The sequence below is a fragment of the Streptomyces sennicomposti genome, assembly GCF_019890635.1.
Taxonomy (GTDB): domain Bacteria; phylum Actinomycetota; class Actinomycetes; order Streptomycetales; family Streptomycetaceae; genus Streptomyces; species Streptomyces sennicomposti.
In genome coordinates, this window is record NZ_JAIOAB010000009.1 from 57,202 (window position 1) to 114,872 (window position 57,671).

The 57,671-nt window shown below is 71.0% G+C and carries 50 protein-coding genes (2 of these 50 only partly in view); 28 read left to right on the forward strand and 22 right to left on the reverse strand.

Translation table 11 applies throughout. The annotated features are described in order from the left end of the window. On the forward strand, positions 1-240 hold the 3' end of the coding sequence (locus tag K7787_RS08015) for an HAD-IIB family hydrolase (RefSeq protein WP_197073779.1). The gene continues 687 nt to the left of window position 1, outside the view; the window shows 240 of its 927 coding nt (coding positions 688-927); its start codon lies beyond the left edge, outside the window; it ends in the stop codon at positions 238-240. A gap of 176 nt (positions 241-416) precedes the next feature. On the opposite strand, the gene cydD is transcribed toward K7787_RS08015, so the two are convergent. Genes cydD through K7787_RS08030 form a run of 3 tightly spaced genes read right to left on the reverse strand, consistent with a single transcriptional unit; the run spans position 417 to position 6,527 of the window. Next, entirely contained in the window at positions 417-3,935 is a 3,519-nt protein-coding gene (gene cydD, locus K7787_RS08020) for a thiol reductant ABC exporter subunit CydD (RefSeq protein WP_223000964.1), read from the reverse strand. A 60-nt stretch (positions 3,936-3,995) separates the two neighbouring features. Further along, positions 3,996-5,000: a cytochrome d ubiquinol oxidase subunit II gene (gene cydB, locus K7787_RS08025; RefSeq protein WP_223000965.1), complete on the reverse strand. Its 1,005-nt coding sequence runs from the start codon at positions 4,998-5,000 to the stop codon at positions 3,996-3,998. A gap of 18 nt (positions 5,001-5,018) precedes the next feature. Beyond that, positions 5,019-6,527 carry a cytochrome ubiquinol oxidase subunit I gene (locus K7787_RS08030; protein ID WP_009189522.1) on the reverse strand — a complete coding sequence of 503 codons (1,509 nt, stop codon included), beginning with the start codon at positions 6,525-6,527 and terminating at the stop codon, positions 5,019-5,021. Between the two features lie 211 nt (positions 6,528-6,738). On the opposite strand from K7787_RS08030, the gene K7787_RS08035 reads away from it, so the two are divergent. Beyond that, a complete protein-coding gene (locus tag K7787_RS08035; RefSeq protein ID WP_169438272.1) occupies positions 6,739-7,113 on the forward strand; it encodes a cyclophilin-like fold protein in 375 nt (124 codons plus the stop codon). Positions 7,114-7,184: 71 nt separating this feature from the next. Here the strand turns inward: K7787_RS08035 and hisC are convergent, their stop codons facing one another. Further along, entirely contained in the window at positions 7,185-8,264 is a 1,080-nt protein-coding gene (hisC, locus tag K7787_RS08040) for a histidinol-phosphate transaminase (protein WP_019981352.1), read from the reverse strand. A 483-nt stretch (positions 8,265-8,747) separates the two neighbouring features. Between hisC and K7787_RS08045 the strand changes: the two genes are divergently transcribed. From K7787_RS08045 to K7787_RS08055, 3 genes are all read left to right on the forward strand, one after another. Further along, on the forward strand, positions 8,748-9,860 hold the full coding sequence (locus tag K7787_RS08045; protein ID WP_009189525.1) for a LacI family DNA-binding transcriptional regulator: 1,113 nt from the start codon (positions 8,748-8,750) through the stop codon (positions 9,858-9,860). A 183-nt stretch (positions 9,861-10,043) separates the two neighbouring features. Next, positions 10,044-11,159, forward strand: a complete 1,116-nt coding sequence (locus tag K7787_RS08050; protein ID WP_247720674.1) for a metallophosphoesterase — start codon at positions 10,044-10,046, stop codon at positions 11,157-11,159. A gap of 182 nt (positions 11,160-11,341) precedes the next feature. Beyond that, entirely contained in the window at positions 11,342-12,190 is an 849-nt protein-coding gene (locus tag K7787_RS08055; protein ID WP_043261045.1) for a hypothetical protein, read from the forward strand. A gap of 249 nt (positions 12,191-12,439) precedes the next feature. On the opposite strand, the gene thiC is transcribed toward K7787_RS08055, so the two are convergent. Beyond that, positions 12,440-14,263, reverse strand: a complete 1,824-nt coding sequence (gene thiC, locus K7787_RS08060) for a phosphomethylpyrimidine synthase ThiC (RefSeq protein ID WP_043261046.1) — start codon at positions 14,261-14,263, stop codon at positions 12,440-12,442. Positions 14,264-14,503: 240 nt separating this feature from the next. On the opposite strand from thiC, the gene K7787_RS08065 reads away from it, so the two are divergent. Beyond that, entirely contained in the window at positions 14,504-15,901 is a 1,398-nt protein-coding gene (locus K7787_RS08065; RefSeq protein WP_043261047.1) for a YibE/F family protein, read from the forward strand. Positions 15,902-16,017: 116 nt separating this feature from the next. On the opposite strand, the gene K7787_RS08070 is transcribed toward K7787_RS08065, so the two are convergent. The 4 genes from K7787_RS08070 to K7787_RS08085 form a co-directional block, all read right to left on the reverse strand. Continuing rightward, positions 16,018-16,455, reverse strand: coding sequence for an SsgA family sporulation/cell division regulator (locus K7787_RS08070; protein WP_009189530.1), 438 nt, complete (start codon positions 16,453-16,455; stop codon positions 16,018-16,020). Positions 16,456-16,553: 98 nt separating this feature from the next. Further along, complete coding sequence (locus K7787_RS08075) at positions 16,554-17,384, reverse strand: IclR family transcriptional regulator (protein WP_223000967.1); 831 nt, start codon at positions 17,382-17,384, stop codon at positions 16,554-16,556. Positions 17,385-17,651: 267 nt separating this feature from the next. After that, positions 17,652-17,858 (reverse strand): DUF5326 family protein, encoded by a 207-nt coding sequence (locus tag K7787_RS08080; protein WP_009189532.1) that lies wholly within the window; start codon positions 17,856-17,858, stop codon positions 17,652-17,654. Between the two features lie 145 nt (positions 17,859-18,003). After that, positions 18,004-18,321: a cupin domain-containing protein gene (locus K7787_RS08085; protein WP_009189533.1), complete on the reverse strand. Its 318-nt coding sequence runs from the start codon at positions 18,319-18,321 to the stop codon at positions 18,004-18,006. A gap of 47 nt (positions 18,322-18,368) precedes the next feature. Here K7787_RS08085 and K7787_RS08090 point away from each other — a divergent pair, with 47 nt between their 5' ends. The 5 genes from K7787_RS08090 (at position 18,369) to K7787_RS08110 (ending at position 22,886) form a co-directional block, all read left to right on the forward strand. Beyond that, positions 18,369-18,746, forward strand: coding sequence for a phage holin family protein (locus tag K7787_RS08090; RefSeq protein WP_009189534.1), 378 nt, complete (start codon positions 18,369-18,371; stop codon positions 18,744-18,746). Positions 18,747-18,845: 99 nt separating this feature from the next. Then, on the forward strand, positions 18,846-20,042 hold the full coding sequence (locus K7787_RS08095; protein ID WP_223000968.1) for a cystathionine gamma-lyase: 1,197 nt from the start codon (positions 18,846-18,848) through the stop codon (positions 20,040-20,042). Between the two features lie 300 nt (positions 20,043-20,342). After that, complete coding sequence (locus K7787_RS08100; protein ID WP_164394582.1) at positions 20,343-21,248, forward strand: LysR family transcriptional regulator; 906 nt, start codon at positions 20,343-20,345, stop codon at positions 21,246-21,248. Between the two features lie 86 nt (positions 21,249-21,334). Continuing rightward, positions 21,335-21,817 carry an NUDIX hydrolase gene (locus K7787_RS08105; protein WP_009189537.1) on the forward strand — a complete coding sequence of 161 codons (483 nt, stop codon included), beginning with the start codon at positions 21,335-21,337 and terminating at the stop codon, positions 21,815-21,817. 202 nt (positions 21,818-22,019) lie between these two features. Further along, positions 22,020-22,886, forward strand: a complete 867-nt coding sequence (locus K7787_RS08110) for a GNAT family N-acetyltransferase (RefSeq protein WP_223000969.1) — start codon at positions 22,020-22,022, stop codon at positions 22,884-22,886. A 61-nt stretch (positions 22,887-22,947) separates the two neighbouring features. Here the strand turns inward: K7787_RS08110 and K7787_RS08115 are convergent, their stop codons facing one another. Continuing rightward, on the reverse strand, positions 22,948-23,370 hold the full coding sequence (locus tag K7787_RS08115; RefSeq protein ID WP_223000970.1) for a GlcG/HbpS family heme-binding protein: 423 nt from the start codon (positions 23,368-23,370) through the stop codon (positions 22,948-22,950). 231 nt (positions 23,371-23,601) lie between these two features. Then, a complete protein-coding gene (locus tag K7787_RS08120; RefSeq protein WP_223000971.1) occupies positions 23,602-24,810 on the reverse strand; it encodes an MFS transporter in 1,209 nt (402 codons plus the stop codon). 137 nt (positions 24,811-24,947) lie between these two features. On the opposite strand from K7787_RS08120, the gene K7787_RS08125 reads away from it, so the two are divergent. Together K7787_RS08125 and K7787_RS08130 are read left to right on the forward strand one after the other, a co-directional pair. Then, positions 24,948-25,412: a MarR family winged helix-turn-helix transcriptional regulator gene (locus K7787_RS08125; RefSeq protein ID WP_019981339.1), complete on the forward strand. Its 465-nt coding sequence runs from the start codon at positions 24,948-24,950 to the stop codon at positions 25,410-25,412. Positions 25,413-25,451: 39 nt separating this feature from the next. After that, positions 25,452-25,904 carry a GNAT family N-acetyltransferase gene (locus tag K7787_RS08130; protein ID WP_009189542.1) on the forward strand — a complete coding sequence of 151 codons (453 nt, stop codon included), beginning with the start codon at positions 25,452-25,454 and terminating at the stop codon, positions 25,902-25,904. Between the two features lie 54 nt (positions 25,905-25,958). Here the strand turns inward: K7787_RS08130 and K7787_RS08135 are convergent, their stop codons facing one another. Together K7787_RS08135 and dnaB are read right to left on the reverse strand one after the other, a co-directional pair. Next, on the reverse strand, positions 25,959-27,362 hold the full coding sequence (locus tag K7787_RS08135) for a serine hydrolase domain-containing protein (RefSeq protein WP_043261048.1): 1,404 nt from the start codon (positions 27,360-27,362) through the stop codon (positions 25,959-25,961). Positions 27,363-27,456: 94 nt separating this feature from the next. After that, on the reverse strand, positions 27,457-28,935 hold the full coding sequence (gene dnaB / locus K7787_RS08140; protein ID WP_164394569.1) for a replicative DNA helicase: 1,479 nt from the start codon (positions 28,933-28,935) through the stop codon (positions 27,457-27,459). A gap of 459 nt (positions 28,936-29,394) precedes the next feature. On the opposite strand from dnaB, the gene K7787_RS08145 reads away from it, so the two are divergent. Then, complete coding sequence (locus K7787_RS08145) at positions 29,395-30,732, forward strand: MATE family efflux transporter (protein WP_164394567.1); 1,338 nt, start codon at positions 29,395-29,397, stop codon at positions 30,730-30,732. Positions 30,733-30,848: 116 nt separating this feature from the next. Here the strand turns inward: K7787_RS08145 and rplI are convergent, their stop codons facing one another. The 4 genes from rplI to rpsF all read right to left on the reverse strand — a co-directional run bounded on the left by rplI (position 30,849) and on the right by rpsF (position 32,580). Further along, positions 30,849-31,295, reverse strand: coding sequence for a 50S ribosomal protein L9 (gene rplI / locus K7787_RS08150; RefSeq protein WP_009189554.1), 447 nt, complete (start codon positions 31,293-31,295; stop codon positions 30,849-30,851). A gap of 17 nt (positions 31,296-31,312) precedes the next feature. Further along, entirely contained in the window at positions 31,313-31,549 is a 237-nt protein-coding gene (rpsR, locus tag K7787_RS08155) for a 30S ribosomal protein S18 (RefSeq protein WP_003949403.1), read from the reverse strand. An 82-nt stretch (positions 31,550-31,631) separates the two neighbouring features. Further along, complete coding sequence (locus K7787_RS08160; protein WP_009189555.1) at positions 31,632-32,216, reverse strand: single-stranded DNA-binding protein; 585 nt, start codon at positions 32,214-32,216, stop codon at positions 31,632-31,634. Between the two features lie 73 nt (positions 32,217-32,289). After that, positions 32,290-32,580: a 30S ribosomal protein S6 gene (gene rpsF / locus K7787_RS08165; protein ID WP_009189556.1), complete on the reverse strand. Its 291-nt coding sequence runs from the start codon at positions 32,578-32,580 to the stop codon at positions 32,290-32,292. 288 nt (positions 32,581-32,868) lie between these two features. On the opposite strand from rpsF, the gene K7787_RS08170 reads away from it, so the two are divergent. The 3 genes from K7787_RS08170 (at position 32,869) to K7787_RS08180 (ending at position 35,656) form a co-directional block, all read left to right on the forward strand. Further along, positions 32,869-33,189 carry a hypothetical protein gene (locus K7787_RS08170; protein WP_019981333.1) on the forward strand — a complete coding sequence of 107 codons (321 nt, stop codon included), beginning with the start codon at positions 32,869-32,871 and terminating at the stop codon, positions 33,187-33,189. Positions 33,190-33,398: 209 nt separating this feature from the next. Further along, positions 33,399-34,520, forward strand: coding sequence for a peptidoglycan bridge formation glycyltransferase FemX (gene femX, locus K7787_RS08175; RefSeq protein ID WP_009189558.1), 1,122 nt, complete (start codon positions 33,399-33,401; stop codon positions 34,518-34,520). A gap of 104 nt (positions 34,521-34,624) precedes the next feature. Then, the gene (locus tag K7787_RS08180; protein ID WP_009189559.1) at positions 34,625-35,656 is read left to right on the forward strand and encodes an alanine racemase; all 1,032 of its coding nucleotides are present in this window, start codon (positions 34,625-34,627) and stop codon (positions 35,654-35,656) included. Positions 35,657-35,826: 170 nt separating this feature from the next. Here K7787_RS08180 and K7787_RS08185 read toward each other — a convergent pair whose 3' ends face one another. Together K7787_RS08185 and K7787_RS08190 are read right to left on the reverse strand one after the other, a co-directional pair. After that, positions 35,827-37,335, reverse strand: coding sequence for a glycosyltransferase family 87 protein (locus K7787_RS08185; RefSeq protein ID WP_009189560.1), 1,509 nt, complete (start codon positions 37,333-37,335; stop codon positions 35,827-35,829). A 106-nt stretch (positions 37,336-37,441) separates the two neighbouring features. Beyond that, entirely contained in the window at positions 37,442-40,147 is a 2,706-nt protein-coding gene (locus K7787_RS08190) for a transglycosylase domain-containing protein (RefSeq protein WP_223000972.1), read from the reverse strand. A 398-nt stretch (positions 40,148-40,545) separates the two neighbouring features. Between K7787_RS08190 and K7787_RS08195 the strand changes: the two genes are divergently transcribed. The 4 genes from K7787_RS08195 (at position 40,546) to K7787_RS08210 (ending at position 44,334) form a co-directional block, all read left to right on the forward strand. Next, positions 40,546-41,226 (forward strand): PadR family transcriptional regulator, encoded by a 681-nt coding sequence (locus K7787_RS08195; protein ID WP_019981330.1) that lies wholly within the window; start codon positions 40,546-40,548, stop codon positions 41,224-41,226. Positions 41,227-41,270: 44 nt separating this feature from the next. Further along, the gene (locus K7787_RS08200) at positions 41,271-42,353 is read left to right on the forward strand and encodes an inositol-3-phosphate synthase (protein WP_223000973.1); all 1,083 of its coding nucleotides are present in this window, start codon (positions 41,271-41,273) and stop codon (positions 42,351-42,353) included. A 93-nt stretch (positions 42,354-42,446) separates the two neighbouring features. After that, complete coding sequence (locus tag K7787_RS08205; protein ID WP_223000974.1) at positions 42,447-43,709, forward strand: MFS transporter; 1,263 nt, start codon at positions 42,447-42,449, stop codon at positions 43,707-43,709. Between the two features lie 130 nt (positions 43,710-43,839). Then, positions 43,840-44,334: an LppU/SCO3897 family protein gene (locus tag K7787_RS08210; protein ID WP_009189566.1), complete on the forward strand. Its 495-nt coding sequence runs from the start codon at positions 43,840-43,842 to the stop codon at positions 44,332-44,334. Positions 44,335-44,482: 148 nt separating this feature from the next. Here the strand turns inward: K7787_RS08210 and K7787_RS08215 are convergent, their stop codons facing one another. Beyond that, positions 44,483-45,946, reverse strand: coding sequence for a CCA tRNA nucleotidyltransferase (locus tag K7787_RS08215; RefSeq protein WP_043261054.1), 1,464 nt, complete (start codon positions 45,944-45,946; stop codon positions 44,483-44,485). A gap of 243 nt (positions 45,947-46,189) precedes the next feature. Here K7787_RS08215 and K7787_RS08220 point away from each other — a divergent pair, with 243 nt between their 5' ends. From K7787_RS08220 to trxA, 7 genes are all read left to right on the forward strand, one after another. Then, positions 46,190-48,637: a DUF6049 family protein gene (locus K7787_RS08220; RefSeq protein WP_223000975.1), complete on the forward strand. Its 2,448-nt coding sequence runs from the start codon at positions 46,190-46,192 to the stop codon at positions 48,635-48,637. Positions 48,638-48,682: 45 nt separating this feature from the next. Then, a complete protein-coding gene (gene murJ / locus K7787_RS08225; RefSeq protein ID WP_169438293.1) occupies positions 48,683-51,079 on the forward strand; it encodes a murein biosynthesis integral membrane protein MurJ in 2,397 nt (798 codons plus the stop codon). 118 nt (positions 51,080-51,197) lie between these two features. Beyond that, a complete protein-coding gene (locus K7787_RS08230; protein ID WP_009189570.1) occupies positions 51,198-52,919 on the forward strand; it encodes a protein kinase family protein in 1,722 nt (573 codons plus the stop codon). Between the two features lie 24 nt (positions 52,920-52,943). Further along, positions 52,944-53,663, forward strand: coding sequence for an RNA polymerase sigma factor SigM (gene sigM, locus K7787_RS08235; protein ID WP_223000976.1), 720 nt, complete (start codon positions 52,944-52,946; stop codon positions 53,661-53,663). Further along, complete coding sequence (locus K7787_RS08240) at positions 53,660-54,559, forward strand: anti-sigma factor family protein (RefSeq protein ID WP_223000977.1); 900 nt, start codon at positions 53,660-53,662, stop codon at positions 54,557-54,559. Before sigM ends, K7787_RS08240 begins: the two co-directional genes overlap by 4 nt. Positions 54,560-54,730: 171 nt before the next feature. Further along, positions 54,731-55,702 (forward strand): thioredoxin-disulfide reductase, encoded by a 972-nt coding sequence (gene trxB, locus K7787_RS08245; RefSeq protein ID WP_009189573.1) that lies wholly within the window; start codon positions 54,731-54,733, stop codon positions 55,700-55,702. A 45-nt stretch (positions 55,703-55,747) separates the two neighbouring features. Beyond that, entirely contained in the window at positions 55,748-56,080 is a 333-nt protein-coding gene (gene trxA, locus K7787_RS08250; protein WP_009189574.1) for a thioredoxin, read from the forward strand. 147 nt (positions 56,081-56,227) lie between these two features. Here trxA and K7787_RS08255 read toward each other — a convergent pair whose 3' ends face one another. Beyond that, positions 56,228-56,845: a GNAT family N-acetyltransferase gene (locus K7787_RS08255; protein WP_019981321.1), complete on the reverse strand. Its 618-nt coding sequence runs from the start codon at positions 56,843-56,845 to the stop codon at positions 56,228-56,230. 214 nt (positions 56,846-57,059) lie between these two features. Beyond that, positions 57,060-57,671: the 3' portion of a ParB/RepB/Spo0J family partition protein gene (locus tag K7787_RS08260; protein WP_223000978.1), read on the reverse strand. 507 nt of this gene lie beyond the right edge of the window; only the last 612 of its 1,119 coding nucleotides appear in the window; its start codon lies beyond the right edge, outside the window; its stop codon occupies positions 57,060-57,062.

A 57,671-nucleotide genomic window follows, 5' to 3' on the forward strand; every position in this document is an offset into this window, starting at 1 on the left:
GGGGTCTCCAAGGCCAGCACGCTCGCCCTGTGCTGCGCCGAGCGGGGCATCTCGCACGAGGAGGTCGTCGCCTTCGGCGACATGCCGAACGACGTCGAGATGCTCACCTGGGCCGGCCGGTCGTACGCCATGGGCAACGCCCACCCCGCCGCCGTCGCCGCGGCGACCGGGCGGACGGCCCCGAACAACGAGGACGGCGTCGCCGTCGTGATCGAGCGGATCCTGGGGGAGCGGCTGTGACGGCCGCTCCCCGCCGGGAAGGCGCGCGGTACCCGGCGGGCGGGCGCAGCGCCCGGCGGGAAGGGCGGCGCTCAGCCGGGAGCGGTGCCCGGCCGGGAGAGAAGGACGGTGCTCAGCCGCGAGAGGTGCCCGGTCGGGTGGGGGGTGCCCGGCGGGAAGGGCGGCGCGGTCTCCCGCTACCGCGCTCCCACCAGTTCCTCCGCCGCCGCCTCGCGGGCGGCCATCCGCCGCAGCGGCCCCGGCAGCGCGGCCAGCTCCGCGTACGGTCCACGCTGGACCACCCGGCCGCCGTCCAGGACGATCACCTCGTCCACGGCCTCCAGCCCGGCCAGGCGGTGCGTGACGAGCAAGGTGGTACGGCCCTCGGTGGCGGCCAGCAGATCCGCGGTGAGCGCGTCGGCCGTCGGCAGATCGAGGTGCTCGGCCGGCTCGTCCAGCAGCAGCACCGGGAAGTCGGCGAGCAGCGCCCGCGCCAGGGCCAGCCGCTGCCGCTGGCCGCCGGACAGCCGTGCGCCGTGCTCGCCGACCAGCGTGTCGAGCCCGTCGGGCAGCGAGTCGGTCCAGTCCAGCAGCCGGGCCCGCGCCAGCGCGTCCCGCAGCTCCGGCTCGGTCGCGTCCTTCCTGGCCAGCAGCAGGTTCTCCCGTACCGAGCTGTCGAAGAGGTGCGCGTCCTGGGCGCACAGCCCGACGAGCCGCCGTACGTCGTCGCCGTCCAGGGACCGGGCGTCGACCCCGCCGAGCGTGTAGGCGCCCGCCTCCGGGTCGAGGAATCGCAGCAGCACCTGCGCCAGCGTCGTTTTGCCGGACCCCGACGCCCCGACCACCGCGACCCTGCGGCCCTCCTCCAGGGTCAGATCGACACCGGCGAGCGCGTCCTGGTCCTGCCCGGCGTACCGGGCCGTGAGCCCCTTCACGACGAGTGGGAACGGCCGCGCGGGCGCCTGCCGCGGCCGGTCGGGCTCGCGGACCGGCTCGGGTGCGTCGAGGATCTCGTGGACGCGTTCCGCGCTGCGGCGCACCCGCTGCCGGTACTGCACCGCGAGCGGCATCCCGAGCACCGCCTCGAAGGCGGCCAGCGGGGTGAGGACGACGACGGCCAGGATGACGCCGCTCAGCCGTCCGTCGGCGACCGCCTGGGCGCCGACGAGGGCCGCCGCCGTGACGGTCAGGCCCGAGACGAGGGCGGTGAGCCCGTCGCCGAGGGCGGTGGCGGTGGCCGCGCGCGAGGCGATCCGGGTGAGCGCGGCGTCGGCCCGCCGGGCGCGGGCGGCGCGGTCGGGCAGCGCGCCCGCGACGGTCAGCTCGGCGGTGCCGGTGAGCAGGTCGGTGATCCGGGTGGCCAGGGCTCCGCGGGCGGGGGCCAGCCGGTGTTCGGCGCGCCGGGACACGGCGCCGGTGACCAGCGGGACGCCGACGCCCGCCGCGAGCAGTCCGGCGGCGAGCACCGCACCGGCCTCGGGCAGCAGCCAGGCCGTGAACGCGACGGAGGCGGCGGAGACGGCCAGCGCCGACCCGGCGGGCAGCAGCCAGCGCAGCCAGTAGTCCTGCAAGGCGTCCACGTCGGCGACGAGCCGGGTCAGCAGATCGCCCCGGCGCACCCGGCGCAGTCCGGCCGGCGACAGCCGCTCCAGCCGCCGGTAGACGGCGACCCGGGTGTCGGCGAGCATCCGGAGCACCGCGTCGTGCGAGACGAGCCGTTCGGCGTACCGGAAGACGGCCCGGCCGATGCCGAAGGTGCGGGTCGCCGTCACGGCCACCATCAGATAGAGCACGGGCGGATGCTGCGAGGCCCGCGAGATGAGCCAGCCGGAGGTGGCCATCAGGCCGACGGCGCTGCCCAGGGCGAGGCTGCCCAGCAGCAGGGCGAGGGCGAGGCGGCCGCGCCGGGGGCCGGACATCGCACGGACCCGCGCGAGGGCGCCACCGCGCCCGGCCTTCACGACGGCCTCGGCCGCCGCCGGTCCACCGGCCTCGGCCGGGGCCTGTCCGCCGTCCCCGTCCGGCCGTGCCTGCGCCGGGCTCGGGACGGGGGCCGGTACGAGGCGACCTGCGGCCTGCCGGGCTTCGGTGCCGTCGAGCCGCACCACCCGGTCCGCCGCCCGCAGCAGTGCGGGCCGGTGCACGACGAGCAGCACGGTCCGGCCGGCCGACAGCCGCCGTACCGCGTCGACCACCTCGGCCTCGGTCGCGCCGTCCAGTGCGGCGGTGGGCTCGTCGAGGAGCAGGACGGGGCGGTCGGCGAGGAAGGCCCGGGCGAGCGCGAGCCGTTGCCGCTGTCCGGCCGACAGCCCGGCGCCGTCCTCGCCGAGGACGGTGTCCGTGCCCTGCGGCAGTGCGTCCACGAACTCCAGCGCGCCCGCGTCGGCCAGCGCGGTGCGGACGGCGGCGTCGTCGGCGTCGGGCCGGGCGAGCCGTACGTTCTCGGCGATCGTCCCGGCGTACAGATGCGGTCGCTGCGGCACCCAGGCTATCCGGGAGCGCCACTCCTTGAGGTCGAGGCCGGTCAGATCGGCTCCCCCGATCCGCACCCGTCCCGTGGTGGGCGTGACGAAGCCGAGCAGGGCGTTCAGCAGGGTCGACTTGCCCGCGCCGCTCGGTCCGACGAGCGCCACGGTCTCCCCCGGCTCCACGCTGAAGGACACCTCGCTGACGGCGTCCGCCGCGCGCCCGGGGTAGCGGACGCTCACGTTCTCGAAGGCCAGCGCCCCGGCCGGGACCGCGCCCGTGCCGGTCTCGGGCGCCGGGGTCTCCAGCACGGCGAAGATCTCCTCCGCGGCGGCCAGTCCCTCCGCCGCCGCGTGGTACTGCGCGCCGACCTGGCGCAGCGGCAGATACGCCTCGGGCGCCAGCACGAGGATGACCAGGCCGACGTACAGGTCCATCTCGCCGTTGACCAGCCGCATGCCGATCGTCACGGCGACCAGGGCCACCGACAGAGTGGCCAGCAGTTCCAGCGCGAAGGAGGACAGGAAGGCGATGCGCAGGGTGCGCAGGGTGGCCCGCCGGTACTCGCCGGTGATGCGGCGGATCGACTCGGCCTGCGCCTTGGCCCGGCCGAACACCTTGAGGGTGGGCAGCCCCGCGACCACGTCCAGGAAGTGGCCGGACAGCCTGGACAGCAGCCGCCACTGACGGTCCATGCGGGACTGCGTGGCCCAGCCGATCAGCATCATGAAGACGGGGATGAGGGGCAGGGTGGCGACGATGATGGCCGCCGACACCCAGTCCTCGGTGACGATCCGCGCCAGCACGGCGACCGGGACGACCACCGCGAGACCCAGTTGCGGCAGATAGCGCGCGAAGTAGTCGTCCAGGGCGTCAATCCCACGGGTGGCCAGGGAGACCAGCGAGCCGGTGCGCTGTCCGCTCAGCCAGTCGGGGCCCAGCGCCGTCGCCCGGTCCAGCAGCCGTCCGCGCAGCTCGGACTTGACCGCCGCGCTGGCCCGGTGGGCGGCCAGCTCGGTCAGCCAGGACACCAGCGCACGGCCACAGGCGACAGCCGCCAACAGCAGCAGAGGGGTGCTCAGTTCACCGACCGTCATCCGGTGCTGGAACGCGCCGACCACGATCTCGGCGATGAGCATGGCCTGAGCGATGACCAGGCCCGCGCCGAGGACGCCGAGGCCGACGACGGCCAGCAGGAAGACCCGGGTGGCCCGTGCGTAGTGCAGAAGACGCGGATCAATCGGTTTCACGTGAAACATGCCCTTCGGTCCCGAGGGGTGTGTTTCACGTGAAACACACCCCGGCCGGACTCAGTGCGCGGCTTCGGCGATGTGCTGGGTGCCGATCCGCTTGCGGAACACCCAGTACGTCCATCCCTGGTAAAGCAGGACGATCGGCGTGGCGATCCCCGCGCACCAGGTCATGATCTTCAGGGTGTACGGGCTGGACGAGGCGTTGGTGACCGTCAGGCTCCAGCTCGGGTCCAGCGTGGACGGCATGACGTTCGGGAAGAGCGAGAGGAAGAGCATCGCCACGGCGGCCACGATGGTGACGCCGGACAGGGCGAACGACCATCCCTCACGGCCCAGTTGGTTGGCCGCCAGCGCGGCGACCAGGGCGGCGACGGCCACGACCAGCGCGACCAGGCTCCGTCCGTTGCCGGTGTCGGCCTGGGTCCACAGCAGGAACGCCAGCGCCACGACCGCCGTCACCAGGCCCACGCGCAGGGCGAGCCGGCGGGCCCGCTCCCGGATGTCGCCGACGGTCTTCAGAGCCGTGAACACCGCGCCGTGGAAGGTGAACAGCGTCAGGGTGACCAGTCCGCCGAGCAGCGCGTACGGGTGGAGCAGATCGCCGAGGCCGCCCACGTACTCGAGGTTCTTGTCGATCTTCACGCCGTGCACGATGTTGCCGAAGGCCACGCCCCACAGGAAGGCGGGGAGCAGCGAGCACCAGAAGATCGCGGTCTCCCAGTTGCGCTGCCACTTCTCCTCGGGCCGCTTGGCCCGGTACTCGAAGGCGACTCCGCGCACGATCAGGCAGACCAGGATGACCAGCAGCGGCAGGTAGAAGCCGGAGAAGAGGGTGGCGTACCACTCGGGGAAGGCGGCGAAGGTGGCGCCGCCCGCGGACAGCAGCCAGACCTCGTTTCCGTCCCAGACGGGGCCGATGGTGTTGATCAGCACCCGCTTCTCGGGCCGGTTCCGGGCGAGGAGCTTGGTGAGGACGCCGACCCCGAAGTCGAAGCCTTCCAGGAAGAAGTAGCCGGTCCACAGGACGGCGATGAGGACGAACCAGACGTCGTGCAGTTCCATGACAGTGACTCCCTCGGCCTAGTACGAGAAGGCCATCGGCTTGTCGGCGTCACGGAGGTCGCCGCCGATCTTCGTGGGCGGGTTGAGGTCGGCCTCCGTCAGTTCGGGCGGGCCGGCCTTGACGTACTTCACGAGCAGTTTCACCTCGACGACGGCGAGGATGGCGTAGAGCGCCGTGAAGACGGCCATGGAGGTGAGGACCTCGCCCTGGGAGACGCCGGGGGAGACCGCCTGCCGGGTCTGGAGCACGCCGTAGACGGCCCACGGCTGGCGGCCCATCTCGGTGAAGATCCAGCCCCAGGAGTTGGCGATCAGCGGGAAGGCCAGCGTCCAGACGGCGATCCGCCAGAACCACGTGGTCAGTTGCGGGCTCAGCGCCTTGTTCTTGAACAGCACCAGGTGCGGCACCTCGTCCTCGCCGACGCGCAGGTGCTGCGGCAGCAGGAACTTCTTGCGGGTGAGCCAGAGTCCGGCCAGTCCGATGGCGAAGGACGCCATGCCGAACCCGATCATCCAGCGGAAGCCCCAGAAGGTGACGGGGATGTTGGGCCGGTAGTCGCCGGGCCCGAACTTCTGCTGCTCGGCCTTGTTGACGTCGTTGATGCCGGGGACGTAGGAGCTGAAGCTGTCGTCCGCCAGGAAGGACAGCAGGCCGGGTATCTCGATGGCGACCGTGTTGTGGCCCTTCTCCACGTTGCCGTAGGCGAAGATCGAGAAGGGGGCCGGCTTCTGGCCGTCCCACAGCGCCTCGGCGGCGGCCATCTTCATCGGCTGCTGCTTGAACATGACCTTGCCGAGGGTGTCGCCGCTGATCGCGGTGAGCAGTCCGGCGATGACGACGGTGATCAGGCCGAGCCGCAGCGAGGTCTTCATCGCGCCCACGTGCTTCTTGCGGGCGAGGTGGTAGGCGGCGATGCCCACCATGAAGGCGCCGCCGGTCAGGAAGGCCGCGGAGAGCGTGTGGAAGGCCTGGGTGAGCGCGGTGTTCTGGGTCAGCACCGCCCAGAAGTCGGTGAGTTCCGCGCGGCCCTTGGCCTTGTCGATCCGGTAGCCGACGGGGTGCTGCATCCAGGAGTTGGCCGCGAGGATGAAGTACGCGGACAGGATGGTGCCGATCGACACCATCCATATGCAGGCCAGGTGGATCTTCTTGGGCAGCTTGTCCCAGCCGAAGATCCACAGGCCGATGAAGGTGGACTCGAAGAAGAACGCGATCAGGGCCTCGAAGGCGAGCGGGGCTCCGAAGATGTCGCCGACGAAGCGCGAGTAGTCCGACCAGTTCATGCCGAACTGGAACTCCTGCACGATGCCGGTGACCACGCCCATGGCGATGTTGATCAGGAAGAGCTTGCCCCAGAACTTGGTGGCCCTGAGGTACTTCTCCTTCTCCGTGCGCACCCACGCGGTCTGCAGCCCGGCCGTGAGCGCGGCCAGGGAGATCGTCAAAGGGACGAACAGGAAGTGGTAGACGGTCGTGATGCCGAACTGCCAGCGCGCCAGTGTCTCCGGCGCCAAAGCCAGGTTCACGTCGTCACTCTCCTTACGTCGTCGTGGTCACGACGGCGGTTTGCCCTGATGTGACCTGCACAACAGGGCAGCAATCGGACTTGCTTGTGAACGCGTTCACATTCACAAGCAATTATGACGCACCGATTCTCGCCATGTCACCGGGGGGTCCCCCACAACCTCAGCGGCAGACCCTTGGCAAGAACTTCAACAACTTGTTGAATTGCACGCCATGCAGATACGCATCTCCTGGCCCGCCGGCCGGCTCACCGCGACCCTGGACGACACCCCGACCGCGCGCGCCCTCGCCCGGGAACTGCCGCTGGTCTCCTCCGCCCGGACCTGGGGCGAAGAGGTCTACTTCGACACCGGCGTCTCGGTTCCACGTGAAACGGACGCCCGGCAGGTCGTGGACCCCGGCACCGTCGCCTTCTGGACCGACGGCGACGCCCTGGCCCTCCCCTACGGACCCACCCCGATCTCCCACGGCGACGAGTGCCGGCTCGCGAGCCCGTGCAACGTCCTCGGCCGTGTCGACGGCGATCCGCGCCGGCTCGCCTCCGTCCGGGACGGGGACCCGGTACGGGTGGAGCTGATGGACGGCTGAGGGCCTGCCCGGCGGTCACGCGCGCAAAGGCGGCACCAGCCGGACAGGCCCTCGAAAACCCCGGGGACTGCTCAGATCTTGCTGCGGAACGCCTCCGCCGCCTTGAGGAAGATGTCGTTCGCCTCGGTCTCCCCGACGGTCACCCGCACACCCTCGCCCGCGAACGGCCGGATGACCACGCCCGCCTGCTCACACGCCTCGGCGAAGTCGACCGTGCGCTCCCCCAGCCGCAGCCACACGAAGTTGGCGTGCGTCTCGGGCACGGTCCACCCCTGGGCGCTCAGCGCCTCGACCACGCGCGTGCGCTCGCACACGAGCGAGCCGACCCGGCCCAGCAGCTCGTCCTCGGCCCGCAGCGAGGCGATCGCCGCCTCCTGCGCCAGCTGGCTCACCCCGAACGGCACCGCCGTCTTGCGCAGCGCGGCCGCCACCGGCTCGTGCGCGATCGCGAAGCCCACCCGAAGCCCGGCCAGTCCGTACGCCTTGGAGAAGGTGCGCAGCACGCAGACGTTGGGCCGGTCGCGGTAGATCGTCACGCCGTCCGGGACCTCGGGGTCGCGGATGAACTCGCGGTAGGCCTCGTCCAGCACGACCAGCACATCGCCGGGCACCCGGTCGAGGAAGCGCTCCAGCTCCGCGCGCCGCACCACCGTGCCGGTCGGGTTGTTGGGGTTGCACACGAAGATCAGCCGGGTGCGGTCGGTGATCGCGTCCGCCATCGCGTCCAGGTCGTGCACCTCGCCCGGCGTCAACGGGACCTTGACCGAGGTCGCCCCGCTGATCTGGGTGATGATCGGGTAGGCCTCGAAGGAGCGCCAGGCGTAGATCACCTCGTCGCCGGGGCCGCTGGTGGCCTGGATCAGCTGCTGGGCGACGCCGACGGAACCGGTGCCGGTGGCCACGTGGGAGACCGGCACGCCGAAGCGCTCGGCCAGCTCGTTCGTCAGGGCCGTGCACGCCATGTCCGGGTACCGGTTGAAGTTGCAGGCGGCGGCCGTGACCGTCTCCATGACGCCCGGCAGCGGCGGGTAGGGGTTCTCGTTGGAGGACAGCTTGTACGCTGCCGGGCCGTCGGCCGCTGCGGGCTTTCCGGGCTTGTAGGTGGGGATACCCTCCAGCTCGGCGCGCAGCTTCGGGTTCGTCTCGCTCACCGCAGTCCTCCTCGTGACCACACCGGCATCCAATACTGCACACCTTAGGAGGATTGGCCGCCGCTGCGTATGGGTCGGCGGCCACCACTCGCGCCGAGGCCGTCCCGGACCCGCGGAGACGGCGCCGCGGCCCGCGCGGACCCGCCCCGGCTCGCGTGTGCCGGCGCCCCCGCCGGCCGCCGGGCATTCGGGGACACCGCTGTACGAATCCGTGCGAATCAGGGGGCGCACCCCACATATATCTATGCGCCGGTGGCTTGCGCCGTGGCGCGCATCCCCCGTGAAGGTGAGTTGAGACCTCTTCGATACCTCGGAGGCTCGCCAGGCACACACCGGCCACCACATCACGTATGGGTGCCAGATCGGCTAACTAGCTCTGTTTCTCAGGTAGTTGCAGGTTCCCGACCTTGCAGAAACGTGCCTGTCAATGCGTGCATATGCGTCCGCGCTACCCCACCGTATGAGCCCTACTATCGGCTCGCCATGACAGCAGCAGGGAAGCACCAGGTGAGCCGCGCGGAAACCTCACGGCGAGGCAGCCGGCCGGGCCGGGCGGGCATCAGAGACGTGGCCGCCGCCGCCGGAGTCTCCATCACGACCGTCTCCGACGCCCTCAACGGCAAGGGCCGACTCCCGGACGCCACCCGCCGCCATGTCCGCGAGGTGGCCGACCGGCTGGGGTACCGCCCCTCCGCCGCCGCCCGCACCCTCCGTACCGGCAAGTCGGGCCTCATCGGTCTGACCGTGACCACGTACGGGGATGAACCTTTCACCTTCACCGAGTTCGCGTACTTCGCCGAGATGGCCCGCGCCGCCACCTCGGCCGCGCTCGCCCGCGGCTACGCCCTCGTCATCCTCCCCGCGACCTCCCGCCACGACGTGTGGTCGAACGTCGCCCTGGACGGCACGGTCGTCATCGACCCCTCCGACCAGGACCCGGTCGTCAGCGAACTGGTCCGGCAGGGGTTACCGGTGGTCAGCGACGGCCGCCCGGTCGGCTCGCTCCCCGTCACCGCCTGGGTCGACAACGACCACGAGGCCGCCGTCCTCGGCATCCTCGACCACCTCGCCGAGGCCGGCGCCCGCCGTATCGGCCTGCTCACCGGCACCACGACCGACACGTACACCCATCTGTCGACCACCGCCTACCTGCACTGGTGCGAGCGCGTCGGCCAGGACCCGGTCTACGAGGCCTACCCCGCCCACGACCCGTGCGCCGGCGCCGTCGCCGCCGACCGGCTGCTGGCCCGCCCCGACCGGCCCGACGCGGTCTACGGGCTGTTCGACCCCAACGGCACCGACCTGCTCGCCGCCGCCCGCCGCTACGGGCTGCGCGTCCCGGAGGACCTGCTGCTGGTGTGCTGCAGCGAGTCCATGGTGTACGCCAGCACCGAGCCGCCCATCACCACGCTCTCCCTGAAGCCGCGCCGCATCGGCACGGCGGTCATCCAGCTCCTCATCGACGCCATCGAGGGAGTCGAGTCGGACCAGCCGGTCGAGCAGGTCATACCGACCGAGCTGATCGTGCGCACCTCGTCCCAGCGCCGCCCGCCACGCACGACGGTCAGCCCGCCACGCACGCCGGAGGGACGGTAGGGTCAGCCGGTCGCGGGAGCGCCGAAGACTGCCCAATCGGGGCGAAAGCCACGGTGAACCTGAGTCCTGTTCCGATTCACCACCCCTGGGTCATCACATGGCGCGATCCGCATTCCTATGATGGGCGCACGACACCGCGGGCCGCTGCGACCAGGCAGTCCGAAGCGGTGCAGATGCGGCGCGATGGTGGAGGGGTCGATGACTCAGGGGGCCGGTCAGGGACCCGAGGTGGAGCGGACGGCGACGTTGCGTGACTTCCGAGTGCCCGCGTATGTGAACGAGACCGGCCCGTACGTCCAGGGCGGCCCCGCGGCCGAGCCCGCTGTGCCGGTCGAGCCCGGCTATCCGGCGGCCCCGGAGGGCTACCCGGACGCGTACACGCCCACCGAGCGCGACCTTCCCGTCATCAACCGCGGCGACACGCTCCAGGTGAGCACGGCCCTGGCGCCCGCGCCGGCCGCCCCGCAGCCCGCTGCCGGACCCGGCCCGCTGTTCGTGGTCGGCGACGTGCACGGCTACCTCGACGAGCTGGTCGCCGCCCTCCAGGAGCAGGGCCTCATCGACGCCGCGGGCCAGTGGTGCGCGGGCACCGCCCGGCTGTGGTTCCTCGGCGACTTCACCGACCGCGGCCCGGACGGCATCGGCGTCATCGACCTGGTGATGCGGCTGTCCGCCGAGGCGGCCGCGGCCGGCGGCTACTGCAAGGCGCTCATGGGCAACCATGAGCTGCTGCTGCTCGGCGCCCGCCGGTTCGGCGACACGCCCGTCAACTCCGGTGCCGGCACCGCCACTTTCCAGGCGGCCTGGCTCCTCAACGGCGGCCAGAAGTCCGACATGGACCGCCTCCAGGACCACCACCTGCAGTGGATGGCCCGCCTGGACGCGGTCGAGGAGGTCGACGGCTATCTGCTCGTGCACTCCGACACCACCGCCTACCTCGACTACGGCCGCTCGATCGAAGAGGTCAACGACAACGTCCGCGAAGCGCTCACGCGCAACGACGCGGACGAGGTGTGGGACCTGTTCCGCAAGTTCACCAAGCGCTTCTCCTTCCGCGACGAGGGCGGCGCCGACGCCGTGCGCTCCCTGCTCGATACGTACGGCGGCACCCGCATCGTTCACGGTCACAGCCCGATTCCCTATCTGCTGGGCGAAGTCGGCTCCGAGGACGGCGACGAGCCGGCGGGCCCGGTGGTCGAGGGACCGCACGTCTACGCCGACGGGCTGGCCATCGCGATGGACGGCGGCGTGACGATGTCCGGGAAGCTGCTGGTCCGGCAACTGCCGCTGGACGCCTGAGCGTTCACCGCACCCCCGCCGCGGGCGTGCCGGCCGGCCCGGTCGGCACGCAATTTGTGGAAACCCCCTGTCACCGCGCGCCGTCGCGGCTCTACCATCGGCTTATCCGTAGCAGGCTCCCCTCCGTTTCTGCCCGACGGCTCGTCGCCATGCGAGCCCCCAGCCCTACGGAGCATCGGGGGATGCACATGAACAGCGTTCCGCAGTACCTGCTGAGCGAGGATCGCCAGGAATTCGAGCGGATCCTCGATGAGGCGCTGCGCTCCGCCCCACACCGCCCGGAACTCGCCGCCATCGGAAAGCGGCTCACCACCGAACAACTGCGCACCATGGCACTCGGCGCGACGGCCCTGATCACGTCCGCCGCCGCGACCGAGTACCAGCACTACGTCAAGATCCGCGACGAACTGCGCCGCCCGGCGCCCGCCGCCCCGCCCGTCCTGGACACCGGTGCGGCGGAGCCGGGCACGGTCGCGGCCGCCGCCGGGGCGGCCGCGGAGACGGCCGGTGCGGGCGCGGGCGCCGTCGTCGCGGTGCTCGCCCCGGTCCTCGCGGGGATCGCGGCGACCGTCTTCCTCCTCGTCGGCTATCTGCTGAAGATGCTCGATCCGGCGCCCGCGTTCGCCCAGACGATGATCACCGCCGGCTGGGTGTTCGGCGCGGTGACCGCGGTCGCGATCGTCGTCGCCGGCGCCGGACTGCTGCTCGCCGCCCTGCGCAACCGGTCCTCGACCGAGTACGGCGCCTACGGGGGGCTGCCGGAGGAGGTCGGCCAGGCCAGGGAGGCGTGGCGCGAGGCCCTGCTCGAACGCGGCATCGTGCCGTTCCTGCGCGAGGCGCTGGCCGATCCCGGCGCCGCCTCCCCGCCCCGCCCGGCCCCGGCGACGCCGGGCGACCGCATCCCGCAACTCGGGTACGGCCGCCCGGGGTTCAGCAGCCCCGACGACGGCGCCCCGACCGCCCGGCCGCGCTACTCCAGCCCCGACTTCTCCAGCCCGGACTTCGGCGGGCCGGAACACCGGCCGGAGTAGCGCCCGGCCTCCACCGGGCCGCGCCGCACCGGACCCCGCCCGGCGCGGCGGCTTCGGCATGCGGCCGGGCAGAGGCGTGGCCGTGGCCGTGGCCGTGGCCGTCAGGGACGCGGCCGTCAGGGCGGTACCTCCGCCCGCCGAAGGGCGGCCGGAGGCTTCGTTCCCCGCCCGAGGGCGGCCGGAGGCTTCACACCGGCCCGAGGCTCCGCACCGCCCGACGCGGCCGGGCGGAGGCCCCGCGCCCGCGTCTCACTCGGCCAGCGGCAGATACACCCGGTTCCCGCTCGCGGCGAACTCCTTCGACTTCTGCAGCATGCCCTCGGCGATCTCCTCCGCGGAGGCGCCCTCCGCCGCCTTGCCGCCGAACCGCTCCGTGATGCTCTGGCTGATCTTCATGGAGCAGAACTTCGGCCCGCACATCGAGCAGAAGTGCGCCGTCTTGGCCGGCTCCGCCGGGAGCGTCTCGTCGTGGAACTCCCGTGCCGTGTCCGGGTCGAGGGCCAGATTGAACTGGTCCTCCCACCGGAACTCGAAGCGGGCGTCGGACAGCGCGTCGTCCCACTCCTGCGCACCCGGGTGCCCCTTGGCGAGGTCCGCCGCGTGCGCGGCGATCTTGTAGGTGATCACGCCGGTCTTGACGTCGTCCCGGTTGGGCAGACCCAGATGCTCCTTGGGCGTGACGTAGCAGAGCATCGCCGTGCCCCACCACGCGATCATCGCCGCGCCGATGCCGGAGGTGATGTGGTCGTAGGCGGGGGCGATGTCCGTGGTCAGCGGGCCGAGCGTGTAGAACGGCGCCTCCTCGCAGATCTCCTGCTGAAGGTCGATGTTCTCCTTGATCTTGTGCATCGGGACGTGTCCCGGCCCCTCGATCATGGTCTGCACATCGTGCCGCTTGGCGATCCGGTTGAGTTCGCCGAGCGTCCGCAGCTCCGCGAACTGCGCCTCGTCGTTGGCGTCCGCGATCGACCCCGGCCTGAGGCCGTCCCCGAGCGAGTACGTGACGTCGTAGGCGGCGAGGATCTCGCAGAGTTCCTCGAAGTTCTCGTACAGGAACGACTCCTTGTGGTGCGCGAGGCACCACGCCGCCATGATCGAGCCGCCGCGCGAGACGATGCCGGTCTTCCGGTTCGCCGTCAGCGGCACGTACGCCAGCCGCACCCCGGCGTGGACCGTCATGTAGTCCACCCCCTGCTCGGCCTGCTCGATGACCGTGTCCTTGTAGATCTCCCAGGTCAGTTCTTCGGCCTTGCCGTCGACCTTCTCCAGCGCCTGGTAGAGCGGCACCGTCCCGATGGGCACGGGGGAGTTGCGCAGCACCCACTCACGGGTGGTGTGGATGTTGCGGCCCGTGGAGAGGTCCATGACCGTGTCGGCGCCCCAGCGGGTCGCCCAGGTCATCTTCTCGACCTCCTCCTCGATGGAGGAGGTGACCGCGGAGTTGCCGATGTTGGCGTTGACCTTCACCAGGAACCGCTTGCCGATGATCATCGGCTCGATCTCCGGGTGGTTGACGTTGGCCGGCAGCACCGCGCGGCCCGCCGCGATCTCCTCGCGGACGACCTCGGGGTCGACGTTCTCGCGGACCGCCACGAACTCCATCTCGGGCGTGATCTCCCCGCGCCGCGCATAGGCGAGCTGGGTCACCGCGGTGCCGTTCCGGCCCCGGCGGGGCTGGCGCGGGCGACCCGGGAACACCGCGTCGAGGTTGCGCAGACCGCCGCGTGGCGAGGTGTGCTTGATCCCGTCGTCCTCGGGACGGACGGGACGGCCCGCGTACTCCTCGGTGTCGCCGCGGGCGATGATCCAGTTCTCCCGCAGCGGCGGCAGCCCCCTGCGGACATCGGTGTCGACGAGCGGATCGGTGTACGGGCCCGAGGTGTCGTACAGCGTGACCGACTGCCCGTTGGTCAGGTGCACCTGACGGACCGGCACGCGCAGATCGGTGCGCGAGCCCTCGACATACGCCTTGTGCCATCCGATGGACGTTCCGGCCTCCTCACGGGAAGCGGTCTGCTCCCCGTCGCTGGTCAGCTGCGTGGAGGCAGGCGTGCGTGCGTCCTTGTTGGTCATGAGACCTACTCCCTACGCCGGCATTACCCGGTAACAGGTTCGGCGGTCGACGCAGCAATTCCCGTCCGGCAGGTTTCACGTGAAACACCGTTGGTTCCACGTGAAACACCGCGAAGACGAAGGTCAGCGCCCTCTCAGCCCGGTGCTCCGAGCTCCCGCGTGTGCAAAGGTGCCTCCACGCTAGCGTCATGTGTGGCGCGGTGAACAGTGGGCCCCGGCCGTTCTTGCGATGATCGGGCGGTGACCCCGACACAGCAGTTCCCCCATCCGCCGCCCGAACCGGGGCGCGGAGCCGCCGACGAGCACGGCCATGAGCACGGCTCCGGGCTGGGCCACGGGCACGCACACAGCCACAGCCACGGCCCGGCGGCCCCCGTCTCGAAACACCTGCGCAAGGTCATCGCCGCGGTCCTGATCCCGTTCGCCGCCGCGGTGCTCGTCGGTCTCGCGGTGCTCTGGCCCGGCGGAGCCCCCTCGCACCAGCGCACCGGCGTGGGCTTCGACCGGCAGACCCAGCAGGCCACGGTCACCCAGGTGGTCGCGGTGAGCTGCAAGGCGGTGAACGCATCCGGGGACACGCCGACCGGCGACACCTCCACCGCCGAGGGCGCCTCCGCGCAGGCGCAGGCGACCGGCTCCTGCAAGAAGGCCACGATCCGCGTCGACACCGGACACGACAAGGGCCGTACGTTCACCGAGATCGTGCAGCCGGACCAGTCACGCCAGCTGCACCAGGGCGAGAAGGTGGTGGTCGCCTACGAGCCCTCCGCGCCCCGCGAGTTGCAGTACTCGGTCACCGACGTCAACCGGCGTTTCCCGATGGCGCTGCTCGCGGGAATCTTCGCACTCGCCGTCGTGGTCGTCGGGCGGCTGCGGGGCGTCATGGCACTGGTCGCCCTGGCCATCAGCTTCCTGGTCCTGAACCTGTTCATCCTGCCCGCCATCCTGCAGGGCTCGAACCCGCTGCTCGTGGCGGTGGTCGGGTCGAGCGCGATCATGCTGATCGCGCTGTACATGTGCCACGGTCTGTCCGCCCGGACCTCGGTGGCGGTGCTCGGCACCCTGATCTCGCTGGTGCTGATCGGCCTGCTGGGCTCGCTGTTCATCGGCTGGGCCGCGCTCACCGGCAACACGGACGACAACACCGGCCTGATCCATGGCCTGTATCCGTCCATCGACATGAGCGGTCTGCTGCTGGCCGGCGTCATCATCGGCTCACTCGGCGTCCTCGACGATGTGACGGTGACCCAGACCTCGGCGGTCTGGGAACTGCACGAGGCCAATCCGTCGATGGGCTGGCGCGGGCTGTACCGGGCGGGCATCCGCATCGGCCGCGACCACATCGCGTCCGTGGTCAACACCCTCGTCCTCGCCTACGCGGGCGCCGCGCTGCCGCTGCTGCTGCTCTTCTCCATCGCGCAGAGCAGTGTGGGAACCGTCGCCAACAGCGAGCTGGTGGCCGAGGAGATCGTCCGTACGCTGGTGGGCTCGATCGGCCTGGTCGCCTCGGTGCCGGTCACCACGGCACTCGCCGCGCTCGTGGTCTCGGCCGACCGCCCGGGGCCTGCCGGGGCCGCGGCCGCCGCCCGTGTGCCGGCTCCGGCGCGCGGCGGCAGGGGCAGGCGCCGCAAGCGCTGACCGGGCGCCGGGAACGTGCCACGCCGCGCCGTCGGCGTACGACGCCCGGGAAAGCCCGCGCACGGCGCGCGGGGTGGTGTGTCACGCCGCCGTCCGCGCCCCGCTGCCGAAACGCTTCAGCCCGCGCTCTGCTCCTCCGCGAGGATGCGGTCCAGAGCCTCGTCGAGATGAGCGTCGAAGTCGGCGAGCGCGCCTTCCTGGCCCAGCGGCACCAGCTTGTCCGTACGGTCCAGGAACGCCACGAGCGGTGCCGTGGAGGAGCGGAACAGCGCCCGGTCCGGACCGACCTGAAGCCTGATCAGGACCTCGCTCAGGGAGTCGCTGTCGGCGGGCGAGATCCTGACGTCGCCGTCCCCGCACGGCGCTCCCACCCCGTCGATCAGCAGCTCCCGGCCGAAGGCCCAGGTCACCGGGGCGTCGCCGGGCAGATGGAAGGTCAGCCGCACGGCATAGGGATCACAGGTCTCGTACCGCAGTTCCACAGGAATGCGGAAGGAGAGCTCCTCGGACACGAGAAAGCTCATCATGACCTCTGCCTGTACGGACTCGCGCATTGCTACCCCGTCATCTGCCGTCGACTGGCCGGGACTCATCCAAGTGACACTTGAGGCATCTTGCTGAACGTACACGCCGGATCACAAGGAGTGAGTTTTCAGATACTGATAGCGAGCGCGAGAGAGCCGACGCTGCGCCCCACCTCGTGCTGCAACTGCCGTGCAGCGTGGGCCAGTCGGTCGGCCTGGTGTGCGGGGAGCGACAGCGCCACCGTGCAGGCCGTGGCCCCCACGGTGATGGGGACCGCCGCGCACACCGTGCCCAGCGCGTACTCCTGCCGCTCCGTCACCGGCTCCATACGTCCTACCCGCTCGATCCGGCGCAGAAGCGCGTGCGCGTCACGCACCGTGTACGGGGTGAGGGACCGCACGGGATGGCGGGCGAGGTGGTCACGGCGGGCCTCCTCGTCCAGCTGGGACAGCAGGCACTGTCCGACGGCGTGCGCGTGCCCGGTCTCCCGGAAGTCGGCCCACTCCTCGGCGGCGGGACAGGCCGGGGCGTCGGACACGCACAGAACGTCGATCTCGCCGTCCCGGTACATCGCGTAGTACACCGGCGCACCGATCGAATCCCGCCATCGTCCGAGCGTGTCGGCGATCGTGCTGCGACGTTTCTGCGCGGCCCCGCTGCTGCTCAGCCGCTCGGTCGCCTCGCCGAGGAAGAACAGCCCCTTGTCGCGGTGCAGATAGCCCTCGTGGACCAGGGTGCGCAGCAGGTGGTAGGCGGTGGGCAGGGCCAGTCCCGTCTCGCGCGCGAGCTGCTTGGCGGTGGCCCCGTGCTCATGGCCCGCGACGGTCTCCAGCAGGCGCATCGCGCGCTGGACCGAACCGATGAGGGTCTGCGCCGTGCGGGCCGGCGGCTGCTCCGGCACCCGGGGGCGGGCGCGGTCCACCGCGGTTGCGGGGCGCGGCTGCGCGGGCAGCGCCATGGAGCGGGACGGTGTCCCGAGGGCGGGTGGTACGGGCCGTTCTGCGGGTGCGGTGTCAACCGTGGCCAAGGGTCACTCCCAGAGCGCGTGGGGGCAGCCCGTGCGGGGAAACACGGGTGGGGGGTGGGCCGCCCGCGGGGGCCGGCCCCCGCGTCGATCTCCGGACCTTATCCGCCCGCCACCGCTCTCGGACGGCTTGCCCGGGAAACTTCCCCCCCGCGAGGGAACCGGTGCGCCGCGTTACCGGTCACCGGTGTCCCGGGGCGCTCACCAGTCGCTGCGCGAACTCGACATGAACTTCCGCACGATGTAGATCAGTCCGCCGACCAGGGCCACGCAGATCAGCAGCTTGAACAGCAGGGCGATCACGAAGCCGACGATGCTCGCTATGAGCCCGCCGAACACGACCAGGGCGATGACCGGCACCGCGACCCACTTCACCCACCACGGCAGCCCCGCGAAGATCTCTCGCATTGCCCTCGTCCCTACCTCTCGCCCGCGCTGTGCCGGGCCCGTCGATGTCCTGCACTCGATGCTAGGGCCGGTGGAGGGTCCGGCGGGGGTCCCGCATCCCTTGTCTCCCCCTGACCGGTCCCCTAGGGAACCCTGAGACGGCGCCTCAGGCTTCCGGGGGAGAGAACACCACGAGGACCCGCAGGTCCTCGCTGATGTGGTGGAACTTGTGGGCGACCCCGGCCGGCACGTACACCACGCTGCCGCGCGCCACTTCGGTCGTCTCCAGGCCCACCGTGATCGAGGCCCGGCCGCTCACGACGAAGTACACCTCGTCCTGGCCGTGCGGCTGCTGCGGGTCGTGCTCGCCCGCGTCGAGGGCGTACAGCCCGACCGACATGTTCCGCTCCCGCAGGAACTGTAGGTAGGCGCCCTCGTTGGCGGCTCGCTCCGCCTCCAGTTCGTCCAGCCGGAATGCCTTCATCGCCTCGCCCGTGTCCGTAGTCGATCTCGTCTGCCACGATCAGACACATGAAGAATTTCGTAGTCAAGACGATCGCCAACGCGGGCGCCCTGGCGGTCGCCGTCTGGCTGCTCGACAAGATCACGCTGACCGGTGACAGCACCGCGAAGAAGGCCGGCACGCTGATCGTGGTGGCCCTGGTCTTCGGACTGGTGAACTTCCTGGTCAAGCCGGTGCTGAAGGTGCTGACCTTCCCGCTGTTCATCCTCACGCTCGGTCTGATCACCCTCGTGGTCAACGCGCTGATGCTGCTGCTGACCTCCTGGGTGTGCGGCAAGCTCCAGCTCAGCTTCCACGTCGACGGCTTCTGGACCGCCGTCCTCGGCGGCCTCATCGTCTCGGTCGTCTCCTGGGCACTGCACATGATCCTGCCGGACGAGGACTGAGCGGCCCGGCCCCGCGGGCGCGGCCGGCCGACTCTGAGAGGGTGGGAGCGGCGGACCGCGGTCCGCCCGGCCACGACAGCATGCGAAGGGACAGGCGGCATGAACGATTCCGCTGCGGACGGCACGAACGGCACCGGGCAAGGCGCCGGGCTCGCGGCCGGCGGGCTCCCGGTGGGCGCCGGCGACGGCACCCGTGCGGTGCGGGCCGGGCTCCCCGAGCCGGTCAAGCACGAGCCGACGCTTCCCGGACCGGTCTTCGCCGCCCACTTCCACCTGCCGGGCGACCCGACGGGCCCGTACACCTACGGCCGGGACGAGAACCCGACCTGGACGCTGCTCGAGAGCGCCATCGGCGAGCTGGAGGCGCCCGGCCAGCAGGACGTGCGGACGCTGGTGTTCGCCTCCGGCATGGCGGCCATCTCCTCGGTGCTCTTCTCCCAGCTGCGCGCCGGCGACGCCGTGGTCCTCCCCGACGACGGCTACCAGGCCCTCCCCCTGGCGCGCGCCCAGCTGGAGGCCTTCGGCATCGAGGTGCGCACCGCCCCGACCGGCGGGGACGCCCAGCTCGACGTGCTGGACGGCGCCCGGCTGCTGTGGCTCGAATCCCCGTCCAACCCGGGGCTCGACGTGTGCGACATCCGGCGGCTGGTCGAGGCCGCCCACGCGCAGGGCACCCTGGTCGCCGTCGACAACACCCTCGCGACACCGCTGGGGCAGCGGCCGCTGGAACTCGGCGCGGACTTCTCGGTGGCCAGCGGCACCAAGCAGCTCACCGGGCACGGCGACGTCCTGCTCGGCTACGTCGCCGGCCGCGACGGCGAGGCCATGGCGGCCGTACGGCGCTGGCGCAAGATCGTCGGCGCGATTCCGGGCCCCATGGAGGCCTGGCTGGCGCACCGTTCGATCGCCACCCTGCAGCTGCGCGTCGACCGGCAGAACGCCTCGGCCCTGGCTCTCGCCGAGGCGCTGCGCGGGCGTCCGGAGGTGACCGGGCTGCGGTACCCGGGACTCGCCGACGACCCCTCGCACAAGGTCGCCTCGCAGCAGATGCGGCGCTACGGCTGCGTGGTGTCCTTCACGCTGCCCACGCGCACGCGTGCCGAGCGCTTCCTTCAGGCGCTGCGGCTCGTGGACGACGCGACCAGCTTCGGCGGGGTGCGCTCGACGGCCGAGCGGCGCGGTCGCTGGGGCGGGGACGCGGTGCCGGAGGGCTTCGTGCGGTTCTCCGTCGGCGCCGAGGACCCGGCGGACCTGGTGGCGGACGTGCTGCGGGCCCTGGACGAGTCGGCGGGCTGACGGCCTCGCCGGCGGGGGCGCCGACGTCTTCGGCGTGCCGCGGGTGTCCTCGGCGTGCCGCGGGCGCTGCCGCCGTCGCGCGGCCGGGCCGGTGTCCCGACATGCTCGGCGGGCGGTCCGAGCCTCCCCCCTCGTGGCTCGGACCGCCTTCGGTTCCACCGGTGAAGAACCGTGCGCACCAGGCTAGTTGACTCTTTGTCAGTGTCCAATCACGGTAGCGACAGAGACCTATCGACATATTTATAGTTGGGTGCGGCCTGGGGGCGGGGGGCGCGGGACGCCGCGAGGGGAGGGCGTGCTTTGGATCTGGCGTTGCTGCGTACGTTCGTGACCGTGCACCGGGCGGGTTCCTTCACCCGGGCGGCAGCGCTGCTCGGCCTGTCCCAGCCGGCCGTCACCTCGCAGATCCGCACACTGGAGCGGCAGCTGGGCCGCCCCCTGTTCCTGCGCCAGGCCCGCGGGGTCACCCCGACGTCCATCGGCGACGAACTCGCCCACAAGGCCGCCCCGCATCTCGACGCCCTGGTGGAGATCACCGAGTCGGGTCTGGACGACGAGTCCTCCTTACGCACGCTGCACCTGGCCGGGCCGCCCGAGTTCACCGCGGAACGGGCACTGCCCGCACTGACCGAGCTGACCGGCGAGGACGGGCAGGGCTTCGCGCTGCGCGTCTCCTTCGGGACCGCCGAGGAGGTGCTGGACGGGCTGTCCGCCGGGTACCACGACCTCGCCATCGGCACCGCCCGGCCACGCGGCGGACTGCTCACGGCGGCCCCGCTCTGCGACGAGGAGCACGTCCTGGTCGCCGCCCCCCGCTGGGCCGAGGAGGCGGGCCCCGTGCAGGCGGGGACCAAGGGCATGGCCGCCCTGAAGGACGTCCCGGTGGTCGAGGTCCACGAGTCGCTTCCGTTCGTCTCCCGCTACTGGGCCTCGGCCTTCGACTCCCGGCCGACCGCGGCCGGCGCCGTGATCGTGCCCGATCTGCGCGCGGTGCTCGCCTGTGCCGTGGCGGGGGCCGGGCTCGCGGTGCTGCCCCGCTATCTGTGCGCCGCCGCCCTGGCGCGGGGGGACGTGGTGGCCCTCCATGAGCCGGTGGTCCCGCCGCTGCGGACGTACTTCCTCGTGGTGCGCACCGGAACGCTGGCGATGCCGCATATCGCGCGGGCACACGAGTGGCTGCTGCGGGCGGCCTCCCGGTGGTGCTGAGGCGTTCCGGCCCACAGCACCGGACGAACCGGGGCGGTGATGCTCCGCGATGTTTCACGTGGAACAAGCTGGGCCACATTTCTCCCATGACCGTCCGACCCGTGGTCAAGCGCACCGCACGCGCCGTTCTCCTCGACGGTGACGACCTGATCCTGATCAAGCGCACCAAGCCCGGTGTCGATCCCTACTGGGTCACCCCCGGTGGCGGGGTGGAGCCCGGGGACACGACCGTCGTCGACGCCCTGCACCGGGAGGTGCACGAGGAACTCGGGGCCAAGATCAGCGATGTGGTGCCCTGCTTCGTGGACACCGTGGAGCACATCGGCGCGGATGCCGCCACGACCGGTGTGAAGGTGCAGCACTTCTTCGTCTGCCGCCTGGAGTCGATGGACCCCTCGCTGCGGCACGGCCCCGAGGTGGAGGAACCCGCGGGGGAGTACGAGATCGTGCGCGTTCCGTTCACCCGCGTCGGCATCGCCTCCGTCCATCTCGTCCCGCTGTCGCTGCGGCACTATCTGGACGGAAACATCGAGGGCGTCCTGGCCCTGCACGCCCCGGATCTCGGCTGACGGCCGCGCCGCTGCGCGCCTGCGCCACAGCCGGTCCCCTCGCCGTGCGCCGCCGCGAGCACAAAGCATCCGGCGGTGTTTCACGTGAAACACCCGGCGCCTGTCGGTGCGCTGTACAGCAGGCCACAGCATGACCAAAAGCACGTACGTCTCTGGGGAAACGGGTGGACGCCGACGGTCCCCGTCGGACAGCCTGACCTGCGTGTCGACTCCTTCCGCCGCCGCCCTGCCCATCCGCCGCCTGACGCTCCGGGATCTCACCGCCTGCGCAGACCTGTCCGAGAACCGGGGGTGGCAGCGCGAGGAACACAAATGGGGCCTCCTCCTCACCGCCGGGAAGGCCTACGGCATCGACGACCCCGACGGAGGCCTCGTGGCCGGCTGCGTGGTCACGGAGTACGGCACACACGACCGCCCGGACCTGGGCGCCATCGGCATGGTCCTGGTCGCCGAACGCCACGCCCGGCAGGGCATCGGCCGCCGTCTGATGCGGCACGTCGTCTCCCTGATGGGTCCCACCCCGCTGACCCTGCATGCGACGCCGAACGGGCGCCCGCTCTACGAGGAGCTGGGCTTCAAGGTCACCGGCCGGGCCGAGATGGTGGTCGGCCGCTTCGTCCCCGAGGACACGCCGCCCTCCGTCGCCACCAGGGCGGCCACCGCCGAGGACCTGCACGGCGTCCTCAGGCTGGACGAGGAGGTGTTCGGCGCCGACCGCACCCCGCTCATCACTCGGCTGCCGGCGTTCGCCGACCATCTCCTGGTCGCCGAGGACGGGGGCCGGATCATCGGCTACACGGCGGCCTGGCCCAACATGGACACCCATGTCGTGGGCCCGCTGATCGCCCGGGACACACAGACCGCGAAGGCCCTCGTCGCCGCTGTCGCCGCCCGTACCGACCGTCCGCTGCGCACCGACGTCGACGTGCGCCACGAGGAGCTGCTGGCCTGGCTGCGGCAGCGCGGGATGGCCTCCGTCTTCTCCAACTCCGTCATGACGTACGGCATCCCGGAGCTGCCCGGGGACTGGACCCGCCGTTTCGCTCCGCTGTCCGTGGCGGCGGGCTGAGCGGACCGGAACAGGTGAACGCCGGCCCCGCGGGGCCGGCGTCGTACGTGCCGTGGCCCGGTCAGGCGAGGGTCTCGACGGCGGTGGCGGCGAAGCCGTGGTCCTGCTCCGGGGCGCCGCCGCCGACTCCGACGGCCCCGATCAGCCGGCCGTCGCGCCGCACGGGGACGCCGCCCGCGATGAACAGCAGCGGCCGGTCGAGCGCGGTGGGCAAGGTGTGGAAGGGGGCGCCCGGCTGCACGGCGGCCACGAGGTCGGCGGTGGGGGCGTCGAGCTGCAGGGCCGTGTAGGCCTTGCGGGTGCTGGTCTCCCCGGAGATCAGCACGGCCCGGTCGTCCCGGCGGAAGGCGAGCAGGTGCCCGCCCGCGTCCAGCACGGTGACGCTGACCGCGACTCCGGCGGCCTCCGCCGCCCGACGGGCCGCGGCGACGAGCGCCTCGGCGTCCTGGATGGTCAGCGGAGCCACGGCGGTGTTGGTGCTCATCTGGGGTTCTCCTCAAGGGTGGTGCCACGTGCGTGGGGGGGATCGGTCGGTCGGGAGAGGGGGACTGGCCTGCCTCGGGGTGAGGCGGACCGGCCGATGGGAGGGGGAGGGTCCGGTCGGTGGGGGGATGGGGCGACGGCCCCGGACCGGGGCCGGACCCGGACCGGGGCCGGGGCCGGGGCCGGGGCCGGGGCCGGGGCCGGGGCGGTCGGCGTCGGAGGCGTGTGCGGCTCAGCGCCGGGCGGTGACCGGCTGTCTGGTCCGGTCGCCGGTGGCGACGACCGTGCTCGGCGCGCCGTCCCGGCGTTCCAGGGCGGCGGAGAGGACCGCGAGGGCCAGGGCGCCCGCGGCGAGGGCGGCGCCGACCCAGTTGGGCGCCGTGTAGCCGAAGCCGGCCGCGATGACGAGTCCGCCGAGCCACGCGGACAACGCGTTGCCGAGGTTGAAGGCACCGATGTTGAGGGCCGAGGCCAGCGTCGGGGCGCCGTGCGCCTGGTCCAGGACGCGCTTCTGCAGCGGCGGCACGGTGGCGAAGCCGAGGGCGCCGATCAGGACGATGGTCACGGCCGCCGCGACCTTGTTGTGCGCGGTGAGGGTGAACAGCGCGAGCACGACGGCCAGGGCGCTCAGGGAGACGTACAGCATGGGCATCAGGGCGCGGTCGGCGAACCGGCCGCTGACGAGGTTCCCGCCGACCATGCCGAGGCCGAAGAGGACCAGCAGCCAGGTGACCGAGCCGTCGGAGAAGCCGGTGACGTGGGTCGTCATCGGCGCGATGTAGGTGACGGCCGCGAAGACGCCGCCGAAGCCGAGGACGGTCATCGCCATGGCCAGCAGTACCTGGGCGTTCTTCAGCGCGGCCAGCTCGTGCCGCAGGTGCACGCCCTCGGGCTTGGGCAGGTCGGGCACCAGCTTGGCGATGCCGGCCAGGCCGAGGACGCCGAGCCCGGCGACGGCGGCGAAGGTCACGCGCCATCCGGCGGACTGCCCGAGCAGGGTGCCGAGCGGGACGCCGACGACGTTGGCGACCGTCAGACCGGTGAACATCATCGCGATGGCGCCGGCCCGCTTGTGCGGCGCGACGAGTTCGGCCGCGACCACGGAGCCGATGCCGAAGAAGGCGCCGTGGGCCAGCGAGGCGACCACGCGGCCGATCAGCATGACCGAGAAGACGGGGGCCAGCGCCGACAGCAGGTTCCCGGCGATGAACAGTCCCATCAGCAGCATCAGCATCCGCTTGCGGGAGATCTTCGTGCCGAGCACGGTCATCAGCGGAGCGCCGAGCATGACGCCCAGGGCGTAGCCGGTGACGAGGAGACCGGCCGTGGGGATGGAGACCCCGAAGTCGCTCGCGACCTCGGGCAGCAGGCCCATGATCACGAACTCGGTCGTACCGATTCCGAAGGCCCCGATCGCGAGGGCCAGAAGCGCGAGAGGCATGAGGGGCTACCTTCCCAACGATTGCAGATGCGCTTTACGTGCTCAGACAATAATTGCAGACGCGGGCTAAGCGCAAGCGCCGTCTATTGCGCGCCTGCTTTATCCTGGAGGCGGTCCCACGGGATGGAGGAACGCCCATGACAGCGACGGACCCCTCGCTCACCGCGCTCGCCCAGGGCTGGTGCGCCCTCTCCCTGCTGCACGGGAGGATCGAGGCCCACATCGAGCGCGCCCTGCAGACGGGGCACGGCCTGAGCGTGCGGGAGTACTCCCTGCTCGACGTGCTCAGCCGGCAGCACGACGGCGAGGGCGGGCATCTGCAGATGAAGCAGGTCGCCGACGCGGTCGTCCTCAGTCAGAGCGCCACCACCCGGCTCGTCACCCGCCTCGAGGACCGGGGACTGCTCGAGCGCTATCTGTGCCCCACCGACCGCCGGGGCATCTACACCAACGTCACCGAGGCCGGTCTCGCGCTCCTCGAAGAGGCCCGGCCGACCAACGACGCCGCGCTGCGCGAGGCGCTGGATGAGGCGGCCGGGAACCCGGAGCTGGCGCCCCTGGTCCGGGTCGTGGAGTCGCTGCACGCGCCCGCACCCGCGTGACACCGCGCGGAGCCGGACGCCGCGCGTAGGGTGCCGGACATGGGAGATCTTGAAATACGCGCCGCCGTCGCAGACGACGTCCCCGCCATCGTCGGCATGCTCGCCGACGATCCGCTGGGCGCGCAGCGGGAGTCGCCGGACGACCTCGCACCGTATCTGGCCGCTCTGGAGCGGCTCGCCGCCGACCCGAACCAGCGCCTGGTGGTCGCCGTGCGCGAGGGCCGGATCGTGGGCACTCTCCAGCTCACGTTCATCCCGGGTCTGTCGCGGCGCGGCGCGACCCGGTCGATCATCGAGGCCGTGCGCATCCACGCCGACGAGCGCGGCGGCGGCCTGGGCACCCGGCTCATCGAGTGGGCGATCGAGGAATCCCGTGGTGCGGGCTGCCAGTTGGTCCAGCTGACCTCGGACAGGTCGCGCACCGACGCCCACCGTTTCTACGAGCGGCTGGGCTTCGAGGCCTCGCACGTGGGCTTCAAGCTGACCCTCTGACAGCTCCGGGCGGCAAGGGGCCGTTTCACGTGAAACGCGAACCGGCCCCTCGGGTCATGGAGACTCGGGGCGCTGTCCGATGCCTCGCCATCCCTCGGGGTCCACGCCGCCGGGCACCGAAGCCCCTTCCTCGTACGGCTGGCGGGTGAACACGAACGACCCGAGGTCCAGGTGGTCCACGGAGCCGTCGGCCCGCCGTACGGGCCGCAGCGACTCCCCCGCGTAGTACCCCTCCAGCCCCGTCCAGGTCCCGTCGCCGTTCGGCCGGAACCGCGAGCGGCGGCCGCTGCCGGTCAGCGGCTCCAGCGAGACGAGCCCGTCGGCGCCGAGCCGCAGACCGAAGGCGTTCGTCCCCCAGTACCACTGGCCCACCAGCTCCAGCACCGCCGGATCGACGTCCCGCGCCGGCCGCCAGGGCTCCGGGATGCGCGGCTCGGCCTCGGCGACGATCCGGACGAGATCCGCGCCCACGGCGACCGGGGAGACCCCCGAGGTGCAGTTGACCAGCACGACGGCGGCTACGTCGTCCGCCGCCGCGATGGTCAGCGAGGCCAGGAAGCCCGGCAGCGAACCCGAGTGGCCCACGAGCAGCCGCTCGCCCGACCGCCGCAGCTCCAGCCCCAGTCCGTACGCGTACCCGGCCACCACGTCCGCCTCCTGGGGCGGTGCCGCCGGGGTGCGCATCTCCCGCAGCGACGCGGCGCCCAGGACCCGGTCGTCGCCCCGGACGAGGAAGGCCGCGAAGCGGGCCAGGTCCCCGGTGGTGGACCACAGTTGCCCGGCCGGGGCCATCCGGCCGAGGTCCTCGACGGGCTCGGGCAGCAGCACGTCGGCCCAGGGATGCACCGCCCAGCCACCCGCGTGCGGCGCCTGCGGCCGCCCGCCGGTGCGGTGCAGTCCCAGCGGTTCCAGCACCTCCCGCCGCAGGACGTCCTCCCACGGGGCGCCCCGCAGCTTCTCGACCAGCGCACCGAGCAGGGTGTAGCCGGGATTCGAGTAGTGGAAGCGCCGGCCGACCGGGTGCCGCAGCGGCTCCTCGCCGAGTACGTCGGCGAGTTCGGGGCGCAGACTGCCGGGCGTGCGCTCCCACCAGGGCGCGGGCGACTCGGCGGCCAGGCCGGCCGTGTGCGCCAGCAGCTCGGCGATCGTGGCCTGACCGGCGCCGGTGCCGGGCAGGTGCTTGTCCAGCGGGTCCCCGAGATCGAGCAGTCCCTCGTCCCGCAGCCGCAGCACGAGCACGGCGGTGAAGGTCTTGGTGATCGAGCCGATGCGGTACTGGGTGTTCTCGTCCGGCGCGTGCCCGGCCACCGAGGTGCGCGCACCGTGCCACACGGTCCGCCCGTCCCGCACGACCGCCGCGACGAGCGACGGCGCCCGCCCCTCGCTCTGTGCCACGGCGATCCGGTGCAGCAGCGCCCGGCGCGTACCGGGAAGCAACTCGTCCTGAGGTGTCGTCATGCCCTCAGTCCACAGGCTGCCCCGGTGAACGTCGAGCCCATTTCCCGGGGCCCCGCCGCGAGTCGGACGCCCGGGCGGGGACGCGCGGCCCCGATCAGGTCTGGGCCATGTCCACGAAGCGTGAGTAGTGGCCCTGGAAGGCGACCGTGATGGTGGCGGTCGGGCCGTTCCGGTGCTTGGCGACGATCAGGTCGGCCTCGCCGGCGCGGGGCGACTCCTTCTCGTAGGCGTCCTCGCGGTGCAGCAGGATGACCATGTCGGCGTCCTGCTCGATGGAGCCGGACTCACGCAGGTCGGAGACCATCGGCTTCTTGTCGGTGCGCTGCTCGGGGCCACGGTTGAGCTGGGAGAGCGCGATGACCGGGAGCTCCAGCTCCTTGGCGAGCAGCTTGAGGTTCCGGGACATGTCCGAGACCTCCTGCTGACGGCTCTCGGCGCGCTTGGAGCCGCCGGACTGCATCAGCTGGAGGTAGTCGATGACGACCAGCTTCAGGTCGTTGCGCTGTTTGAGCCGGCGGCACTTGGCGCGGATCTCCATCATCGACAGGTTCGGAGAGTCGTCGATGTAGAGCGGGGCGGCCGAGACGTCCGGCATCCGGCGGGCCAGCCGCGTCCAGTCCTCGTCGGTCATGGTGCCCGAGCGCATGTGGTGCAGGGCCACCCGGGCCTCCGCGGACAGCAGGCGCATCGCGATCTCGTTGCGGCCCATCTCCAGCGAGAAGATGACGCTGGGCAGGTTGTGCTTGATCGACGCGGCCCGCGCGAAGTCCAGCGCGAGCGTCGACTTGCCCATCGCGGGGCGCGCGGCGATGACGATCATCTGACCGGGGTGCAGGCCGTTGGTCAGCGAGTCGAAGTCGGTGAACCCGGTGGGCACGCCGGTCATCTCGCCGCTGCGCGAACCGATCGCCTCGATCTCGTCGAGCGCGCCCTCCATGATGTCGCCGAGCGGCAGGTAGTCCTCGCTGGTGCGCTGCTCGGTGACGGCGTAGATCTCGGCCTGCGCGCGGTTGACGATCTCGTCCACGTCGTCGTCGGCCGCGTAACCCATCTGCGTGATGCGGGTGCCGGCCTCGACCAGGCGGCGCAGCACCGCGCGCTCGTGGACGATCTCCGCGTAGTACGCGGCGTTGGCCGCCGTGGGCACCGTCTGGACGAGCGTGTGCAGATAGGAGGCGCCGCCCACCTTGTTGATCTCGCCGCGCTTGGTCAGCTCGGCGGCGATGGTGATGGGGTCGGCCGGCTCGCCCTTGGCGTAGACGTCGAGGATCGCCTGGTAGATCGTCTCGTGCGCGGGCTTGTAGAAGTCGTGGCCCTTGAGGATCTCCACGACGTCGGCGATGGCGTCCTTGGACAGCAGCATGCCGCCGAGGACGGACTGCTCCGCGTCGAGGTCCTGCGGGGGGACGCGCTCGAACGACGGGCCCCCGCCGTCCAGGAAGCGGTCGTCCCGGTCCCGCTCGTGCTGTTCGTCCCGGCCGCGGCCGCCGTCGGGGCGCCGCCGGGAGGCGGGCAGACGATCGCTGGGGCCGCTGTCGGCCCAGGGGTCGTCCAAGGGCTCGGAAATGCTCACCGAGCCACCTCCTCCCGTCCGCCCTGCGGACCTCGCCGTGCTTCTCTCTTGTACGCCACGGCACTGACAAATCGAGGGTCCCGGCTCCACTTCCGCGCGTCTTTCTGGGACGGTTCGGAAGCCGTGGGGAAGGAGCGGGCGCCGGACCACGGTAGGCCCCCGGGCACCTTCAGCCAATCTGGTTATCCACAGGCCATGTGGACGACGGGCCCGATGCTGTGGAGAACTCGGCAAAACCTGTGCACGACCCGGTGGACAGCGCTGTGAACAAGCCCTCGCCCCTCTCGGGGGTAGCCCTCTGACCTGCGGTGATCCCATCCACGGGCTGTGCAGAAGAAAAACTTTCCCGCTCGGGCCACATTCGCTTCGAACGATGCGCACATGTGCACAGCACAAGACGCCAAGTAAGGATCACAATGCCTTTGCATCACTTACCTGTGGACGACTAGATTGACCCCCATGACACAGGCCCCCGCACGCCGTCCGGCCTCCCGGCGACGGCACGACCGAGAGATCGCCGCCCTGGCCGTCCCGGCCTTCGGCGCGCTCGTCGCCGAGCCGCTCTTCGTGATGGCCGACAGCGCGATCGTCGGCCACCTCGGCACCGCGCAACTCGCCGGCCTCGGCGTCGCCTCCGCCCTCCTGACCACGGCTGTCAGCGTCTTCGTCTTCCTCGCCTACGCCACCACGGCCGCCGTCGCCCGCCGCGTCGGCGCCGGCGATCTCCAGGCCGCCATCCGGCAGGGCATGGACGGCATCTGGCTGGCGCTGCTGCTCGGGGCCGCCGTCATCGCGATCACCCTGCCCACCGCACCCGCCCTGGTGGACGTCTTCGGAGCCTCCCCCACCGCCGCCCCCTACGCGACGACGTATCTGCGGATCTCCGCTCTCGGCATCCCCGCCATGCTCGTCGTCCTCGCCTCGACCGGAGTGCTGCGCGGACTCCAGGACACGAAGACACCGCTCTACGTCGCCGTCGCGGGCTTCGTCGCCAACGCCGCCCTGAACGCCGGCCTCGTCTACGGCGCCGGACTCGGCATCGCGGGCTCGGCCTGGGGCACCGTGATCGCCCAGTGCGGCATGGCCGCCGTCTACCTCGGCGTGGTCGTCCGCGGCGCGCGCAGACACGGCGCTTCCCTGCGCCCCGACGCCGCCGGCATCCGGGCCTCCGCGCAGGCGGGCGTTCCGCTGCTCGTCCGCACGCTCTCCCTGCGGGCCATCCTGATGACCGCCACCGCGGTCGCGGCCCGCCTCGGTGACGCGGACATCGCGGCGCACCAGATCATCCTGTCCCTGTGGACCCTGCTCGCCTTCGCGCTCGACGCCATCGCGATCGCCGGGCAGGCCATCATCGGGCGCTTTCTGGGGGCCGGGGACACCGAGGGCGCCCGGGAGGCCTGCCGGCGGATGGTGCAGTGGGGCACCGCGGTCGGTGTGGTTCTCGGCCTGCTGGTGATCGTGGCCCGACCGGTGTTCCTGCCCCTGTTCACCGCCGACCCCACCGTGAAGGACACCGCCCTGCCGGCGCTGCTGCTGGTGGCGCTGTCCCAGCCGATCTGCGGTGTCGTCTTCGTTCTCGACGGCGTGCTGATGGGCGCGGGCGACGGTCCGTACCTGGCCGGAGCCATGCTGGTCACCCTGGCGGTCTTCGTCCCGGCCGCGCTCCTGGTGCCCGTGTTCGGCGGTGGGCTCACCGCCCTGTGGGGAGCGATGACGCTCATGATGACCGTCCGCCTGCTGACGCTCTGGCTGCGTACCCGATCGGGCCGCTGGCTGGTCACGGGGGCGACCCGCTGAGCCACCGTTTCACGTGAAACAGCCGCACCTCGCCCACGAGAACATGGCCATGAAGAAGGGCCGCACCCGACCGGGTACGGCCCTTCTCTCAGCTCACGCAGCCGAGCGCACGGCGATCAGGCCGCGACGACCTCGATGTTGACCTTGGCGGCCACCTCGGGGTGCAGACGCACGGACGTCTCGTGGGCGCCCAGGGTCTTGATCGGCGTACCCAGCTCGATGCGGCGCTTGTCGACCTCGGGGCCACCGGCGGCCTTGATCGCCGAAGCGACGTCGGCCGGCGTGACGGAACCGAAGAGACGGCCTGCGTCGCCCGAGCGGACGGCCAGACGGACCTTCACACCCTCGAGCTGGGCCTTGATCTGGTTGGCCTGCTCGATGGTCTGGATCTCGTGGATCTTGCGAGCACGACGGATCTGCTCGACGTCCTTCTCGCCACCCTTGGTCCAGCGGATAGCGAACTTCCGCGGGATCAGGTAGTTGCGAGCGTAGCCGTCCTTGACGTCGACGACGTCGCCGGCCGCACCGAGGCCGGAGACCTCGTGGGTGAGGATGATCTTCATGATTCGGTCACCCTCCCTTAGCGCGCGGTGGACGTGTAGGGCAGCAGCGCCATCTCACGGCTGTTCTTGACGGCCGTGGCGACGTCACGCTGGTGCTGCGTGCAGTTGCCGGTCACGCGGCGGGCACGGATCTTGCCGCGGTCGGAAATGAACTTCCGCAGCATGTTCGTGTCCTTGTAGTCCACGTACGTGACCTTGTCCTTGCAGAAAGCGCAGACCTTCTTCTTAGGCTTGCGCACAGGCGGCTTCGCCATGGTGTTTCTCCTGTGTGATCAAGAAGTGTGGGTACGACCCGCCCTCCGACCCGGCCGGGCCCGAAGGACCCGGCACGAAGGCCTAGAAGGGAGGCTCGTCCGAGTAGCCGCCACCGCCGCCGGAGCCACCGCCCCAGCCGCCGCCGCCCTGGTTGCCACCGGCGGGAGCGCCGGTCGCCCACGGGTCGTCGGCCGGAGCGCCGCCGCCCTGCTGGCCGCCACCGGGGCCGCCGCCCCAGCCGCCGCCCTGCTGGCCGCCGCCACCGCCGCCGCCGTAACCGCCCTGGCCACCGCGGGCGCCACCGGAGGTCTTGGTGACCTTCGCCGTGGCGTTGCGCAGGCTGGGGCCGACTTCCTCGACGTCCAGCTCGTAGACCGTGCGCTTGACGCCCTCACGGTCCTCGTAGGACCGCTGCTTCAGCCGGCCCTGCACGATCACGCGCATGCCTCGCTGGAGCGACTCGGCGACGTTCTCCGCCGCCTGACGCCAGACCGAGCAGGTCAGGAACAGGCTCTCGCCGTCCTTCCACTCGTTCGTCTGGCGGTCGAAGGTGCGGGGCGTGGACGCGACGCGGAACTTCGCGACCGCCGCACCGGAGGGGGTGAAGCGCAGCTCGGGGTCGTCGACAAGATTGCCGATGACCGTGATGACGGTCTCGCCTGCCATGGGGAACCTCTCGGCGGGTGTGCTGGCTGCTGGTGCTGCTACTCGAATCCCGAGGCCGGCTGAGCCGAAGGGCTCAGTGGGTCTCGGGGCGGAGGACCTTGGTCCGGAGGACCGACTCGTTCAGGTTCATCTGGCGGTCGAGCTCCTTGACGACCGCAGGCTCGGCCTGCAGGTCGATGACCGAGTAGATGCCCTCGGGCTTCTTCTTGATCTCGTACGCGAGACGACGACGGCCCCAGGTGTCGACCTTCTCGACCTTTCCGCCGCCGTCACGGACGACAGAGAGGAAGTTCTCGATCAGCGGGGAGACAGAGCGCTCCTCGAGATCGGGGTCGAGGATGACCATCACCTCGTAGTGACGCATGTGGAACCCACCTCCTTTGGACTCAGCGGCCACGGTCGTTCCGTGGCAGGAGGGTTGTGATGCGTACGCAATCGTGTCTGCCAGTAAAACAGCCGGCACTGACAAGCGGGGTCGGCCGGCGGGATCGCCGGGCTGTCCTGCGCTCCGCCCGGAAGGCAGACACGGGTGCAGACGGTACAGAGTACCCGCACCCGTGCTTCCGGTTGAAATCGGTGGTCCGTTCCCGGCAATCTGGACACCTCGGGTGTGTACGGCGCTACCATGCGCCGCCCTTCGCAGGAGGTGCCCATGGCACAGACGATGCGACCGAACACCGCCGGCAGCGGCCTGCTCGCCACGGACGGCAAGCCCCATCCGCTCCAGGACACCCTGCTCCTGGTCACCCTGGTGCTCGGCCTGACCGCGTTCATCACCGGCCTCACCGCTCCCGGCCTGCATCTGCTCAGCTCCTGGGCCGGTCTGGTGGGCATCCTCACCGGCGCGTACGGCCAGTGGATCTCGGTGACGACACGCCAGCGCTTCGGGCTGATCCTCGGCCTCGGCGCCTCGGCCATCGGCTTCTTCCTCGGCATGTGGCACGGCGGCCCCTTCGGCGGTGTCATCGGCTGACCCGCTCCCACCGGACCCTCCTCGCGCGGGGACGTCCGCCGCACGGCGCGGACGCCCCCGTGGCGAGCACGCGAACGCCCCGGCGGGCGACGGGCCGGGACGAAGGTGGTGTGCGGCCAGTCTGCGCGCTCCCCTGGCGCAGTAGGCTTCGGCGCGAGAGCCGGAGCCCCTGAACCCATGGGGACACGCCAGCCCGAGGAGCGCCCCGAATGAGCCTGACCCTGAGGACCATCAGTCGAGAGCAGCATCTGGCCTACATCCAGAGCCTGCCGGCGGCGAGTCACATGCAGGTTCCGGCATGGGCGGACGTGAAGGCGGAGTGGCGCTCGGAGAACCTCGGCTGGTTCGACGACCGCACGGGTCAGATGGTCGGCGCCGGTCTCGTGCTGTACCGCCAGCTCCCCAAGATCAAGCGCTACCTCGCCTATCTGCCCGAGGGCCCGGTCATCAACTGGTTCGCGCCGAACCTGGAGGACTGGATCCAGCCGATGCTGGCGCACCTGAAGCAGCAGGGCGCGTTCTCCGTGAAGATGGGCCCGCCGGTGATCATCCGGCGCTGGAACGCCGAGACCATCAAGCGCGGCATCCAGGACGCCGACGTCAAGCGCCTGCGCGACCTGGAGGCCGACTTCATCGAGCCGCGCGCCTTCGAGGTCGCCGACAAGCTGCGCCGGATGGGCTGGCAGCAGGGCGAGGACGGCGGCGCCGGCTTCGGCGACGTCCAGCCCCGCTACGTCTACCAGGTGCCGCTGGCCAACCGGTCCCTGGAAGAGGTGCACAAGAACTTCAACCAGCTGTGGCGCCGCAACATCAAGAAGGCCGAGAAGGCCGGCGTCGAGGTCGTCCAGGGCGGCTACTACGACCTCGAGGAATGGCAGCGGCTGTACGAGATCACGGCCGTGCGCGACCACTTCCGGCCGCGCCCGCTGTCGTACTTCCAGCGCATGTGGTCGGCCCTCAACTCCGAGGACCCCAACCGCATGCGGCTGTACTTCGCCCGGCACAACGGCGTGAACCTGGCCGCGGCGACCATGCTGATCGTCGGCGGGCACGTCTGGTACTCCTACGGCGCCTCCGACAACATCGGCCGCGAGGTGCGGCCCTCGAACGCGATGCAGTGGCGGATGCTGCGCGACGCCTACGCCCTGGGCGCCACCGTGTACGACCTGCGCGGCATCTCGGACTCGCTGGACGAGACCGACCACCTGTTCGGCCTGATCCAGTTCAAGGTCGGCACCGGCGGCCAGGCGGCCGAGTACCTCGGCGAGTGGGACTTCCCGCTCAACAAGCTGCTCCACAAGGCGCTCGACATCTACATGTCGCGGCGCTGACCCCGCGCTCACCGCTCCGACTCCGGCGCAGGCGTCCCCGCCTCCGCCGCACCGCTTCATCCCTCTGACACACCGCAGCCAGGAGAAAGGTTCCAGGTCCGGCCATGGCGCTCACGCTCTACGTCGACACCGCGCGCTGGCGGGCGCACCACAAGCACGTGCAGGAGCAGTTCCCGGGACTGGTCCCGGTCTGCAAGGGCAACGGCTACGGCTTCGGGCACGAACGGCTGGCGGAGGAGGCCACCCGGCTCGGCTCGGACGTCCTCGCCGTCGGCACGACGTACGAGGCCGCACGGATCAAGGACTGGTTCGGCGGTGACCTGCTGGTGCTGACGCCCTACCGGCGCGGTGAGGAGCCCGTGCCGCTGCCCGACCGGGTGATCCGCTCGGTGTCGTCCATCGACGGCGTCTACGGCCTCGTCGGGGCCCGGGTGGTCATCGAGGTGATGTCCTCGATGAAGCGGCACGGTGTCACCGAGCAGGAGCTGCCGCAGCTCCAGTCCGCCATCGAGAACGTCCGCCTGGAGGGCTTCGCCATCCACCTGCCGCTGGACCGCACCGACGGCTCGGACGCCGTCGAGGAGGTCATCGGCTGGATGGACCGGCTGCGCGCGGCCCGGCTGCCGCTGCACACCATGTTCGTCAGCCACCTCAAGGCCGAGGAGCTGGTCCGGCTTCAGCAGCAGTTCCCGCAGACCCGTTTCCGCGCCCGGATCGGCACCCGGCTGTGGCTGGGCGACCACGACGCCACCGAGTACCGCGGCGCGGTCCTGGACGTCACGCGGGTGGCCAAGGGCGACCGCTTCGGCTACCGGCAGCAGAAGGCCGCCTCGGACGGCTTCCTGGTGGTCGTGGCGGGCGGTACGTCGCACGGGGTGGGTCTGGAGGCCCCCAAGGCGCTGCACGGCGTCATGCCGCGTGCCAAGGGCGTCGCGCGGGCCGGCCTGGCCACGGTGAACCGGAACCTGTCGCCGTTCGTCTGGGGCGGCAAGCAGCGCTGGTTCGCCGAGCCGCCGCACATGCAGGTGTCGATCCTGTTCGTGCCCTCCGACGCGCCGGAGCCGAAGGTCGGCGACGAGCTGGTGGCCCATCTGCGGCACACCACGACCCAGTTCGACCGCCTCGTGGACCGCTGAGCGGCCCGCCGCCGTCCTGCGTATGAGCGGCCCTCCGCCGTCCAACGCATGCCGAAGGCCGTACCCGGAACCTGCCGGGTACGGCCTTTCGTTCGCTCGCCGGGGGTCCTGAACCCCGGTGGGCAGCCGGCGCGGACCGGTGCGGTCCGCCGCGTCCGAACGCCGTTCGCTCAGAGCGAACGGTCTTCGGGCAGGGCCGCCGGGCGGCCGCCCCACTCCGTCCGGGCTCCCTCGAAGGGCCCCTCGTCGTGCGGCGCGTGGGCCTGTGCCCCGAGGACGAAGACGTCGTCCGCGCGGTCCAGCACACCGCCCGACGGGTCGTCGTCCCCCGTGCGGCGCACGACGTCCCGCTCCGGCCGGAGGATGTCGCGCACGACGATCGCGCACAGGTAGAGCGTTCCCGCCAGGTGCAGGGCGATCGCCCAGTGGTAGCCCTCGGTCGGCAGTCCCTTGTGGGCGTCCCCGCTGGTCGTGTACGCGAGGTACATCCAGATCCCGAGGAAGTACGCCACCTCGCAGGCCTGCCAGATCAGGAAGTCCCGCCACTTGGGGCGCGCCAGCACGGCCAGCGGCACCAGCCACAGGACGTACTGCGGCGAGTAGACCTTGTTGGTGAGGACGAAGGCCGCAACGATCAGGAAGGCGAGCTGGGCGAAGCGCGGTCTGCGCCGGGCGGTGAGCGCCAGGGCCGCGATCCCCAGGGCACAGAGCACCATCAGCAACGTGGCCCCGGTGTTCACGAAGTCGGTGCTGGGCGGGTCGGTCGACTCCTGCGACCAGATCAGCCAGAAGGAGCCGAAGTCGACGCCCCGGTCGTGGCTGAACCGGTAGAACTGCCACCAGCCGTCGGAGGCGAAGAGCATCACCGGCAGGTTCACGACGAGCCAGGCGACGACGGCGCCGCCCAGGGCACTGCCGAATTCGCGCCAGCGGCCCGCGCGCCAGCACAGCACCAGCAGCGGGCCGAGCAGGAGCACCGGGTAGAGCTTGGCGGCCGTGGCGAGACCGATCAGCACGCCGAAGGCCAGGGACCGCCCGCGGGACCACATCAGCATCGCGGCGGCCGTGAGGGCGACCGCCAGCAGGTCCCAGTTGATGGTCGCGGTGAGCGCGAACGCCGGCGCCAGGGCCACCAGCAGACCGTCCCAGGGGCGCCGGGCGTGCGTCCGGACCACGCACACGACGATGACGGCCGCGCAGACCATCAGCATCCCGGCGTTGACCATCCAGTACCACTGCTCCTGGTGCTGCATGGTCCCGCTGTGCGGGGTCAGCCAGGAGGCCACCTCCATGAACACCCCGGTGAGCACCGGGTACTCCAGGTACGGCATGTCGCCGGTGAGCTTGTCGAAGTAGGGCACCAGGCCGTCGGCGAATCCACGCCCCTGGTAGAGGTGCGGGATGTCCGAGTAGCAGGCCTTCGTGTACTGGGAGCTGGCGCCGAAGAACCAGCCGCTGTGGTAGCAGGGCGCCTTCTGGACCAGACCGAGGGCGAACATCCCGATCCCGACGAGCGCGATGACGCGCACCGGGGTCCACCAGGACGCCGCGAGCAGGGCACGCCGCCCGATCGGGCCGCCGATCAGCTCGCTGCCGGCTGCGGCGACCTCGTCCTGCCGGGTCGGCAGCACCGGGCCGGGCTCGTGCGCGCTCGCTTGCGTCGATTCAGCACTGGGCATGCGGACATCCTGCCGTATGCCGCTGGGAATACGCCGTGGGCCGCCGCACCCGGTGGGTGCGGCGGCCCATGTTTCACGTGAAACGGCCCGGCGGACGACGTCCCGGCTAGTTACCGAAGACGCCTCCTCTGCTGCCCCAGGTGCTGCCCTGGCCGCCGTCGCTCTCCCCGGACGACTCGCTGGAGGACGGTGACGGATCGGTGCCGCCTCCCGTGCCGCCTCCGTTGCCGTTGCCGCCGTTGCCATTGCCGCCGTTGCCGTTGCCGCCGTTGTCGGAGCAGCCGAAGAAACCGCAGATGGTCTCGGTCGGTGTCGGCGACGGGGTGGTGGCCGTCTCGCTCGGCGTGGGCGTCGGCGTCGGCGTCGGGCTGGACGTCTCGCTCCGGGTGGGCGAGGGGGTGGGCGTCGGGCTGGGCTCGGGGTTGACGATCTCGCCGATCGGCTGAGGCTCCGGGAACGACTTGGCCGGCTGGCCCGCCAGCGCCTGCGACATGTAGTCGTGCCAGATCTCGGCCGGGAACGAGGCGCCGTGGATCTTCTCCTTGCCGCCCGTGCCGAACATCGACAGGAACGTCCGCGCCTTGTTGTTCGCGTCGTCGTCGAGCCGGAACATGCTGATCGCGGTGGACAGCTGCGGGGTGTAGCCGACGAACCAGGCGGACCGGTTGCCGTCGGTGGTGCCGGTCTTGCCGGCCACCTCGCGGCCGGGCAGCTTGGCGCTGGTGCCGGTGCCCTTCTCGACCACGGTCTTCAGCACATCGGTCACGTTGTCGGCGACGTTCGCGGTGAACGCGGTCTTCGTGACGCTCTTGTGCGTGTAGATCGGTCCGTCCTTGCTGGTGACCTTCGTGACAGAGAACGGCTCGTTCTGCTTGCCGCTGGCGGCGAAGGTCGCGTACGCCCCCGCCATACGGATGGCGCTGGGGTCGGAGATGCCGATGGAGAAGGACGGGTAGGTGGTGCCGGTCAGGCTGTCCTTCTTCAGACCCGCGTCCAGCGCGGCCTGCTTGACCTTGTCCAGGCCCACGTCCATGCCGAGCTGGACGAAGGCGGAGTTCACCGACTCGCGCATCGCCTCACGCAGGTCGATCATGTAGTTGGGCGGGCTGCCGTACGACAGCTGGTCGTCGTTGGTCTGCAGCCACTCCTCGCCCTTCTCGTTCTTCCAGACGGAGCCGTTGTAGTTCTTGATCTTCAGCTTGTTCTTCCCGCTGAAGCGGCTCTTGGGCGAGACCTGGGTGCGCTCGTCCTGCGCCTGGATCTCGTCGCCGTTCGGGTCGCGGACACCGTCGCGCATGGCCGCCGCCAGCACGAACGGCTTGAACGTGGAGCCGACCTGGGCGCCGGTCGCGTCGGCGTTGTTGGTGAAGTGCTTGGTGGCGTCCTCACCGCCGTAGATCGCCTCGATGGCCCCGCTCGCGGGATTGACCGAGGCGCCGCCGAACTGGACGTAGGTGTCGTGGTCCGGACGCTTCTTGGGATCGATGTTGGCCTTGCGGACCTTGGTGACGGCCGCCTCCAGCTCCTGGACCTTCTTCTTGTCGAAGGTCGTGCGGATCTGGTAGCCGCCCCGCTGGAGGTCGTCCGCCGTGATCTCGGTGTTGTTGATGATGTAGGCCTTGGCCAGGTCGACGAGGTAGCCGATCTGGCCGCTCAGCCGGGTGTTCGACCGCGGGTTCTGCCACTTGGGGAGCGTGGTGTACTTGGCCCGCTCCGCGGCGCTCAGATGCCCGTACTCGACCATCTTGTCGAGCGTGTCCTGCATCTGCGACTCGGCCCGCCTCTTGTTGGCCTCGGCGGTGGCGGTCGGGTCGATCGAGGTCGCGCCGGCCGGGTCGTAGTACGTGGCGCCCTTGAGCATCGCCGCGAGGAAGGCGCACTCGCCCGGGTTCAGGTGGTTGGCGTCCTTGTTGAAGTACGCGCGCGAGGCCGCCTGGAGTCCGTAGGCGCCGCGCCCGTAGTACGCGGAGTTCAGGTACCCCGACATGATCTCGTCCTTGGGGACCTCGGCGCCGACCTTGATGGCGACGAAGATCTCCTTGAACTTGCGGGAGATGGTCTGCGACTGGTCGTTGAGCATCGCGTTCTTGACGTACTGCTGGGTGATGGTCGAACCACCCTGCGTCTGACCGCCGCGCGCCATGTTGAACAGGGCGCGCGCGATGCCCTTCGGGTCGATACCGCTGTCGGTCTCGAAGGTCTTGTTCTCCTGGGAGATGACGGCGTACCGCATCTCCTCGGGGATGTCCGCGTAGTTGATGATCTGGCGGTTGATCTCACCGCCGGTCCGCACCATCTCGGAGCCGTCGGACCAGTAGTACACGTTGTTCTGGGCGGTCGCCGTCTGGGCGACGTTCGGCACGCTCACCATCGCGTAGCCGACTCCCGCGATGGCCACCAGGCTGCCGACGAAGCCGATGAACAGGCCCGTCACGAGCTTCCAGGAGGGCATCCAGCGGCGCCAGCCGTCCTTGCCCACGCGCGGGTAGTCGATGAACCGCTTCTTGGCGGGCGGCGCCGTCCGGCCCCGGCCCCTGCCCGGCCCGCTCGGGCCCGGGTCCGCTCCTCTGCGCCGGCCGCCGCCGCGCTGCGCCGCGCGGCGTGCCTCGGCGCGCCCGCCGTAGGGGCGCTGGTCGCCTCCGGCGCCGTACGAGCCCGCCCCGTAGGAACCGGACCCGTAGGAGTCGGCGGGAGATCCGGTGGCGCCTCGCGGAGCCGCGCGGCGGCCGGAGGACGAACCGGAGGGACCGCGTCGGGCCGCGGCACGTCCGCCTCCCTGCGGCTGCGGCGGTTTGCGACGGTGCTCGCTCATCGAACGACTACTCCTCGGGCAGGCGCACCCGTGCGCGCCTGGAAACGGCGGCTGGTTTCCGGTCCCCCCGAAGTACGGATGTGGTCGGTCTCGCATTCACCCGTACTGCACCGGGGACGAGGACGTCCCCAGGCGTCACTCGGTTCCCGGTGGTCTGCATGGCGCACAGACTACGCACCGGCAAAACCCGCCGTGCCCCGAAGTTCACCGCAAACCAGGCAACTTGGTCTCAACGAAACAGGGATGTGATCCCGTTCACGATCCCCCCTCTTGTCGCGCGCGGACCGCCGTTCTATCGTCGTGATGTATCGAGTCGATACATCAGCGCGACATAAAGACCGTCACGGCACCCAGAACGGCATCCGCCAGCACCGGGTCGCGGCAGAGAGGAGGCGACGATGGGCCGGCGTTCCGGGATCCTCGAGTTCGCCGTACTCGGCCTGCTCCGCGAGTCCCCGATGCACGGCTATGAGCTGCGCAAACGACTCAATACATCACTGGGTGTGTTCCGCGCCTTCAGTTACGGGACGCTCTACCCCTGCCTCAAGACGCTGGTCGCGAGCGGCTGGTTGACGGAGGAACCGGGGAACACGGCCGAGGACGCCCTCGCCGCTCCGCTCGCGGGGCGCCGGGCCAAGATCGTCTACCGGCTGACGGCGGAGGGCAAGGAGCACTTCGAGGAACTGCTCTCCCAGACGGGCCCCGACACCTACGACGACGAGCACTTCGCCGCGCGTTTCGCCTTCTTCGGGCAGACGTCGCGCGATGTGCGCATGCGGGTGCTCGAGGGGCGCCGCAGCCGGCTGGAGGAGCGCCTGGAGAAGATGCGCGCCTCCCTCACGCGCACCCGGGAACGCCTCGACGACTACACCCTCGAGCTCCAGCGCCACGGAATGGAGTCCGTGGAGCGCGAAGTGCGCTGGCTGAACGAGCTCATCGAGAGCGAGCGGGCCGGACGCGACCTCAAGGGGTCCGCCGGGGGGACCGCTCAGCAGGACACCACATCTGGAACGACGGGCGGCCTGCCCCGGACCGGGGAGCCGCCCCGGCCGGATACGCCCGGCGACACCGCCACGTGATGCCCGCTCAGGGCTTCACCGAGTACACACAGGGAGCAACCGGAATGGGTTCGGTTCGCGTAGCCATCGTCGGCGTGGGCAACTGCGCCGCATCGCTGGTGCAGGGCGTCGAGTACTACAAGGACGCCGACCCGGCGGCCAAGGTCCCGGGCCTCATGCACGTGCAGTTCGGCGACTACCACGTGCGTGACGTCGAGTTCGTCGCCGCCTTCGACGTCGACGCGAAGAAGGTCGGTCTGGACCTCGCGGACGCCATCGGCGCCTCCGAGAACAACACCATCAAGATCTGCGACGTCCCCTCCACCGGTGTGACGGTCCAGCGCGGCCACACCCTGGACGGTCTCGGCAAGTACTACCGCCAGACCATCGAGGAGTCCGCCGAGGAGCCGGTCGACGTCGTCCAGATCCTCAAGGACAAGCAGGTCGACGTCCTGGTCTGCTACCTGCCCGTGGGCTCCGAGGACGCGGCGAAGTTCTACGCCCAGTGCGCCATCGACGCCAAGGTCGCCTTCGTCAACGCCCTCCCGGTCTTCATCGCCGGCACCAAGGAGTGGGCGGACAAGTTCACCGAGGCGGGCGTCCCGATCGTCGGCGACGACATCAAGTCGCAGGTCGGCGCCACCATCACGCACCGCGTCATGGCGAAGCTGTTCGAGGACCGCGGTGTCATCCTGGACCGCACCATGCAGCTGAACGTCGGCGGCAACATGGACTTCAAGAACATGCTCGAGCGCGAGCGCCTGGAGTCCAAGAAGATCTCCAAGACGCAGGCCGTCACCTCCCAGATCCCCGACCGGGAGCTCGGCGAGAAGAACGTCCACATCGGCCCGTCCGACTACGTGGCCTGGCTCGACGACCGCAAGTGGGCCTACGTCCGCCTCGAGGGCCGTGCCTTCGGCGACGTCCCGCTGAACCTGGAGTACAAGCTCGAGGTCTGGGACTCCCCGAACTCCGCCGGCGTCATCATCGACGCCCTGCGCGCCGCGAAGATCGCCAAGGACCGCGGCATCGGCGGCCCGATCCTCTCCGCGTCCTCGTACTTCATGAAGTCCCCGCCGGTCCAGTACTTCGACGACGAGGCCCGCGAGAACGTCGAGAAGTTCATCCGCGGCGACGTCGAGCGCTGACGGACCGCTGAAACCGCTCCTGCCAGGGCTGTGAGGGCCCCCGGACGCACCGCGCGTGCGCCGGGGGCCCTCGCGTATGTGAGGCTGTGCCCCATGGCCGTCGTCCGTGACCTGCGCGTCCTGCTGCGTCTGCGGGACTTCAGGCACCTGCTCGCGATACGGCTGCTGTCCCAGAGCGCCGACGGCGTCTACCAGGTGGCTCTCGCCACCTATGTCGTCTTCTCCCCGGAGCACCAGACCTCGGCCGCCGCGATCGCCTCCGCCATGGCGGTGCTGCTGCTGCCGTACTCCCTGGTCGGCCCGTTCGCCGGCGTCCTGCTGGACCGCTGGCGGCGCCGCCAGGTGTTCCTGTACGGCAATCTGGCGCGCGCGGTGCTGGCCGCCGCCACCGCCGCGCTGATGGTGGCCGGCGCCGCGAACTGGCTGTTCTACGTCTCCGCGCTGTGCGTCACCGCGGTCAACCGCTTCGTCCTGTCCGGCCTGTCCGCCGCGCTGCCCCGGGTGGTCGACGCCGAGCGGCTGGTGATGGCCAACTCCCTGTCGCCGACCGCCGGCTCGCTGGCCGCTTTCGCGGGCGGCGGCCTCGCCTTCGCCGTGCGCCTGGCCGGGGCGGACTCCGACGCGGCCGTGGTGCTGCTGGGCGCCGCCCTGTACCTGTGCGCGGCCCTCGTGTCGCTGCTGACGGCCCTCGAACTGCTCGGACCCGACCGCCCCGCGGCACGGCCGCGGCTGGGCGCCGCGCTGACCGGCACGGTCCGCGATCTGCTGGCGGGCGTGGCGCACCTCGCCGAGCCGCGGCGCCGGGAAGCGGCTGGCGCGCTGGCCGCGATGACCCTGATGCGGTTCTGCTACGGCGCACTGACCGTCCTGGTGCTGATGCTGTGCCGCTACGGTCTGACGTCGAGCACCGATGCGGGGCTGCGGCTGCTCGGACTGGCGCTCGGCTTCTCCGGCGCCGGGTTCTTCGTGGCCGCGCTGGTGACGCCCTGGGCGGCGGGGCGGCTCGGGCCGATCCGGTGGATCGTCGTGTGCGCCGGGACCGCGGCCGTCCTGGAGCCCGCCCTCGGTCTGCCGTTCGCCGGCGGCCCGCTGCTGGCCGCGGCCTTCGTCCTGGGGCTGACCACCCAGGCCGCCAAGATCGCCACGGACACGGTCGTGCAGTACGAGGTGCGGGACGCCTTCCGCGGCCGGATCTTTTCGCTGTACGACGTCCTCTTCAACGTCGCCTTCGTCGGCGCCGCGGCCGTCGCCGCGCTGATGCTGCCGCCCGACGGCCGCTCGGCCGCCCTGGTGATCACGGTCGCCGTCATCTACGGAGCGATTGCTGCGGCTATGACCCGGTATACGCGCCAGTAAGTGTCACATCAATGACACAGACCCCCCGGTGAGGTACGGGGATGTCAGTGGGGGCCTGTAGCTTACGTGCGTCTTATGTCGACGCCATGTTCGCGTCATCGTGCCTACGTTTCTCTAGGGGGACCCCCAAGTGACCACTCCGCCGCCCCAGGGCCCGAACCCGTACGCCCAGGCGCCCGCCGCTCCCGTGGGGCAGCAGCCCGGTCAGCCGGGAGTCCCTCAGCAGCCCTACGCCCCGTTCCCGCAGCAGCAGGGCGCGCCGGTTCCCCCGCCGCCCGCTCCGGCCGGCAAGCGCTTTGGCAAGAAGGCCGTGCGCATCATCGGCGCGATCGTCGTCGCCGTCATCATCGCGGTGCTGAAGTTCGGCGCGGGCTGGTTCCTGACCCGTGACGACGCGGAGACGACCTCGGTCGGCTCCTGCATGCACAACGACGGCACCATGTCCAAGCCCGACCTCCAGGACGTCGACTGCTCGTCCGCCAAGGCCGAGTACGAGGTTGTCCAGAAGTTCGACGGCTCCACCGACGAGAAGAAGTGCGAGACCGTCGCCGCCGCGACGATCTCCTACGTCCAGTACGGCGGTGGCCACGATGTCGTGCTCTGCCTGAAGGAAGCCAAGAAGTAACAGCGGTACGCATGACGAAGGGGCGATGTTTCACGTGAAACATCGCCCCTTCGTCATGTCCGGTGCGCGGACCCCCACCGGGGAGGCCAGGGAATGCCGACCCGGCCGGGGCCGTGTTTCACGTGAAACATGACCCCGCCCCACGGCATCAGTTCTGCTCGGCCCACCATTCCTTCAGGGCCGCCACCGCCGCGTCGTAGTCCATCGGGCCGTTCTCCAGGCGAAGCTCCAGCAGGTGCTTGTAGGCCTGCCCGACGGCCGGTCCGGGCTTGACGCCCAGGATCTCCATGATCTGGTTGCCGTCGAGGTCCGGACGGATCGCGTCCAGCTCCTCCTGCTCCTGGAGCTGGGAGATGCGCTCCTCCAGGCCGTCGTACGCCCGGGAGAGCGCCGCTGCCCTGCGCTTGTTCCGCGTGGTGCAGTCGGAACGGGTCAGCTTGTGGAGGCGGTCGAGGAGCGGCCCGGCGTCACGGACATAGCGGCGGACCGCGGAGTCCGTCCACTCGCCGGTGCCGTAGCCGTGGAAGCGCAGATGCAGCTCGACCAGGCGGGAGACGTCCTTCACCAGTTCGTTGGAGTACTTCAGGGCGGTCATGCGCTTCTTGGTCATCTTCGCGCCGACCACCTCGTGGTGGTGGAAGGAGACCCGGCCGTCCTTCTCGAACCGGCGGGTGCGCGGCTTGCCGATGTCGTGCAGCAGCGCGGCCAGCCGGAGGGTGAGGTCGGGACCGTTCTCCTCCAGGGCGATCGCCTGTTCCAGCACGATCAGCGTGTGGTCGTAGACGTCCTTGTGCCGGTGGTGCTCGTCCCGCTCCAGCCGCAGGGCCGGCAGCTCGGGCAGCACCCGGTCGGCGAGGCCGGTGTCGACCAGCAGCGTCAGCCCCTTGCGGGGATGGTCGGAGAGGATCAGCTTGTTCAGCTCGTCCCGGACCCGCTCGGCGGAGACGATCTCGATGCGCTCGGCCATCTCCGTCATCGCCGTCACGACCTCGGGAGCGACCTCGAAGTCAAGCTGAGCGGCGAACCGGGCGGCCCGCATCATCCGCAGCGGGTCGTCCGAGAAGGACTCCTCGGGCGTGCCCGGAGTACGCAGGACACGCGCCGCCAGGTCCTCCAGCCCGCCGTGCGGGTCGATGAAGTCCTTCTCCGGCAGCGCCACCGCCATCGCGTTGACCGTGAAGTCGCGTCGGACCAGGTCCTGCTCGATGGAGTCGCCGTAGGACACCTCGGGCTTGCGCGAGGTGCGGTCGTAGGCCTCGGACCGGTAGGTCGTCACCTCGATCTGGAAGCACCGCTCGACGCCCTCGACGCGAGCCTGCTTCTGCGCGCCGACCGTGCCGAAGGCGATCCCCACGTCCCACACCGCGTCCGCCCACGGCCGCACGATCTTCAGTACGTCCTCGGGGCGGGCGTCGGTCGTGAAGTCCAGGTCGTTGCCCAGCCGGCCGAGCAGCGCGTCCCGGACCGAGCCGCCGACCAGGGCGAGGGAGAACCCGGCCTCCTCGAATCGGCGCGCGAGGTCGTCGGCGACAGGGGCCACGCGCAGCAGTTCGCTCACCGCGCGCTGCTGTACCTGGCTCAGGGCAGGGGTGTCTTCATTGGCGTTCGGCACAACAGAAGAGAGTACGTGGCCCGGGCGCCCGGCCGCTTCGCCGTCACACCCGCCGGACGGCCCGCAAGCGGGACCTACGTGACACAACGAACACAATCACCGGATACCCCTATATAGAGGCCGCTCACGTCGGCCCGCCGATCTTGTGACAGCCTCCGTGGCACTTACCCTCCGCCCGCATCGTTACCATGCGGGGACGCACATTCCGACGACCACTGACGACGACGAGGGACGGGCGAGCGCGTGGCCGAGGCGGCAGACTTCCAGGGGACCTCTCCCTCACCTGCCCGCCGCCTGCTGCGGCGCACCGGGGCACTGCTCGCCGGAGCGCCGCTGATGGCCGCTCTGTTCCAGCTGCCCGCCGCTCCGGCCGCGCACGCCACGGGCCAGCAGACCGTGCGGGCGGCGGCCACCGGGTCGCGCACGGTCGCCGTCTCCGTCGACTCCCTCACCCCCAGCGTCCCCTCCGACGGGGACACGCTCACCGTCTCGGGCACGGTGACGAACAACGGCAAGCAGCCGGTCACCGACGCCCACGTGGGTCTGCGGGTGGGCCAGGAGCTGGAGACCCGCTCCGCCATCGACGACGTCGCCCGGAGCACCTCGTTCGACCCGGTCTCCGACGGCCCGGAGATCGGCGGCAAGTACGTCCAGAAGTTCAGCCGGCTGGCCCCCGGGGTCGCGCAGCGCTTCAGCATCGCCGTGCCCGTCAGCAAGCTGGAACTCGGCTCGGACGGCGTCTACGCACTCTCCGTCTCGCTGTCCGGCCAGACCCCCGCCGAAGCCTGGGAGCAGGTGCTGGGCATCCAGCACACGTTCCTGCCCTGGCAGCCCGACGACGCGGCCGCCAAGACCAAGACGACCTATCTGTGGCCCCTGATCTCCACCGTGCACATGACGGCGGAGACCGGCCCCGGCGCCCAGCAGGTCCCCGTCTTCCTCAACGACGACCTCGCCAAGGACCTCGCCCCCGGCGGCCGGCTGGAGCGCATGCTGTCCCTCGGCAAGGACCTCGACGTCACCTGGGTGATCGACCCCGACCTGCTGGCGTCGGTCGACGCGATGACCCGCAGCTACCGCATCCGGGCCGACGGCGACGCCGGCCCGGTCGCCGGCACCCACCAGGCCGTGGCGAAGCAGTGGCTCGCCGAGCTGCAGCGGGCGGTGGCGGGCAAGGAGGTCGTGGCGCTGCCCTTCGCCGACCCGGACCTGGCCTCCCTCGCCCACAACGGCACGAGCGTCACCGGTTCGCTGAGCCAGCTCAAGGACGCCACCGACGTGGCCGCCAGCACCGTGGAGACGGTGCTCCACGTGAAGCCCGACACCGACTTCGCCTGGCCGGTGGACGGCGCCGTCGACTCGTCGATCGTCCGGGTCGCCACCTCGGCGGGCGCGGACAAGGTCATCGCGCGCAGCGACAGCCTCGAGGAGTCCGACACGCTGACGTACACGCCCTCGGCCGCCCGCCCGATCGGCGGCGGAACCACCGCGGTCGTCGCGGACGCACGGCTGTCGCGGGCGTTCGAGGACGACCTGACGAAGGCCGGCGCGAGCACCCTCGCCGTGCAGCGGTTCCTCGCCCAGAGCCTCGAAGTCAACGGCCAGACCGCCAAGCAGCGCAGCATCGTCATCGCCCCGCAGCGGATGCCCAGCGCCGACCAGGCCCAGGCCATGGCGCAGGCGCTGGGTCTCCTCCAGCAGAGCACCTGGTCCCAGTCGCAGCCCCTGAGCGCGGCCGCCAAGGACAAGCCCGACCCCGGCGCGACGACGAAGATCCCCTCGTCCTCGCACTACCCGTCCGCGCTGCGCAAGCAGCAGCTCCGCCCCTCGGCGTTCGCCGAGATCGCCCGGACGCAGGACAAGGTCGACAACTTCAAGGTCGTGCTCACCGACGAGTCGCGCGTCGTCACGCCGTTCGGCCGGGCCATGAACCGGGAGATGTCCACCTCGTGGCGGGGCCGGAAGCAGGCCGCGGCGGACTTCCGCGACGGCGTCGAGGACTACCTCAACGACATCTCCGAGCAGGTCAAGCTGATCGACAAGTCGGAGACCAAGCTGTCCGGCCGCAGCGCCACGATCCCCGTCACCGTGCAGAACAACCTGGTGCAGGGCGTCGACCACCTGGTGCTGCGCCTCACCTCGACCAACCCGACCCGCCTCAAGATCAGCGGCCGGGCCTACTCAGAGCAGCCCGTCGCCGTCTCCGGCGGACACAGCCAGTCGGTGAAGTTCACCACGTCGGCCAACGCCAACGGCCCCGTCTCCGTGATCGCCCAGCTGTACACGCAGGACGGCCGGCCGTACGGCGAGCCCGTCACCTTCGACGTGAAGGTCACCGAGATCACCGCCACGGTGATGCTGGTCATCGGCGGCGGCGTCCTGCTCCTCGTCCTCGCCGGCTTCCGCATGTACACCCAGCGCAAGCGCGCCGCGGCCAGGGAGAACGCCGGAGACCCGCAGGACGGGGACGGGCCGGGGGAGGCCGCCGAGGAGCCCGGGCAGGCCGGCGAGGACACGGAACGGCCTGAGGGCGAGCGGGCCGAGAACCCCGCGGGCACCGCCGAGCGTCTCACGGAAGAGCCGGGCGCCCGGCCCCGGGCCGAGGGCCCGGAGCAGCCGAGTGACCCGACACCGGACACCGCAGCGGAAAACGCCGACCCGTCCGGCACGGGTGAGAAAGTGGACCGTTGAGGATGTCGTGGCCCGGAGGGCCCGGGACGATGAGGTGGGGTAACCATGAACGCGCCGTACGACGGTGACCGCGGCCAGGCCGTGGGCGGCTCGGGGCACCCCGATGCCCCGCCGCCCGAGCACGGCCAGGCGCCGCAGCAGCATCCGGCGGACATGTACCTCCAGGACGCCTACGCCGAGGACCCCTACCGGGCGCAGGACCTCACCGCGCAGGACCCGGTCGGCGAGGCGCTGTACGACCGCGCCGCGCACCCGCCGCCGCCCCCGGGCTCCTACGAGCCCCAGCAGCCGCTGTACGGCAACCCGCCGCAGTCGCCGTACGCCCCAGACCCGCGCGTATGGGCCCAGACCCCGCCGCCCGAGCCGTCCGGCGCGGCCACCCAGCACCTGCCCTACGGCGAGGACCCCCGCACGACGCAGTTCGTGGGCGTGGACGACCTGGTCAGCCACTCCGGCGAGGAGTACCAGGAGCCGGACGCCTTCGCCCACCTCTTCCGCGACCAGCAGCAGAGCGGCTACCAGGGCCAGCGCCACGGCGACGGTCAGGGCCCCGAGCAGGGCTACCAGAACTACCAGCAGGGCTACCAGGACCCCCGCGCGGGCGGCTACCAGGCCGCCGGCCAGTACGGCTACCAGGCCCCGCGGCAGGAGACGAACGCCTACCCCCCGATGGGCGTCCCCGCCAATCCCGGCCCGGCCCCGGTCGCCGCCGGCCAGGGCCCGGCCGGCCCCTACGCGCCCGCCCCGGCCCCCGACGCGACCGTGCAGGCGGCCGTCGCCGCGCCCCCCGAGGCCCCGGCCGCGAAGAAGGGCGGCAAGGCCTCCGGCCTGCTCAAGTCGAGCGCCGTGATGGCGGCGGGCACGCTGGTCTCCCGCCTCACCGGCTTCGTCCGGTCGGCGCTGATCGCCTCGGCCCTCGGCATCGGCGTCCTCGGCGACACCTTCCAGGTGGCCTACCAGCTGCCGACGATGATCTACATCCTGACCGTCGGCGGCGGCCTCAACTCCGTCTTCGTGCCGCAGCTCGTGCGCAGCATGAAGGAGGACGACGACGGGGGCGAGGCGTACGCCAACCGGCTGCTGACCCTCGTCATGGTCGCGCTCGGCGCGCTGACCGTCGTGGCGATCCTCGCCGCCCCCCTCCTGATCCGGCTGCTGTCCGACTCGGTGGCCAGCGACCCGGCGTCCAACCAGGTCGGCATCACCTTCGTCCGCTACTTCCTGCCCTCGATCTTCTTCATGGGCGTCCACGTGGTGATGGGGCAGGTCCTCAACGCACGCGGCAAGTTCGGCGCGATGATGTGGACCCCGGTCCTGAACAACATCGTCATCATCGTCACGCTCGGCATGTTCATCTGGGTGTACGGCACCTCGGCCGACTCCGGCATGAAGGTCACGAACATCCCGCCGGAGGGCCAGCGGCTGCTGGGCATCGGCGTGCTGCTCGGTCTGGTCGTGCAGGCCCTGGCGATGATTCCGTACCTGCGCGAGACCGGGTTCCGGCTGCGGCTGCGCTTCGACTGGCGCGGCCACGGCCTCGGCAAGGCCGCGACCCTCGCCAAGTGGACGGTCCTGTTCGTCCTCGCCAACCAGGCGGGCGCCCTCGTCGTCTCGCAGCTGTCCACCGCCGCCGGCAAGCACTCCGGCGTCGGCGGCACCGGCTTCTCCGCCTACGCCAACGCCCAGCTGATCTGGGGCCTGCCGCAGGCCATCATCACCGTCTCCCTGATGGCCGCCCTGCTCCCGCGGATCTCCCGCTCCGCCTCCGAGGGCGACGGCGGCGCCGTCCGCGACGACATCTCCCAGGGCCTGCGCACCACGGCCGTCGCGATCGTCCCGGTCGCCTTCGGCTTCGTCTCGCTCGGCATCCCGATGTGCACGCTGATCTTCGGCTCCTCGGGCATCAGCGACGCGACGAACATGGGCTACATGCTGATGGCGTTCGGCCTCGGCCTGATCCCGTACTCCGTCCAGTACGTCGTCCTGCGCGCCTTCTACGCCTACGAGGACACCCGGACGCCCTTCTACAACACGGTCATCGTGGCCGCCGTCAACGCCGGCGCCTCGGCCCTGTGCTACTTCCTGCTGCCCGCCCGCTGGTCGGTCATCGGCATGGCCGCCGCGTACGGCCTCGCCTACGCCATCGGTGTCGGCGTCGCCTGGAACCGGCTGCGCAAGCGCCTCGGCGGCGACCTCGACGGCTCCCACGTGCTGCGCACCTACGCGCGGCTGTGCATCGCCTCCGTGCCGGCCGCGCTCATCGGCGGCGCCGCCTGCTACGCCGTCGGGCACGCGCTGGGCCAGGGCGTCATCGGCTCGTTCGCGGCGCTGGTGGCCGGTGGCGTCCTGCTGTTCGGCGTCTTCTTCGTCGCCGCCCGCCGGATGCGGATCGAGGAGCTGAACTCGCTCGTCGGAATGGTCCGCGGGCGGCTGGGACGTTGAGGCGGGGGTAGGCGCACAACCATCGGCCAAAGCTGTGTGTCGTGCATAGCAGCGGACTGTGGGCACAATTGGTTTCGGCGCTGGACAACGCGCGATGGATGGGGAGGCAGGAGCGGCGGTGGCGGAACGGAGCACGGCTGCCGTCGACGTGGCAGACAACAGCGGTGACGAACCGCTGACCGCCGAGGCGGACCAGGCCACGGCCGACGGGGTGGCCAAGATGCGGGAGCGGGACACGGACATCGACGAGGCGCAGAAGGACGGCGGGACCGAGCGTCCCGCGACCAGGACCACACCGCCCGAACTGCACAGCGGCCACAAGCTGGCCGGGCGCTACCGCCTCGAGGAGTGCGTCACCCGTCTGGACGGGTTCAGCAGCTGGCGGGCGGTGGACGAGAAGCTCCGCCGGGCCGTCGGCGTGCACATCCTCCCCGCCTACCACGCGCGCGCCCGCTCCGTACTGGCCGCGGCCCGCTCCTCCGCCCTGCTCGGCGACCCCCGCTTCGTCCAGGTTCTCGACGCCGTCGAGGAGAACGACCTCGTCTACGTCGTCCACGAATGGCTCCCCGACGCCACCGAACTCACCACCCTGCTGTCCGCCGGCCCGCTGGAACCGCACGACGCCTACCAGCTGGTCAGCCAGGTCGCCTCCGCCATGGCCACGGCGCACCGCGAGGGCCTCGCCCATCTGCGCCTGAACCCCAACGCCGTACTGCGCACCTCCACCGGCCAGTGGCGCATCCGCGGCCTCGCCGTGAACGCCGCGCTGCGCGGCATCAGCTCCGACACCCCGCAGCGCACCGACACCGAGGCGATCGGCGCCCTGCTGTACGCCGCGCTCACCCAGCGCTGGCCCTATGGCAACGACGCCTACGGCCTGTCCGGCCTCCCCAAGGACATCGGCCTCATCGCCCCCGACCAGGTCCGCGCCGGGATCCATCGCGGACTGTCCGAGCTGGCCATGCGCGCCCTCGCCAACGACGGCGCCACCGCCTCCCGCCACGAGTCGCCGTGCACCACTCCCGAGGAGCTGGTGAAGGCGATCGGCGAGATGCCGCGCATCCGCCCGCCGGAGCCCTCGTTCACCACCCCGCCGGAGTACCAGAGCACGTCGTACCAGCAGGGCGCCTACGGGCGCCCGACGCCGCGCCCCGGCGTCCCCCAGCCGGTCCCCGCCCCGCCGCCCCCGTTGCAGAGCCGCACCGGCAAGGCCCTGAAGTGGGCCGTCTCGGCGCTCCTCATCGCCGCGCTCGGCCTGGGCAGCTGGCAGCTCGCCGACGCCCTGATGGACCAGGGCGGCAAGTCCGGCAAGGACACCCAGACCCAGACGCAGGACGGCAACGACAAGAAGGGCCAGCTGCCGAAGCCGGCCCTGCCGATCAAGATCCAGGATGCCCGGGAGTACGTCGCCAGCGGTGACGCCCAGGCCCCGCAGGACGTCGGCAACACCTACGACGACGACACGTCGACGTACTGGCGGACCAGGCGCTACAACGACGGTCCGCGGCTGGCCCCGTACAAGCCGGGGGTGGGCATCGTCTACGACCTCGGCTCCTCGCAGACGGTCGGCACCGCGTCCATAGGGCTGCGCTACTCCGGCGCCCGCACCACGGTCCACCTCTACGCCACGGACTCCTTGTCCCCCTCGACCGGTGTCGACGGGATGCAGGAGATCGGAACCGCGACCACCGACGGGACCTCTCTCACGGTGAAGGCGTCGAAGCCCGCGAAGACGCGGTACGTGCTGCTGTGGATCACGGACGTGCCGATGGCGCCCGGTGACGGCTACAGCGGCGCCGGCTACAAGCAGGCCCTCACCGAAGTGAAGTTCACGGGCTGACGTCTCACCGAGGGGGAGGGCCCGATGGGGGACGACACCGGCTACGGCGACGCGAGCGACCAGGATCTCCTGTCCCGTCATGTGGCGGGCGACCACGACGCCTTCGGTGAGCTGGTACGCCGCCACCGCGATCGCCTCTGGGCCGTCGCCCTGCGCACGCTGGGGGACCGCGAGGAGGCCGCCGACGCCGTGCAGGACGCGTTCGTCTCCGCCTACCGGGCCGCCCACACCTTCCGCGGCCAGTCGGCCGTCACGACCTGGCTGCACCGGATCACCGTGAACGCCTGCCTGGACCGGGCCCGCAAGGCGGCCGTCCGCAAGACCTCGCCCGTGGACGACACCGAGCGGCTGGAACAACTGCTGGAGCCGCACGAGTCGGCCTCGGCGCCCGCCGAGCGCAACGACGTGCAGCGACAGCTCGTCGAGGCGCTCGGCACCCTGCCGCCCGACCAGCGGGCCGCCCTGGTGCTCGTGGACATGCAGGGCTACCCGGTCGCCGAGGCCGCCCGCATCCTCGACGTGCCCACCGGGACGGTGAAGAGCCGCTGCGCCCGGGGCAGAGCCAGACTCCTGCCGCTGCTCACGCACCTGCGGCCGCAGAGCGCCGGGAAGGAGCCCGCCGCGGGACGGAACCGGGCGCAGGGGACATCCGTCCCACCGGCGGCGAGTCCCGGGGGTCACGGCTCCAGGGACCCCGGGCCAAGTGATTCAGCTGCTGTGAAGGGCGGAGGTGGGCGATCGTGACATCCACGACGGACACGGCCGGGCACCCGGACGTCACCGAGATCTCCGACCTCACCGAAGGCCTGCTCACCGATACCAGGGCCGAGGAGCTGCGTCGGCACCTGGACGGCTGTGCGTCGTGTGCCGACGTGCTCGCCTCGCTCGAGGAGATCCAGAGCCTGCTCGGCACGTTGGGCGGACCTCAGGAGATGCCCGGCGACATCGCGGACCGGATCGACGCGGCCCTGGCCGCCGAGAGGGACACCCCGCGATCCGGCGCCACCGAGACCTCGCACGTTTCACGTGAAACATCGGCCGTGTCACGTGAAACATCGGCCGTGGACCGCCCTGCGGGCCGCGCCCGCACCTCCAGCACCGGCCCCGGCCGCAAGAGCCGCGCACCTCGCGGCCGCCGCAGGATCGTCCTCCTCGGGACCGCCTTCACCGTCGCCGCGCTCGGAGTCGCCTCGGCGGTCCTGGTCTCCCTGCACGACGACAAGGGACCGGACACCACGGCTCACGGCCGGCCGAGCACCGCGGCGGACACCTTCTCCGAGGGAACCCTGGAGAAGCAGGTTTCCGGGCTTCTCACCGAGGCGCCGAAGTCGTCAGGTCCCGCCCGCCCTCCGCACAGCTTCGGCGTGGAGTCGGACAAGGGCAGCGACAGGCCGCACGTCTTCAAGAGCGAGCCCACCGTCTCGGTGCCCGCCTGTGTCCGCCAGGGCATCAACAGCACCGAGTCCCCGCTCGCGGCCAAGGCCGGCACCTACGACAGCAGGGACGTCTATCTCGTCGTCCTGCCCGACGCGGAGGGCAACCCGGCCCGGGTCACGGCCTACCTCGTCGACGCGACCTGTGTGCACCACCCCTCGGCCCCCGCCAAGGTCCTGCTGGGCCACTCCTACCCGCGTTCCTGAAGCCCGGACGCCTGGTCCCGGCACTGCGCGGCATCCCGTACCCCGGAGCGCTTGCGTGTGCGCCGACACAGCGGGAATGCGCGCCCCTTAGGATCCGTTGGGTGGGGTGAGAGCAGAGAGAAGGGCTCCCCCCGGCCGTAGGGACACAGTCCAGAGACGAGGAATCAAGCCGTGAGCGACGTCCGTAACGTGATCATCATCGGCTCCGGGCCTGCCGGCTACACGGCGGCGCTCTACACCGCGCGTGCCTCGCTGAAGCCGCTGGTGTTCGAGGGCGCCGTCACCGCGGGCGGTGCGCTGATGAACACCACCGAGGTGGAGAACTTCCCGGGCTTCCGCGACGGCATCATGGGCCCCGATCTGATGGACAACATGCGCGCTCAGGCCGAGCGTTTCGGCGCCGAGCTGGTGCCGGACGACGTCGTCTCCGTGGACCTGACGGGGGAGATCAAGACCGTCACGGACACCGAGGGCACGGTGCACCGGGCGAAGGCCGTCATCGTCACCACCGGCTCGCAGCACCGCAAGCTGGGCCTGCCGAACGAGGACGCGCTGTCCGGCCGGGGTGTGTCCTGGTGTGCCACCTGTGACGGCTTCTTCTTCCGCGACCAGGACATCGCCGTCATCGGCGGCGGCGACACCGCGATGGAGGAGGCCACCTTCCTCTCGCGCTTCGCCAAGTCCGTGACGATCGTGCACCGCCGGGACACCCTGCGCGCGTCCAAGGCGATGCAGGAGCGCGCCTTCGCCGACCCGAAGATCAAGTTCATCTGGGACAGCGAGGTGGCCGAGATCCAGGGCGAGCAGAAGCTGTCCGGGCTGAAGCTGCGGAACCTCAAGACGGGCGAACTCTCGGACCTCCCGGTGACGGGTCTGTTCATCGCGATCGGCCACGACCCACGGACCGAGCTGTTCAAGGGCCAGCTGGACCTGGACGAGGAGGGCTACCTGAAGGTGCAGTCCCCCTCGACGCGCACCAACCTGACGGGTGTCTTCGGCGCGGGCGACGTCGTCGACCACACCTACCGCCAGGCCATCACCGCGGCCGGCACCGGCTGCTCCGCCGCTCTCGACGCCGAGCGCTTCCTCGCCGCCCTCTCGGACAACGAGCAGAAGGCGGAGCCCGAGAAGAGCACTGTCTGACCTTCTCACCCACCCCACCGCACCGAACGAGTTAAGGAGCCTGCCGTGGCCGGCACCCTGAAGAACGTGACCGACGCTACCTTCGACGAGGACGTCCTCAAGAGCGAGAAGCCCGTCCTGGTGGACTTCTGGGCCGCCTGGTGCGGCCCGTGCCGTCAGATCGCCCCCTCCCTGGAGGCGATCGCCGCCGAGCACGGCGACAAGATCGAGATCGTCAAGCTCAACATCGACGAGAACCCGGCCACGGCGGCCAAGTACGGCGTGATGTCGATCCCGACGCTGAACGTCTACCAGAACGGCGAGGTCGCCAAGACCATCGTCGGCGCCAAGCCGAAGGCCGCGATCGTCCGCGACCTCGAGGACTTCATCAGCGAGTGACGCGACAGGCCGTCGCACACGACGGCGCATGTTTCACGTGAAACACGAATGGGCCGACCCTGACGGGTCGGCCCATTCGTGTTGCGAGGTCCGCTGTCCGCCCGCCCGGCTTGCAGGGCACGTCGCAGACAGCGGCGGCTCGGCGGGCTACAGCGGTCGCAGCGCCGGTTCCTTCTGTACCGCTCCGAGCAGCCGGTCGAGCGCCATCTCCACGTCTTCCTTCCAGGACAGCGTCGAACGCAGCTCCAGCCGCAGCCGTGGATGCGCGGGATGGTGCCGGACCGTCTTGAAGCCCACTGCCAGCAGATGGTCCGCCGGCAGGATGCAGGCGGGTTCCTTCCAGCGTGCGTCCCCGAAGGCCTCGATGGCCTTGAAGCCCCGCCGCAGCAGATCCTTGGCGACCGTCTGGACCATCACCCGGCCCAGCCCCTGCCCCCGGTAGCCCGGCATGATGAAGGCGGTCATCAGCTGCACCGCGTCCGGGGAGACGGGGCTGGTGGGGAACGCCGCGGAGCGCGGCACATAGGCGGGGGGAGCGTAGAGCACGAACCCGACCGGAACGTCGTCGACATAGACCACCCGGCCGCAGGAGCCCCAGTCCAGCAGCACGGCGGAGATCCATGCCTCCTTCTCCGAGGCGGCTCTGTCCTCCTTCAGCGCGGCCTCTCCGCTGACGGGGTCCAACTCCCAGAAGACGCACCCGCGGCAGCGCTGGGGGAGGTCCTGAAGGTTGTCCAGTGTGAGCGGCAGCAGCCTGCGACCCATGAGGGCTGATCCTCGCTTCCTGCGCCTGCGGCGTCACGAGCGGCGCTGCACCATGAGCGCCCCCCGGTGGATATGCCATGCCCGATCGCATCGTAACCGCGAGGCGATCTCCTCAACACCGACGGACAGCAAAGAGCGGGCCGTGTTCCGGTACAACCGGTCACGGCCCGCTCCTGCCGGGCGACTGGCCCGAGGGCCCGCGTTTCCCGCGGTCTCAGGCGTCCTCTTCCGTCTCCTCCGGACCACCGTCCAGAAGGCTCTTCTGCAACACCGGGCCCTCGCCGGGCGCCAGCGTGCCGAGGATGCGTTCCAGGTCCTCCATGGAGGCGAACTCGACGGTGATCTTGCCCTTCTTCTGCCCCAGGTCCACCTTCACCCGGGTCTCGAAGCGGTCGGACAGACGGGTCGCGAGATCCGAGAGCGCCGGGGAGACCCGGCCGCCGGCGCGCGGGCCCTTGGAGCGCTGCGCCGCCTTCGGCCGCGACCCCATCAGGGTCACGATCTCCTCGACCGCCCGCACGGACAGGCCCTCGGCCACGATCCGGTGAGCCAGCCGGTCCTGCTCCTCCGAGTCCTCCACCGAGAGCAGCGCCCGCGCATGACCGGCGGAGAGCACTCCCGCGGCGACCCGGCGCTGCACCGCAGGCGACAGCTTGAGCAGTCGCAGGGTGTTGGAGACCTGGGGGCGGGAGCGTCCGATCCGGTCCGCCAGCTGGTCGTGGGTGCAGCTGAAGTCCTTCAGCAGCTGGTCGTAGGCGGCCGCCTCTTCCAGCGGATTGAGCTGAGCCCGGTGCAGGTTCTCCAGCAGGGCGTCCAGGAGGAGCTT

Coding starts and splice junctions, on each gene's coding strand:
- cydB (WP_223000965.1), bottom strand. CDS start 5,000: ATGGAACTGCACGACGTCTGGTTCGTCCTCATCGCCGTCCTGTGGACC.
- K7787_RS08035 (WP_169438272.1), top strand. CDS start 6,739: ATGCAGATACGCATCTCCTGGCCCGCCGGCCGGCTCACCGCGACCCTG.
- K7787_RS08045 (WP_009189525.1), top strand. CDS start 8,748: ATGACAGCAGCAGGGAAGCACCAGGTGAGCCGCGCGGAAACCTCACGG.
- K7787_RS08050 (WP_247720674.1), top strand. CDS start 10,044: ATGGTGGAGGGGTCGATGACTCAGGGGGCCGGTCAGGGACCCGAGGTG.
- K7787_RS08055 (WP_043261045.1), top strand. CDS start 11,342: ATGCACATGAACAGCGTTCCGCAGTACCTGCTGAGCGAGGATCGCCAG.
- thiC (WP_043261046.1), bottom strand. CDS start 14,263: ATGACCAACAAGGACGCACGCACGCCTGCCTCCACGCAGCTGACCAGC.
- K7787_RS08070 (WP_009189530.1), bottom strand. CDS start 16,455: ATGCGCGAGTCCGTACAGGCAGAGGTCATGATGAGCTTTCTCGTGTCC.
- K7787_RS08075 (WP_223000967.1), bottom strand. CDS start 17,384: ATGGCGCTGCCCGCGCAGCCGCGCCCCGCAACCGCGGTGGACCGCGCC.
- K7787_RS08080 (WP_009189532.1), bottom strand. CDS start 17,858: ATGCGAGAGATCTTCGCGGGGCTGCCGTGGTGGGTGAAGTGGGTCGCG.
- K7787_RS08085 (WP_009189533.1), bottom strand. CDS start 18,321: ATGAAGGCATTCCGGCTGGACGAACTGGAGGCGGAGCGAGCCGCCAAC.
- K7787_RS08090 (WP_009189534.1), top strand. CDS start 18,369: ATGAAGAATTTCGTAGTCAAGACGATCGCCAACGCGGGCGCCCTGGCG.
- K7787_RS08095 (WP_223000968.1), top strand. CDS start 18,846: ATGAACGATTCCGCTGCGGACGGCACGAACGGCACCGGGCAAGGCGCC.
- K7787_RS08105 (WP_009189537.1), top strand. CDS start 21,335: ATGACCGTCCGACCCGTGGTCAAGCGCACCGCACGCGCCGTTCTCCTC.
- K7787_RS08115 (WP_223000970.1), bottom strand. CDS start 23,370: ATGAGCACCAACACCGCCGTGGCTCCGCTGACCATCCAGGACGCCGAG.
- K7787_RS08120 (WP_223000971.1), bottom strand. CDS start 24,810: ATGCCTCTCGCGCTTCTGGCCCTCGCGATCGGGGCCTTCGGAATCGGT.
- K7787_RS08125 (WP_019981339.1), top strand. CDS start 24,948: ATGACAGCGACGGACCCCTCGCTCACCGCGCTCGCCCAGGGCTGGTGC.
- K7787_RS08130 (WP_009189542.1), top strand. CDS start 25,452: ATGGGAGATCTTGAAATACGCGCCGCCGTCGCAGACGACGTCCCCGCC.
- K7787_RS08135 (WP_043261048.1), bottom strand. CDS start 27,362: ATGACGACACCTCAGGACGAGTTGCTTCCCGGTACGCGCCGGGCGCTG.
- K7787_RS08145 (WP_164394567.1), top strand. CDS start 29,395: ATGACACAGGCCCCCGCACGCCGTCCGGCCTCCCGGCGACGGCACGAC.
- rplI (WP_009189554.1), bottom strand. CDS start 31,295: ATGAAGATCATCCTCACCCACGAGGTCTCCGGCCTCGGTGCGGCCGGC.
- rpsR (WP_003949403.1), bottom strand. CDS start 31,549: ATGGCGAAGCCGCCTGTGCGCAAGCCTAAGAAGAAGGTCTGCGCTTTC.
- K7787_RS08160 (WP_009189555.1), bottom strand. CDS start 32,216: ATGGCAGGCGAGACCGTCATCACGGTCATCGGCAATCTTGTCGACGAC.
- rpsF (WP_009189556.1), bottom strand. CDS start 32,580: ATGCGTCACTACGAGGTGATGGTCATCCTCGACCCCGATCTCGAGGAG.
- K7787_RS08170 (WP_019981333.1), top strand. CDS start 32,869: ATGGCACAGACGATGCGACCGAACACCGCCGGCAGCGGCCTGCTCGCC.
- femX (WP_009189558.1), top strand. CDS start 33,399: ATGAGCCTGACCCTGAGGACCATCAGTCGAGAGCAGCATCTGGCCTAC.
- K7787_RS08180 (WP_009189559.1), top strand. CDS start 34,625: ATGGCGCTCACGCTCTACGTCGACACCGCGCGCTGGCGGGCGCACCAC.
- K7787_RS08185 (WP_009189560.1), bottom strand. CDS start 37,335: ATGCCCAGTGCTGAATCGACGCAAGCGAGCGCGCACGAGCCCGGCCCG.
- K7787_RS08190 (WP_223000972.1), bottom strand. CDS start 40,147: ATGAGCGAGCACCGTCGCAAACCGCCGCAGCCGCAGGGAGGCGGACGT.
- K7787_RS08195 (WP_019981330.1), top strand. CDS start 40,546: ATGGGCCGGCGTTCCGGGATCCTCGAGTTCGCCGTACTCGGCCTGCTC.
- K7787_RS08200 (WP_223000973.1), top strand. CDS start 41,271: ATGGGTTCGGTTCGCGTAGCCATCGTCGGCGTGGGCAACTGCGCCGCA.
- K7787_RS08205 (WP_223000974.1), top strand. CDS start 42,447: ATGGCCGTCGTCCGTGACCTGCGCGTCCTGCTGCGTCTGCGGGACTTC.
- murJ (WP_169438293.1), top strand. CDS start 48,683: ATGAACGCGCCGTACGACGGTGACCGCGGCCAGGCCGTGGGCGGCTCG.
- sigM (WP_223000976.1), top strand. CDS start 52,944: ATGGGGGACGACACCGGCTACGGCGACGCGAGCGACCAGGATCTCCTG.
- K7787_RS08255 (WP_019981321.1), bottom strand. CDS start 56,845: ATGGGTCGCAGGCTGCTGCCGCTCACACTGGACAACCTTCAGGACCTC.